General features: G+C 40.3%; 61 protein-coding genes and 1 tRNA gene (1 of these 62 cut by a window edge). 36 read left to right on the top strand and 26 right to left on the bottom strand.

What is annotated here, in order from left to right; all coding sequences use genetic code 11:
* Nucleotides 1–132 precede the first annotated feature (132 nt).
* Complete coding sequence (locus MMO38_RS07140; protein WP_005195874.1) at nt 133–312, bottom strand: hypothetical protein; 180 nt, start codon at nt 310–312, stop codon at nt 133–135.
* A 215-nt stretch (nt 313–527) separates the two neighbouring features.
* Here MMO38_RS07140 and MMO38_RS07135 point away from each other — a divergent pair, with 215 nt between their 5' ends.
* Nucleotides 528–1,763 carry a pyridoxal phosphate-dependent aminotransferase gene (locus MMO38_RS07135; protein ID WP_241323078.1) on the top strand — a complete coding sequence of 412 codons (1,236 nt, stop codon included), beginning with the start codon at nt 528–530 and terminating at the stop codon, nt 1,761–1,763.
* A gap of 70 nt (nt 1,764–1,833) precedes the next feature.
* Here MMO38_RS07135 and MMO38_RS07130 read toward each other — a convergent pair whose 3' ends face one another.
* Together MMO38_RS07130 and MMO38_RS07125 are read right to left on the bottom strand one after the other, a co-directional pair.
* Nucleotides 1,834–2,259, bottom strand: a complete 426-nt coding sequence (locus tag MMO38_RS07130; protein WP_241323077.1) for a GFA family protein — start codon at nt 2,257–2,259, stop codon at nt 1,834–1,836.
* Nucleotides 2,260–2,376: 117 nt separating this feature from the next.
* Nucleotides 2,377–2,808: a hypothetical protein gene (locus MMO38_RS07125; RefSeq protein ID WP_241323076.1), complete on the bottom strand. Its 432-nt coding sequence runs from the start codon at nt 2,806–2,808 to the stop codon at nt 2,377–2,379.
* A gap of 236 nt (nt 2,809–3,044) precedes the next feature.
* Between MMO38_RS07125 and MMO38_RS07120 the strand changes: the two genes are divergently transcribed.
* A tRNA-Asn gene (locus tag MMO38_RS07120) sits at nt 3,045–3,120 on the top strand.
* 109 nt (nt 3,121–3,229) lie between these two features.
* Here the strand turns inward: MMO38_RS07120 and MMO38_RS07115 are convergent.
* The 11 genes from MMO38_RS07115 to MMO38_RS07065 all read right to left on the bottom strand — a co-directional run bounded on the left by MMO38_RS07115 (nt 3,230) and on the right by MMO38_RS07065 (nt 12,591).
* Nucleotides 3,230–3,886, bottom strand: coding sequence for a tRNA-(ms[2]io[6]A)-hydroxylase (locus tag MMO38_RS07115; protein ID WP_241323075.1), 657 nt, complete (start codon nt 3,884–3,886; stop codon nt 3,230–3,232).
* A gap of 4 nt (nt 3,887–3,890) precedes the next feature.
* Nucleotides 3,891–4,619 carry a pyridoxine 5'-phosphate synthase gene (gene pdxJ, locus MMO38_RS07110; protein WP_241323074.1) on the bottom strand — a complete coding sequence of 243 codons (729 nt, stop codon included), beginning with the start codon at nt 4,617–4,619 and terminating at the stop codon, nt 3,891–3,893.
* A gap of 55 nt (nt 4,620–4,674) precedes the next feature.
* Nucleotides 4,675–5,382: a DNA repair protein RecO C-terminal domain-containing protein gene (locus MMO38_RS07105; RefSeq protein WP_241323073.1), complete on the bottom strand. Its 708-nt coding sequence runs from the start codon at nt 5,380–5,382 to the stop codon at nt 4,675–4,677.
* Nucleotides 5,383–5,397: 15 nt separating this feature from the next.
* The gene (locus MMO38_RS07100) at nt 5,398–5,592 is read right to left on the bottom strand and encodes an NF038104 family lipoprotein (RefSeq protein WP_241323072.1); all 195 of its coding nucleotides are present in this window, start codon (nt 5,590–5,592) and stop codon (nt 5,398–5,400) included.
* A gap of 29 nt (nt 5,593–5,621) precedes the next feature.
* A complete protein-coding gene (gene era, locus MMO38_RS07095) occupies nt 5,622–6,647 on the bottom strand; it encodes a GTPase Era (protein ID WP_121928432.1) in 1,026 nt (341 codons plus the stop codon).
* 4 nt (nt 6,648–6,651) lie between these two features.
* Nucleotides 6,652–7,347, bottom strand: coding sequence for a ribonuclease III (gene rnc / locus MMO38_RS07090; protein ID WP_004668855.1), 696 nt, complete (start codon nt 7,345–7,347; stop codon nt 6,652–6,654).
* Entirely contained in the window at nt 7,316–7,693 is a 378-nt protein-coding gene (locus MMO38_RS07085) for a DUF4845 domain-containing protein (RefSeq protein WP_241323071.1), read from the bottom strand. Before MMO38_RS07085 ends, rnc begins: the two co-directional genes overlap by 32 nt.
* Before the next feature lie 29 nt (nt 7,694–7,722).
* Nucleotides 7,723–8,586 (bottom strand): signal peptidase I, encoded by an 864-nt coding sequence (gene lepB, locus MMO38_RS07080; protein WP_034594949.1) that lies wholly within the window; start codon nt 8,584–8,586, stop codon nt 7,723–7,725.
* 77 nt (nt 8,587–8,663) lie between these two features.
* On the bottom strand, nt 8,664–10,481 hold the full coding sequence (lepA, locus tag MMO38_RS07075; RefSeq protein WP_005195858.1) for a translation elongation factor 4: 1,818 nt from the start codon (nt 10,479–10,481) through the stop codon (nt 8,664–8,666).
* 155 nt (nt 10,482–10,636) lie between these two features.
* Entirely contained in the window at nt 10,637–11,101 is a 465-nt protein-coding gene (locus tag MMO38_RS07070; protein WP_241323070.1) for a thioesterase family protein, read from the bottom strand.
* A 113-nt stretch (nt 11,102–11,214) separates the two neighbouring features.
* Nucleotides 11,215–12,591 (bottom strand): Do family serine endopeptidase, encoded by a 1,377-nt coding sequence (locus MMO38_RS07065; protein ID WP_241323069.1) that lies wholly within the window; start codon nt 12,589–12,591, stop codon nt 11,215–11,217.
* Between the two features lie 349 nt (nt 12,592–12,940).
* On the opposite strand from MMO38_RS07065, the gene nadB reads away from it, so the two are divergent.
* Nucleotides 12,941–14,578: an L-aspartate oxidase gene (nadB, locus tag MMO38_RS07060; protein WP_241323084.1), complete on the top strand. Its 1,638-nt coding sequence runs from the start codon at nt 12,941–12,943 to the stop codon at nt 14,576–14,578.
* Between the two features lie 232 nt (nt 14,579–14,810).
* Here the strand turns inward: nadB and tmk are convergent, their stop codons facing one another.
* From tmk to pabC, 3 genes are read right to left on the bottom strand one after another with little or no spacing between them, the layout of a single operon-like run.
* On the bottom strand, nt 14,811–15,410 hold the full coding sequence (gene tmk / locus MMO38_RS07055; RefSeq protein ID WP_005195855.1) for a dTMP kinase: 600 nt from the start codon (nt 15,408–15,410) through the stop codon (nt 14,811–14,813).
* The gene (gene mltG, locus MMO38_RS07050) at nt 15,411–16,487 is read right to left on the bottom strand and encodes an endolytic transglycosylase MltG (protein ID WP_241323068.1); all 1,077 of its coding nucleotides are present in this window, start codon (nt 16,485–16,487) and stop codon (nt 15,411–15,413) included.
* A gap of 2 nt (nt 16,488–16,489) precedes the next feature.
* Nucleotides 16,490–17,302, bottom strand: a complete 813-nt coding sequence (pabC, locus tag MMO38_RS07045; RefSeq protein WP_241323067.1) for an aminodeoxychorismate lyase — start codon at nt 17,300–17,302, stop codon at nt 16,490–16,492.
* A gap of 366 nt (nt 17,303–17,668) precedes the next feature.
* Between pabC and MMO38_RS07040 the strand changes: the two genes are divergently transcribed.
* The 6 genes from MMO38_RS07040 to MMO38_RS07015 all read left to right on the top strand — a co-directional run bounded on the left by MMO38_RS07040 (nt 17,669) and on the right by MMO38_RS07015 (nt 23,175).
* Complete coding sequence (locus MMO38_RS07040; RefSeq protein ID WP_241323066.1) at nt 17,669–18,670, top strand: sulfate ABC transporter substrate-binding protein; 1,002 nt, start codon at nt 17,669–17,671, stop codon at nt 18,668–18,670.
* A gap of 36 nt (nt 18,671–18,706) precedes the next feature.
* A complete protein-coding gene (locus MMO38_RS07035; RefSeq protein ID WP_241323065.1) occupies nt 18,707–19,309 on the top strand; it encodes an alpha/beta hydrolase in 603 nt (200 codons plus the stop codon).
* 72 nt (nt 19,310–19,381) lie between these two features.
* Complete coding sequence (gene cysT, locus MMO38_RS07030; RefSeq protein ID WP_241323064.1) at nt 19,382–20,215, top strand: sulfate ABC transporter permease subunit CysT; 834 nt, start codon at nt 19,382–19,384, stop codon at nt 20,213–20,215.
* Complete coding sequence (cysW, locus tag MMO38_RS07025; RefSeq protein ID WP_005195846.1) at nt 20,212–21,090, top strand: sulfate ABC transporter permease subunit CysW; 879 nt, start codon at nt 20,212–20,214, stop codon at nt 21,088–21,090. Before cysT ends, cysW begins: the two co-directional genes overlap by 4 nt.
* Before the next feature lie 11 nt (nt 21,091–21,101).
* Nucleotides 21,102–22,172, top strand: coding sequence for a sulfate ABC transporter ATP-binding protein (gene cysA, locus MMO38_RS07020; protein WP_241323063.1), 1,071 nt, complete (start codon nt 21,102–21,104; stop codon nt 22,170–22,172).
* Nucleotides 22,173–22,251: 79 nt separating this feature from the next.
* Nucleotides 22,252–23,175, top strand: coding sequence for a CysB family HTH-type transcriptional regulator (locus tag MMO38_RS07015; protein WP_004668874.1), 924 nt, complete (start codon nt 22,252–22,254; stop codon nt 23,173–23,175).
* An 84-nt stretch (nt 23,176–23,259) separates the two neighbouring features.
* Here MMO38_RS07015 and carO read toward each other — a convergent pair whose 3' ends face one another.
* The gene (gene carO, locus MMO38_RS07010) at nt 23,260–24,009 is read right to left on the bottom strand and encodes an ornithine uptake porin CarO (RefSeq protein ID WP_241323062.1); all 750 of its coding nucleotides are present in this window, start codon (nt 24,007–24,009) and stop codon (nt 23,260–23,262) included.
* Nucleotides 24,010–24,296: 287 nt separating this feature from the next.
* Between carO and dapD the strand changes: the two genes are divergently transcribed.
* The 8 genes from dapD to MMO38_RS06970 all read left to right on the top strand — a co-directional run bounded on the left by dapD (nt 24,297) and on the right by MMO38_RS06970 (nt 29,452).
* Nucleotides 24,297–25,118, top strand: coding sequence for a 2,3,4,5-tetrahydropyridine-2,6-dicarboxylate N-succinyltransferase (gene dapD / locus MMO38_RS07005; protein WP_005195842.1), 822 nt, complete (start codon nt 24,297–24,299; stop codon nt 25,116–25,118).
* 96 nt (nt 25,119–25,214) lie between these two features.
* Nucleotides 25,215–25,925 carry a 7-carboxy-7-deazaguanine synthase QueE gene (gene queE / locus MMO38_RS07000; RefSeq protein WP_241323061.1) on the top strand — a complete coding sequence of 237 codons (711 nt, stop codon included), beginning with the start codon at nt 25,215–25,217 and terminating at the stop codon, nt 25,923–25,925.
* Nucleotides 25,926–26,008: 83 nt separating this feature from the next.
* A complete protein-coding gene (gene queC / locus MMO38_RS06995) occupies nt 26,009–26,686 on the top strand; it encodes a 7-cyano-7-deazaguanine synthase QueC (RefSeq protein WP_212749527.1) in 678 nt (225 codons plus the stop codon).
* Between the two features lie 22 nt (nt 26,687–26,708).
* Nucleotides 26,709–27,125, top strand: a complete 417-nt coding sequence (locus MMO38_RS06990; protein ID WP_004668884.1) for a hypothetical protein — start codon at nt 26,709–26,711, stop codon at nt 27,123–27,125.
* A gap of 93 nt (nt 27,126–27,218) precedes the next feature.
* Nucleotides 27,219–27,908 carry a diphthine--ammonia ligase gene (locus MMO38_RS06985; RefSeq protein ID WP_241323060.1) on the top strand — a complete coding sequence of 230 codons (690 nt, stop codon included), beginning with the start codon at nt 27,219–27,221 and terminating at the stop codon, nt 27,906–27,908.
* Between the two features lie 10 nt (nt 27,909–27,918).
* The gene (locus MMO38_RS06980) at nt 27,919–28,386 is read left to right on the top strand and encodes a peroxiredoxin (protein WP_241323059.1); all 468 of its coding nucleotides are present in this window, start codon (nt 27,919–27,921) and stop codon (nt 28,384–28,386) included.
* Nucleotides 28,387–28,508: 122 nt separating this feature from the next.
* The gene (locus MMO38_RS06975) at nt 28,509–29,078 is read left to right on the top strand and encodes a CAP domain-containing protein (RefSeq protein WP_241323058.1); all 570 of its coding nucleotides are present in this window, start codon (nt 28,509–28,511) and stop codon (nt 29,076–29,078) included.
* Nucleotides 29,079–29,089: 11 nt separating this feature from the next.
* Nucleotides 29,090–29,452 carry a glyoxalase superfamily protein gene (locus MMO38_RS06970; RefSeq protein WP_241323057.1) on the top strand — a complete coding sequence of 121 codons (363 nt, stop codon included), beginning with the start codon at nt 29,090–29,092 and terminating at the stop codon, nt 29,450–29,452.
* Between the two features lie 9 nt (nt 29,453–29,461).
* Here MMO38_RS06970 and MMO38_RS06965 read toward each other — a convergent pair whose 3' ends face one another.
* Both MMO38_RS06965 and MMO38_RS06960 read right to left on the bottom strand, forming a co-directional pair.
* Complete coding sequence (locus MMO38_RS06965; protein ID WP_241323056.1) at nt 29,462–29,857, bottom strand: nuclear transport factor 2 family protein; 396 nt, start codon at nt 29,855–29,857, stop codon at nt 29,462–29,464.
* Nucleotides 29,858–29,861: 4 nt separating this feature from the next.
* Entirely contained in the window at nt 29,862–30,446 is a 585-nt protein-coding gene (locus tag MMO38_RS06960) for a nicotinate-nicotinamide nucleotide adenylyltransferase (RefSeq protein ID WP_241323055.1), read from the bottom strand.
* A 109-nt stretch (nt 30,447–30,555) separates the two neighbouring features.
* Here MMO38_RS06960 and MMO38_RS06955 point away from each other — a divergent pair, with 109 nt between their 5' ends.
* From MMO38_RS06955 to MMO38_RS06935, 5 genes are all read left to right on the top strand, one after another.
* Entirely contained in the window at nt 30,556–31,356 is an 801-nt protein-coding gene (locus tag MMO38_RS06955) for an enoyl-CoA hydratase-related protein (protein ID WP_241323054.1), read from the top strand.
* A 299-nt stretch (nt 31,357–31,655) separates the two neighbouring features.
* A complete protein-coding gene (gene ptsP, locus MMO38_RS06950) occupies nt 31,656–34,508 on the top strand; it encodes a phosphoenolpyruvate--protein phosphotransferase (protein WP_241323053.1) in 2,853 nt (950 codons plus the stop codon).
* Nucleotides 34,501–35,451: a 1-phosphofructokinase gene (gene pfkB / locus MMO38_RS06945; protein ID WP_241323052.1), complete on the top strand. Its 951-nt coding sequence runs from the start codon at nt 34,501–34,503 to the stop codon at nt 35,449–35,451. The genes ptsP and pfkB overlap by 8 nt, the downstream gene beginning before the upstream one ends.
* Complete coding sequence (locus tag MMO38_RS06940; RefSeq protein WP_241323051.1) at nt 35,438–37,159, top strand: fructose-specific PTS transporter subunit EIIC; 1,722 nt, start codon at nt 35,438–35,440, stop codon at nt 37,157–37,159. Before pfkB ends, MMO38_RS06940 begins: the two co-directional genes overlap by 14 nt.
* A 193-nt stretch (nt 37,160–37,352) precedes the next feature.
* Nucleotides 37,353–38,117 carry a nitroreductase family protein gene (locus MMO38_RS06935; RefSeq protein WP_241323050.1) on the top strand — a complete coding sequence of 255 codons (765 nt, stop codon included), beginning with the start codon at nt 37,353–37,355 and terminating at the stop codon, nt 38,115–38,117.
* Between the two features lies 1 nt (nt 38,118).
* Here MMO38_RS06935 and MMO38_RS06930 read toward each other — a convergent pair whose 3' ends face one another.
* Together MMO38_RS06930 and MMO38_RS16645 are read right to left on the bottom strand one after the other, a co-directional pair.
* Nucleotides 38,119–38,433, bottom strand: a complete 315-nt coding sequence (locus tag MMO38_RS06930) for an NGG1p interacting factor NIF3 (RefSeq protein ID WP_241323049.1) — start codon at nt 38,431–38,433, stop codon at nt 38,119–38,121.
* A 62-nt stretch (nt 38,434–38,495) separates the two neighbouring features.
* Nucleotides 38,496–38,627: a KGW motif small protein gene (locus tag MMO38_RS16645; RefSeq protein WP_004668905.1), complete on the bottom strand. Its 132-nt coding sequence runs from the start codon at nt 38,625–38,627 to the stop codon at nt 38,496–38,498.
* A 162-nt stretch (nt 38,628–38,789) separates the two neighbouring features.
* Between MMO38_RS16645 and MMO38_RS06925 the strand changes: the two genes are divergently transcribed.
* Entirely contained in the window at nt 38,790–39,383 is a 594-nt protein-coding gene (locus tag MMO38_RS06925) for a hypothetical protein (RefSeq protein ID WP_241323048.1), read from the top strand.
* A 4-nt stretch (nt 39,384–39,387) separates the two neighbouring features.
* Here MMO38_RS06925 and MMO38_RS06920 read toward each other — a convergent pair whose 3' ends face one another.
* The 3 genes from MMO38_RS06920 to MMO38_RS06910 form a co-directional block, all read right to left on the bottom strand.
* Complete coding sequence (locus tag MMO38_RS06920; RefSeq protein WP_241323083.1) at nt 39,388–39,798, bottom strand: NUDIX domain-containing protein; 411 nt, start codon at nt 39,796–39,798, stop codon at nt 39,388–39,390.
* Nucleotides 39,799–39,868: 70 nt separating this feature from the next.
* Nucleotides 39,869–43,699 (bottom strand): phosphoribosylformylglycinamidine synthase, encoded by a 3,831-nt coding sequence (gene purL / locus MMO38_RS06915; protein ID WP_241323047.1) that lies wholly within the window; start codon nt 43,697–43,699, stop codon nt 39,869–39,871.
* Between the two features lie 396 nt (nt 43,700–44,095).
* Nucleotides 44,096–44,500 (bottom strand): antitoxin YezG family protein, encoded by a 405-nt coding sequence (locus tag MMO38_RS06910; RefSeq protein WP_241323046.1) that lies wholly within the window; start codon nt 44,498–44,500, stop codon nt 44,096–44,098.
* A 308-nt stretch (nt 44,501–44,808) separates the two neighbouring features.
* On the opposite strand from MMO38_RS06910, the gene MMO38_RS06905 reads away from it, so the two are divergent.
* The 10 genes from MMO38_RS06905 (at nt 44,809) to pal (ending at nt 54,057) form a co-directional block, all read left to right on the top strand.
* On the top strand, nt 44,809–46,149 hold the full coding sequence (locus MMO38_RS06905) for a deoxyguanosinetriphosphate triphosphohydrolase (protein WP_004668910.1): 1,341 nt from the start codon (nt 44,809–44,811) through the stop codon (nt 46,147–46,149).
* Nucleotides 46,150–46,230: 81 nt separating this feature from the next.
* Nucleotides 46,231–46,833: a Holliday junction branch migration protein RuvA gene (gene ruvA, locus MMO38_RS06900; RefSeq protein ID WP_004668911.1), complete on the top strand. Its 603-nt coding sequence runs from the start codon at nt 46,231–46,233 to the stop codon at nt 46,831–46,833.
* An 18-nt stretch (nt 46,834–46,851) separates the two neighbouring features.
* On the top strand, nt 46,852–47,847 hold the full coding sequence (gene ruvB, locus MMO38_RS06895) for a Holliday junction branch migration DNA helicase RuvB (protein ID WP_241323045.1): 996 nt from the start codon (nt 46,852–46,854) through the stop codon (nt 47,845–47,847).
* A 168-nt stretch (nt 47,848–48,015) separates the two neighbouring features.
* Nucleotides 48,016–48,945, top strand: a complete 930-nt coding sequence (locus MMO38_RS06890; protein WP_241323044.1) for a hypothetical protein — start codon at nt 48,016–48,018, stop codon at nt 48,943–48,945.
* A 135-nt stretch (nt 48,946–49,080) separates the two neighbouring features.
* Nucleotides 49,081–49,494 (top strand): tol-pal system-associated acyl-CoA thioesterase, encoded by a 414-nt coding sequence (ybgC, locus tag MMO38_RS06885; RefSeq protein WP_004668915.1) that lies wholly within the window; start codon nt 49,081–49,083, stop codon nt 49,492–49,494.
* 18 nt (nt 49,495–49,512) lie between these two features.
* Nucleotides 49,513–50,211 (top strand): protein TolQ, encoded by a 699-nt coding sequence (gene tolQ, locus MMO38_RS06880; protein WP_004668917.1) that lies wholly within the window; start codon nt 49,513–49,515, stop codon nt 50,209–50,211.
* Complete coding sequence (tolR, locus tag MMO38_RS06875) at nt 50,211–50,663, top strand: protein TolR (protein WP_005195778.1); 453 nt, start codon at nt 50,211–50,213, stop codon at nt 50,661–50,663. Before tolQ ends, tolR begins: the two co-directional genes overlap by 1 nt.
* A 3-nt stretch (nt 50,664–50,666) precedes the next feature.
* Nucleotides 50,667–52,070, top strand: coding sequence for a cell envelope integrity protein TolA (gene tolA, locus MMO38_RS06870; protein ID WP_241323043.1), 1,404 nt, complete (start codon nt 50,667–50,669; stop codon nt 52,068–52,070).
* Nucleotides 52,071–52,169: 99 nt separating this feature from the next.
* Entirely contained in the window at nt 52,170–53,453 is a 1,284-nt protein-coding gene (gene tolB, locus MMO38_RS06865; protein ID WP_004668921.1) for a Tol-Pal system beta propeller repeat protein TolB, read from the top strand.
* 40 nt (nt 53,454–53,493) lie between these two features.
* Nucleotides 53,494–54,057: a peptidoglycan-associated lipoprotein Pal gene (pal, locus tag MMO38_RS06860; protein ID WP_005195772.1), complete on the top strand. Its 564-nt coding sequence runs from the start codon at nt 53,494–53,496 to the stop codon at nt 54,055–54,057.
* Nucleotides 54,058–54,098: 41 nt separating this feature from the next.
* On the opposite strand, the gene MMO38_RS06855 is transcribed toward pal, so the two are convergent.
* Entirely contained in the window at nt 54,099–54,290 is a 192-nt protein-coding gene (locus MMO38_RS06855) for an NF038105 family protein (protein WP_005195770.1), read from the bottom strand.
* A 175-nt stretch (nt 54,291–54,465) separates the two neighbouring features.
* On the opposite strand from MMO38_RS06855, the gene MMO38_RS06850 reads away from it, so the two are divergent.
* The 3 genes from MMO38_RS06850 to MMO38_RS06840 form a co-directional block, all read left to right on the top strand.
* Nucleotides 54,466–55,437 (top strand): class 1 fructose-bisphosphatase, encoded by a 972-nt coding sequence (locus MMO38_RS06850; protein ID WP_005195769.1) that lies wholly within the window; start codon nt 54,466–54,468, stop codon nt 55,435–55,437.
* 60 nt (nt 55,438–55,497) lie between these two features.
* The gene (locus tag MMO38_RS06845) at nt 55,498–56,274 is read left to right on the top strand and encodes an RNA methyltransferase (protein WP_241323042.1); all 777 of its coding nucleotides are present in this window, start codon (nt 55,498–55,500) and stop codon (nt 56,272–56,274) included.
* A gap of 157 nt (nt 56,275–56,431) precedes the next feature.
* A protein-coding gene (locus tag MMO38_RS06840; protein ID WP_241323082.1) for an RNA polymerase sigma factor crosses the window boundary here: on the top strand, nt 56,432–56,976 show its 5' portion. The gene runs 67 nt beyond the window's last position; 545 of the gene's 612 nt are visible here — the first part of the coding sequence; the start codon lies at nt 56,432–56,434; the stop codon falls past the right edge of the window.

Genomic DNA, 56,976 nt, shown 5'->3' with positions numbered 1-56,976 from the left:
AAACTCAAGTAGTTTAAGCTGAGTTTTCTTATTTAATTTACAATTGGTTAGCTTCATTTTCATAGATTAACATAGTGCTAATCTAGTACAGCCCCAAATAAAAAAGCCAATCATATAATGATTGGCTTTTTTCTAACGTTTCCCCATCGAACGACGAGTACCACGCGGTGGCATCCACGTTCGATCTGCGTATTGCTCAGGCTTTGGACGCACCTGATTATGCACAGCACTCTCAGAATCATCCTGTGCCGATGGCATCGGGAAAGGTAATTTGACCAAAGCTTTTTTGGCTTTTGGTTGTTGATCACTCATTGAAATTCTCTCGAAATCAAAATTTCTAACCACTATTGTAATAGATTTTTTATGATGATGATAAAAATAAAATATGAAAAAAATGAGAACCAAACCAATACTTACAATTTGGTAACTTTTTATACGATTAAGGCAGGTTTCAACCACAACCATTTCTATTTAAGCTAAGATAACATGCTTTTTTTATTTTTAATCCCATAAGAAGGAATAATGCCGTGGACGTACGTCTCTCTGATCGTGTCAATGCCATCAAACCATCTCCTACACTTGCAGTCACCAACAAAGCTGCTGAGCTTAAAGCTGCTGGTAAAAACGTGATTGGTTTAGGTGCAGGCGAACCAGACTTTGATACCCCTCAACACATCAAAGATGCTGCAATTGGAGCGATCAACAAAGGCTTTACAAAATATACAGCAGTAGACGGTACTCCAAGCTTAAAGAAAGCAATTATTGCAAAATTAAAACGTGACAATAATTTAGATTATCAAGCTAACCAAATTTTAGTATCTTGTGGTGGTAAACAAAGCTTCTTTAACTTAGCACTCGCTTTGTTAAACAAAGGCGATGAAGTGATCATCCCTGCTCCATTTTGGGTAAGCTACCCAGATATGGTGATTATTGCGGAAGGTACACCTGTGATCGTAAAGTGTGGTGAAGAACAACGCTTTAAAATCACCCCTGAGCAATTAGAAGCAGCAATTACAGTAAATACTCGTTTAGTGGTCTTAAACAGTCCATCTAACCCAACGGGTATGATCTACACCAAAGCTGAATTAGAAGCTTTGGCTGAAGTACTTCGTCGTCATCCACATGTCTATGTCGCTTCAGACGATATGTATGAACCAATTCGTTGGGAAGATGAGTTCTATAACATTGCGACTGTCGCGCCTGATTTATATGACCGTACCATTGTATTAAATGGTGTATCGAAAGCCTATGCGATGACAGGCTGGCGTATTGGTTATGCAGCGGGTCCAGCCAAAATTATTAGTGCAATGAAAAAGATCCAATCACAATCAACGTCTAACCCGACATCGATTTCCCAAGTTGCTGCTGAAGCGGCCTTGAATGGTTCACAAGATGTTCTCAAGCCGATGATTGAAGCATTCAAACGTCGTCACGACTTAGTGGTAAATGGCTTGAATGAAATTAATGGTATTTCTTGCTTAACAGCAGATGGCGCATTCTATGCTTACGCTAATATTCGCCCTTTAATTCGTGCCAAAGGTCTAAAATCTTGCACAGAATTTTCTGAATGGTTACTCGAAGAAACAGGCGTTGCTGTTGTTCCTGGCGACGCATTTGGTTTAGGTGGCTTTATGCGTATTTCTTATGCAACGGCTGACGAAGTTTTAGTTGATGCACTTGCACGTATCAAAAAAGCAGCGGATTCAATTGATGGCGTAGATGCAGCGATTGCCTCAATTGAAGCAGAAAAAACGGCTAAATAATCACCCTTTCCGCTTTAAATAAAAGGAAACTTCTCAATGGAGTTTCCTTTTTTAATGTCCAATCAAACGTCTAATTCTGATCCGAAGATTCAGCATTGAACAAAGCAACGACATCAGCTTCGGTCAATTTCTTGGTTGAGTTTTCGAAAGCATAAAACTCAGGTTTGCAATCAATGTAGATTTCCATATCCAAGTTTAAGTCTTTCGGCTGTTCATTCAGTGAGAATACATTGATATTGCAGTAATTCTGGTCTTTAGTCCGCCAGAACAAAGTTGTACCACAAACATTACAAAAACCACGCTCCCCCCAAGCAGATGAGTTGTAAACCGAAAGGTGATCTTGCTTAAGAAATTTTAGACTTCCCTGCTCAACATCAATCGTCATGATTACACCACTGGTCTGTCTACGGCAGATTGAACAATGGCAGACATGCACATCATGATTTTTTAATTCAACTTCAAAAGTGGTTTCACCACAAACACATTGTCCATTCATTATAAATTCACCTTACTTTTAAATTATTCTTCATAAGTTAAAATAGTTTAAAACAACGCATATTTTTAACAAACGGACAATTTGTAAAACCTCATGTTAAAAAATAATCTAAGTAAATTAGGCAATTGCCTTTTTTACTTTAAAATTTTTCGGTCGCGTACATAAATGACTGAATACCGCATATTGCCAAATACTCTTCACTTGTACCGTAACAATTTTCTCTTCTGCAACAGACCACGCCAAAGCTGTATTTGCGCCTAAAATCAATTCACCACCGAGTTGAAATAAATATAAAGGGCTTTGTTGATTTACGGTGAGTGGATTTTTTTGACTTAATAAATTGCGTGAATCTATGATTTTCCACTTATTACCGAACCATAACTGCAATAAATCACCCAAGAACAAAGCTTGTTGCTTAAAAGGAAAAGTATTGATAAATGAACTTTCAACAGGCGTGTAATAGCGCTCAGAATCTTGGAGGATATCGAGATAATGTTCTTGATAAAAAGATAGATTTGAAAAAATAGATTGAATACGAAGAATAGTCATTTTGACCTCCGGTTTAGCCATTTTAGTGCTGGCAAGTAGGGTTAAATCCACACTGTCTAGATCGATGTCTAAACGCTCTTTCTAAATTAAATCTAGCAATCGCATCTTCAAGTTTCAAGTATTTTTTTCGATTTAACGCTAATTGTGCAAATAAAAAGCATACAACACAAAAATGAAAGAAACATGGCAGTTTTAACTTGACCGATCTTAAAAGCCGCCTATAATGGCTGTCAGATTCTCCCATAGCTCAGTCGGTAGAGCGACGGACTGTTAATCCGCAGGTCCCTGGTTCGAGCCCAGGTGGGAGAGCCAAGATTCTAAAAAGCCCATATCACTGATATGGGCTTTTTATTGCTTAATAAAAAATAGAAATAAAAAAACCTCTGAAATTGTCAGAGGTTTGCTCAACTTTAGTTCAAAATTAAGCGACGATCTTTGCTGGCACACCACTATGGAAACGGAAAGTATCATCTGGAGTTAAAATCAGATTCTTCTCCACTTCACGGATATACTCAATCCGTTGTTGAATGGTTTCTTCAGGATCTTTTAGTTTTGCCGTTTTCGCAACATCTAAAGCCAGCGCCAAATAATCCTCAAAGTGACGTGATTCTGATTTAAGCAAGTAACGATAGTAGCGACCGAGCTCATCATCAACAATTGGTGCAAGTGCATAGAAACGCTCACAAGAACGTGCCTCTACAAATGCCCCTATGATCATCACGTCAATCAAGGCCTCAGGTTCATAGGTACGGATTTCTTTGCGTAAGCCACCTGCATAGCGCCCTGCGCTCAACCCCTTCCATTCTTGACCACGTTTGTTCATAAACTCAAGAACTTGCTCATAATGCAGCATTTCTTCACGCACGAGCTGCGCCAACTTCACTTGTAAGTCAGTAAAAAAGCTATAACGAAACATCAGGTTCATTGCCGTACTGGCAGCTTTCTTTTCACAATTCGCATGGTCTTGCATCAATATTTCAAGATTATTAATGGCTTCATCTAACCATGCTTGAGGTGTAGTACAACCTAAAAAACCAATCACAGGTTGCATCAACTCATCGTAATTTATACTACTCATCAACTTATCTCGCAGCAGCCTGAATCGCTGCTTTCATCTCTTTTACCGCTTGAGCTAAACCGACAAATACACTATCTGCAATAATCGAATGCCCAATGTTTAATTCATGAATTTGCGGGATAGCGGCGATAGGCGCAACATTTTCTAGATTTAAACCATGTCCGGCATTGACCACTAGCCCCTTCGCAGCGGCGTATTCAGCACCTTTGACGATACGTGCCAATTCTGCTTGCTGTTGTTCATCCGTTTCCGCGTCCGCATAAGCACCTGTATGGATTTCAATGGTTGGCGCACCACAGGCAACTGCCGCATCAATCTGGGCTAAATCTGCATCAATGAATAATGACACATCACATCCAATCGCTTTGAGTGCTTCTGTCGCAGCTTTAACTTTTTCAAAATGACCAACCACATCCAAGCCACCCTCTGTTGTCACTTCTTGGCGACGCTCAGGCACGAAACAGACATGTTGCGGTTGAATTTCTTTGGCAAATGCAACCATTTCATCAGTGACTGCTAATTCAAGGTTCATGCGTGTTTTCAATAATGGACGCATACGACGAACATCATCGTCTTGTATATGACGACGATCTTCACGTAAATGTAAGGTTATGCCTTCTGCACCTGCTTGTTCACAGACCAATGCCGCCTGTACAGGATCAGGGTAAGTTGTACCACGTGCTTGTCTTAATGTCGCAACATGATCAATGTTTACACCTAATATTGCAGCCATAAAAATATCCTATTGTTTTCACCCTAAAGCACTTAAAAGTTTTGCTTTTGAATGATTAAGTTTGAGTATTTTGAATCCAAAGTTGACGGCTTTTCAGCGGTCGATCACCCAACAATGAGCTAATCATTTGACGGTATAGTTTACCCAATAATTGCAATTGTTCGTGAGAAAAATCCTGCCCTTGTTCATAACTGAGCATGGATGCAATTAGAGCACCATCTAGCGTTGAACGTGAGGCTTTTGCAACAGGCATAAAACCATCATTAAGCTGAAATTGATAATGCTGAGATGGTTGAACTTGTTGCTGGCTAGCATCAACTGAGAAATCAATTGCATAGCCTAGCTCTTGCAATAAAACATGCTCAAATTGACGCAAAATTTGACGTAAAAACAATGATGCCTGCTCATGTGACGCAAGTAGCTGTAACTGCAATAAAACCATTTGATATTGTTGAAATGTTTGTGACATCGCTTCTTCAAGCGAGCACAAACGCAAAATGACTTCATTTAAATAAAAACCAGCAAAGAATGCATCACCATGGAAAAAAACCGGTTGATTTAAAATTTCCAACTTAGTGAAATTTTTAAGTTCAGATTTGCCTGTGGCTTGCACACGAATCGGTTGGTATTGGGGTGGCGGAGTCTGTCTCAGGATCCCATCCACCCGACCATATTCCTGTGTAAACAAATGCACAATATGGCTTTTTTCTCGATATTTACGATGATGAATTAAATATCCATGCAAGACTTCATTGCGCATCATAGCATGCGACTCATCCTAGTCCTTTGCATCCTTTTTTTTATCATCTTCACCATCAGGAATCACAGCACCCACCACAGCCGCTGTGCCTTTCACAACGCCCTTGGTGGTTTTATAGGCAACTTTAACAGGTACAGTCACCACTTTATGAATACACCCTTGCAACATGAATATACATGTCACGATCGCTATTACTCGTATTGTGATTTTCATACCTGCTTCCATCGACTTAATAGATCGTTTTAAATATCGCTATAACCTAGACTTTTCAGCGCACGTTCATCATCCGACCAGCCACCTTTCACTTTAACCCAAAGTGTCAGCATAATCTTTTGCTCAAACATTCTTTCCATGTCTGCACGTGCATCCATACCGATACTTTTCAGCTTCGCACCTTTGTCACCAATCACAATGGCTTTTTGACCTTGCCGTTCTACAAAAATGGTTGCATCAATATAAGTACAAGCAGACTTCAATTTACCGGTCTTTTCATTCATCACTGCTTCTTCAGTTTTAAATGATTCGATCTGTACAGTTAAATCGTATGGTAGTTCTTCACCCAACTGACGCATAATTTTTTCACGGATAATTTCACTTGCAAGGAAACGTTCTGAACGATCCGTGATCTGATCCAATGAATATAATGGCGCTTGATAAGGTAAATACTTTTCAATGGTGTCACGCAAATGATCTAGATTCGCACCACGCAAAGCTGAAACAGGTACAATTTCTGCAAAATTCATTAATTTGGCACGTTCACGAATCAGTGGCAGTGCTTCATTTTTATTTTCAAAAGTATCAAGTTTGTTGATCACCAAAATCACAGGCATTTCTGCGTTTTTAAGTTTCTCTAAAACAAGTTCGTCATTTTGAGTCCACTTTTGTGCATCAACCACAAATAAAACCAAGTTCACATCACGCAACGCAGAATGTGCAGCACGGTTCATCATTTTATTGATCGCACGGACTTCTTTTTTGTGCATTCCTGGGGTATCAACAAATACTGCTTGTGATTTTTCACGCGAATCAATACCCACAATCTTATGACGAGTTGTTTGTGGTTTACGCGAAGTAATCGAAAGTTTTTGTCCTAATAAATGGTTCATCAACGTTGATTTACCCACATTTGGACGACCTACAATTGCGACAAAGCCGCTTTTGAAATCCGAAGGAATGGTAACTTCTTTAGAACTAAAAAATTGATCAACAACATTTTGATCATCTTGCGGTTCAGTAATTTCTGATTGATTGTCATTTGAATGAGACATCAAGTTATTGCTCCAATAATTTTAAAATTTCAGCCGCTGCTGTTTGTTCAGCGAATCGACGACTTGAGCCCTCACCATGGATTTTAGGCAAACCATCAATCAAACATTCCACCGTAAAATGTTGATTTGGCGCATCGCCCTGAATATCTACAACCTCGTAAACTGGGAGAGGTTTTTTACGTGCTTGTAAATACTCTTGTAAGCGTGATTTCGGGTCTTTGAGTTGATCTGTGGGTTCAATATAATCGAGGTATGGTTCATACCATTTTAACACAATGCTTTGTAGCTGGTTTAGATCATTACAGTCTAAATAAATCGCACCGATAATCGCCTCAACCGTATCAGCAAGGATAGACTCGCGGTGATGACCACCCGATTTTAACTCACCAGTACTTAAGATTAATGACCGACTGAGCTGTAAATCATTGGCGATTTTACCGAGCGCTTCTTGTCTCACAAGCGTCGCTCGCATACGCGTCAAACGCCCTTCATTTTCTAAAGGGTAGACCTGATATAAATAATTGGCAATGATCATTCCCAATAATGAATCGCCTAGAAATTCTAGGCGTTCATAATTGTGTTTATGGCTAACAGAGCGGTGGGTTAAAGCCAGTGTCAACAAGTCAACTTGTTTAAACTGGTGACCGATTCGCCCTTGTAAGCGACTATCACTGAGTTTGTTTGGCAGATTTTTGGTCAAAAGTCTTCTCAAAAGTCATCACTAAACTAATATTGAGCATGAAAGGCTTCCGCACTTCATACTTTTTGTTTACGATCAAATCATCTTTATATGTGGCTTGTGCGACATCCTTAAAACGAAGATCACGTATTCCATTCATATCTAAACGCTGATCCATCTGAGATGCAAATTTACTCGGTGTCGTATTTTGCGGGCTATCTTTTAATAGTCCCTCAATTTGACTGTCGATCACTTTGTCATCCCAGTACGCAGGCCAAATTGCAATTGCTGCTTTCACAGCAACTGCAAATAAAACCACCCCAAATAAAATTGCAATATACGAAGTCCCCAACTGAGATTTACGCATCTTTATATTTCCTATGTGTTTTTTATTTATTAGTCAATTTTAGCATTTCGGTTAAAACTTGGAAGTTTAAAACCAGGTTCTTTATGCATCCATACATAAAAAGCACGACCTGTTAAGTTTTCTTCAGGTACAAAGCCCCAAAAACGGCTATCAGCACTTTGATCGCGGTTGTCACCCATAGCAAAGTACTGACCTTCTGGCACAGTCACTTCCCAATCTTGCCCTTGAGTTTGAATAAACACGTCATTGGCTTTAGCAACAAATGGAACCAATGCATCTGCACCTTTGGCTTGTGCAAATTGATAGGTTTCAACCAAAGAATTACGTCCGTCTATATAGCGAACCGAATACTGATGATCACCTAAAGTTTCTTTAAAATAAGAGACTGTTGGTGTTTCCAATAGATCTTTTTCACGCTTAACTTCAGTCGCAACTTTAGCAACCTGCTCACCATTAATGACCAATTGACCATCTTTATATTGAATATGGTCACCCGGCAAACCAACAACGCGCTTGATATAACTAATCGTAGGTTGTGGTGGATAACGGAAGACAATGACTTCACCACGTTTTGGCTCACCAACATTGATCACTTTGGTATTTACGATCGGTAAACGCACGCCATAATCAAATTTATTGACCAAAATAAAATCACCAATTTCTAAGGTCGGAACCATAGACTCAGATGGAATATTAAATGGTTCATATAGGAAAGAGCGCAAAACAAGTACGATCGCCAATACAGGCCAGAAATCATACGCCCACGTAATGATAAAATTTTCCTGATCTCGCCCTTTGTTTGCACGATGTTTGAGTACAAACTTATCAAGCAACCACACCATGAAAAATATAAGTGTGGCAGGTACCAGAATCAAATTAAAATCAAAATCCACACACCCTCACTTGCAGCCGACAAACTGCTTGTCTTGGGCTGGACAAAGCAACACTTTGTTCTGCCAGCCACATTTATTTATCTTTCAACTTTCAACACAGCTAAGAACGCTTCTTGTGGAATTTCAACACTTCCCACTTGTTTCATGCGTTTCTTACCTTCTTTTTGTTTTGAAAGTAACTTTTTCTTACGCGATACGTCACCACCATAACATTTTGCTAATACGTTTTTACGCATCGCTTTTACAGTAGAACGTGCAATGATTTGCGCACCTATGGCCGCTTGAATCGCCACATCGTACATTTGACGAGGGATCAAGTCTTTCATCTTTTCAACCAGTGCGATACCACGGTGACGTGCATCATTACGATGACAAATCATTGCTAAGGCATCAACCTTTTCGCCATTAATTAACACATCAACCTTAACCAATGCTGAACTTTCAAAACGTACAAAGTTATAGTCGAGCGATGCGAAACCACGTGAACAAGATTTCAATTTATCAAAGAAATCCATGACCACTTCAGCCATTGGGATTTCAAAAGTGAGTGAAACTTGATTACCCAAGAATTTCATGTCCTTTTGCACACCACGGCGCTCAATACACAAGGTCATGACATTGCCTAGATATTCCTGTGGTACAAGAATATGACATTCAGCAATTGGCTCACGTAAATCTTCAACTGTCGAACCATCTGGCATTTTTGATGGGCTATCGATATAGATGATATCGCCCTTCTTGGTCAATGCTTCATAAATCACTGTTGGTGCAGAGCTGATCAAATCAAGATCATACTCGCGCTCTAAACGCTCTTGTACGATCTCCATGTGCAGCATGCCTAAGAAGCCACAACGGAAACCAAAACCTAAAGCATCTGAACTTTCTGGTTCAAAAAATAAAGCAGAGTCATTAATCTGTAGTTTTTGTAGCGCTTCACGGAACGGTTCAAAATCGCTAGCATCAATCGGGAATAAGCCCGCATAGACCTGCGGTTTAACCTTTTTAAAGCCGGGTAAAATCGGAACATCTGGCGTGCTTGATAAAGTAATGGTATCGCCCACTGGCGCACCAAAAATATCTTTAATCCCTGCAATAACAAAACCAACTTCACCCGCTTCGAGTATATCGGTTTCACTATGTTTTGGATTGAACACACCTACAGAAGTGACTGGATGCGTCTGACCTGTCGATCTCACCAACATTTTGTCGCCCTTACGGATACGACCTTGTTTAATGCGAACCAACGAGACAACGCCTAAGTAATTATCAAACCATGAGTCAATAATTAAAGCTTGTAACGGCGCATCACGATCACCTTGTGGTGCAGGAATGACATCCACCAAACGCTCTAAAACACCTTCAACACCTAAACCTGTTTTTGCTGAACATGTCGGTGCATCTGTTGCTTCAATACCAATAATTTCTTCAATTTCATGGATGACACGTTCAGGCTCCGCTTGAGGCAAATCAATCTTGTTTAAGATTGGCAATACTTCTAAGCCTTGCTCAATTGCGGTATAGCAGTTTGCCACTGACTGAGCTTCTACGCCCTGTGCAGCATCTACAACCAACAATGCGCCTTCACATGCAGCCAAAGAACGTGAAACCTCATAAGAGAAGTCAACGTGTCCCGGTGTATCAATAAAGTTCAGTTGATATTCTTGACCATTTGGATGCGTGTAATACAGCGTAACTGACGCAGCTTTAATGGTAATCCCACGTTCGCGCTCAAGCTCCATAGAGTCCAGTACTTGAGCCTGCATCTCACGATCTTGTAAGCCACCACACATTTGAATAAAGCGGTCAGCCAAAGTTGACTTACCATGATCAATATGAGCAATAATCGAGAAATTGCGTATATTTTTGATATCTACGGATTTTTTAGCTTGCGCCATGGGTTACCTTGAGAAAATAGAACGCTCTATCCTTTAAAAAAGTGATGAGCCAAAGCGGTTTAACAAAATTGTTAGGGATTATAACAGAACGACCTTTCAAAGTATTCAAAATAATGATGCCTATTTAAGAGCAAACATAAGCATCTTATTTAGATTTAAACTGAAGAAATTTGCGCATAAGAAACCGAAAAATCCATTGGATTCAAATCGGTTGAGATAGGCTGATACGCTTGGGAGAAGCTTGGTGACATACGCTTTGGACGACCAGTTGCAATCTCGATACAAGCCCATTTGGTATTGGCAATAAACAAGACACTCTGATCTTTTGGTCGATAAAATGCATACTGACGGAACGAGTACAGCGCATTTATATCATCTAGCCATGTCCGTAAAATAATTTCTTCACCTTCAAGCGCGGCTTTGCGATATTGCACATGATGTTCAACTGCAACCATGGCATGTTTTAGTTCTAAATATTGCGCCAAACCTAAGCCTAATGTTTCAATATGCGCAGCCGCCACATCTTGCATCCACTGCACATAGATCACGTTATTGACATGACCCAGCACATCAATATGTTCAGGTTGAACCTGTATTTTTAAATCAAAAATCGTACTCATAATGTAGCTATACTTTTTAAATCCCTGCACTGCTACACAGTAATCTAAACCCATCAATATGACAAAATAAAAACCACTCAAAGTGGGAGTGGTTTTTATCGCATTATGAAATCTTATTGTAAGCGTAAACCCAATATTGCTCGTTGACCCTGACGAATAATTGCAACACGCGCAACGCTACCTTTAGGCAATCCAGCAATCACTTTGGCAAAAGCTGCACTATCCGTAATCGCAACCCCGTTGACTTGAAGAATCACATCACCAGCAACAATGTTTGACAACGAAGCTAAACCACCACGTTTCACTTCTTGTACCAAAATACCACCAGACACTTCTAAGCGAGATTGCTCAGCAGGTGTCAGATTTCGGATACTCATTCCCAATCCATTGGTTGGATTATTTTTATCTTCTGCTGCAGGTGTGTCATCTGGTGCAGTACTTAAAGTTGCGGAAACAGTACGAATTTTTTCATCACGTAAAACATCTAATCGAATGGTTTGATTCGGTGCAGTACGGTTTAGTGTATAGAGTAAATCACTGGTACGAGAAATAGCCGTGCCATTAATTTTTAAGATCACATCACCTGATTTTAAACCTGCTTTTTCTGCTGGTGATTTTGGTGCAACTTGAGTAACCAATGAACCTTCAGGTTTTGGTAACTTATATGCTTCAGCCAAATTACGATCAATATCTTGGAGCATGATACCCAAATAAGAACGGGTCACTTTACCATTGGCTTTTAGTTGCTGAACCACATCCATCGCGACATCAATCGGGATCGAGAATGACAAGCCCATATAACCGCCTGTACCACTAAAGATTCGAGAGTTAACGCCGACCACTTCACCGCGTTGGTTAAATAATGGACCACCAGAGTTACCTGGATTTAAAGCTGCATCAGTTTGAATAAAAGGAACTGAGGTCTCACCACTCATATTACGTGATTTTGCACTGACGATTCCTGCTGATGCGGAATAATCAAATCCAAAAGGAGAGCCGATAGCCAGAACAGGTTCACCAACTCTGAGCTGGTTTACATCACCCACTCTTAACTCAGGGAAATTCGCCCCTTGAACCTTAAGTACCGCGACATCGGTGCGCTCATCACTTCCCACCAATGTTGCATCAAACTCACGACGGTCATTTAAAGTGATGCTGATACGTGAAGCATTTGAAATCACATGATGGTTTGTCACCAAGTAGCCATCTTTACTAATAAAAAATGCACTACCAAAAGCTGTTTTTTCTTGCGGCCCTTGTCGTTGAGGAATAATGACTTGATTGCCAAAAAAACGGCGTAGAATTTCTGGGACTTGTTGCTGTAACAACTCTTCCTGAGTCATTTTTTTCACAACATTGACACTCACCACAGCAGGACTGACCTGCTCAACCAGATTTGAAAAATCTACTGGCGCTGCGGCATTGACTTGAGCAGCGGCAACTGTAAATACCGCAGCATACATTCCTTGTTGTAAATAGCGACTTTTCATGAAGCAAGAACCTACAGACTGATGATCAAAAAAAATTTTAGACTATGTTTTTAGCATAAGCCCACCCATTTTTTCGTAAAAATATGTTTATCTTTTCAAGATATAAGGAGATGTTGCAGGTGGAAATATGAATAAACAGTCAAAATACCAAGTATCACTCATGCTTTCATTTTCGAGCGTATGAGCATCACCAACAATAGCCCCATCACTCGATACAAAGATATAGTGAACCGCTATACAGATTAAATATCATCACATTTGCTAAAAATTCATTCAACTCTAGGCAGATTAGCCCTTGCCTTTTTAATGAAAAAGCGTTGTCATTAGCGAACGTTTAAAACTGAAGCAGATCGACATGCCTGATTTAAAAGCAATTCACCATTTTGATGTGATTATTGTGGGCAGTGGCGGTGCAGGTTTAAGTCTTGCACTCTCTTTACCAAGTCATTACAACATTGCCATTTTAGCAAAAGCAGCTCTAACAGAAGCGAGCACTTTCTATGCACAAGGTGGAGTTGCTGCGGTCTTAGACGAAACAGACTCTATTCAACAACATATTAATGACACAATGATTGCAGGCGGACATCTATGTGAATTAGATGCGGTCAAACATACAGTTGAAGGTGGTAAGCCTTCTGTTGATTTCCTCCTTAAACAAGGGGTTCAATTCACTTTAGATGATGATGAACAATTACATTTGACACGTGAAGGCGGACACTCTCAACGTCGTATTATTCACTCCGCAGATGCGACAGGTAAGGCGATTTCAACAACCTTGGTCGAGCGCGCACAAGAACGCGAAAATATTACGATTTTTGAAGATTATATTGCGATTGATCTCATTACACTGCACAAACTTGGTCATCAAGATCAAACCAATCGCGCGATTGGCTTATACGCTTTAAATGAAAGCACTGAACAAGTTCATACCTTCTTAGCACCATTCACGGCTTTGGCATGTGGCGGTGCTATGAAAGCTTATCTATATACATCGAATCCTGATATTGCGACCGGTGATGGAATCGCCATGGCGTATCGTGCAGGTTGCCGTGTCGCTAACATGGAATTTAACCAATTCCATCCAACTTGCTTATATCACCCAAAAGCTCGCTCCTTCTTGATCACCGAAGCGATGCGTGGTGAAGGTGCATATTTACGTCTGCCAGATGGTGAACGTTTTATGTTGCGTTTTGACGAACGTGCTGAACTTGCACCACGTGATATTGTCGCGCGTACCATTGACCATGAAATCAAGCGCCTCGGTATCCGCCATGTTTGGTTGGACATTACACACAAGACACCTGAATTTATTACTGAACACTTCCCTACCTTATATGCACGTTTGCTTGAACTCGGTATTGATATCACCAAAGATATGATTCCTGTGGTTCCAGCAGCGCACTATACCTGTGGTGGTGTGATGGTCGATGAACATAGCCAAACGGATCTCGATGGTTTATATGCCATTGGCGAAACCTCTTATACTGGTTTACACGGCGCAAACCGTATGGCGAGTAACTCACTGCTTGAATGTTTTGTATATGGTATGAGTGCGGCAGAAGATATTCAGAGCAAACACAACACAAGCTTTGAATTTCCAGATGTACCCTCTTGGGATGAGTCTCAAGTTACCGATGCAGACGAAGATGTGGTCATTCTTCAAAACTGGGATGAACTACGTTCAACCATGTGGAACTATGTCGGTATTGTTCGGACGACTAAGCGTTTACAACGTGCTTTACATCGTATTGAAATGTTGAAACGTGAAATCAATGAATACTATCGAGATTATCGTGTCAGTAAGAACTTGATCGAATTGCGCAACTTAGTTCTAGTTTCTGAAATGATTGTACGTTGTGCGATGGAGCGTAAAGAATCACGTGGTTTGCATTACACATTGGATTATCCTGAACTGTCGAATGAAATTCGCAAAACGGTTTTAACTCCACCTAATTTTAAAGTGGAACAGCCGTTGGTGAATGAGTGATATTTTAAAGCTTTTGATTTTCTTAAGCTTTATAAATGAGTTTGTAGTTGTTATTTACTATCGTGGTAGGCGACATGGATGTCGCCTGTTGCGCTGCGGTATCAAGGATGTCCCGTCAGCGCAACAAAGGATTTTTGTTACTTTTCATCCCTGAAAAGTAAGGCAATAACTATCAAAAAGCATTTATTTACCCGCATTTTTATGAGGCAGGGCAAACTCATTATCAAGGCTCTTATTTCAAATATTGCAAAGCTTTATCAAACACCATATCAGCATTCTGCGTTGCATCTAAACGCTTAATCCGCTCAGGCTCTGCTTGCCATAAAGTCTCATAACCAGAACGAACCTTGGCAAAGAAACTCAATTTCTCTTGCTCAAAACGATCCAATGCACCACGCTCTCGAGCACGAGTCATTCCCAACTCAATTGGTGCATCCAACCAAAAGGTAATATTAGGCATTTTCGCCACAAAAGTTTGATTTAACAGTTGCAATTTTTCCTGACTCAAACCACGCCCAGAACACTGATAAGCAAAACTTGCATCGGTAAAACGATCACTTAAAACAATTTTTCCAGCATCCAATGCAGGTAAAATCACTTGTTGTAAATGTTGAGCACGTGCCGCGTAAATCAATAATAGCTCAGTATCATGACTCATTTGCTCATCATGATTGACTGCCAATAATAATGAACGAATCTGTTCAGCCAAAGGCGTGCCACCCGGCTCACGAGTCAACACAACTTCTTTACCTTGCTGCTCAAAATACTGATGAATCTTACGAATCAACGTGGTTTTGCCTACACCTTCTGTACCTTCAAAGCTAATAAACATTTACTCTTGCTCCTGCCTCTTGGCACGTAAAACCACCAAATACTCTTGAACGGCTCGGTTATGATCTTGCAAATTGGTTGTGAATTTATGTCCACCAGTTCCTGTTGCAACAAAATAAAGATTTTCCGCATCATCTGGATGCATCGCTGCTTCAATCGCTTTTTTACTTGGCAATGCAATCGGTGTTGGTGGTAAACCATTGATCGTATAAGTGTTATATGCCGTTGGAGTACGCAAATCATTACGCGTGATATTACCCTTATAGTTATCACCCATACCATAGATAACCGTTGGGTCAGTTTGTAGACGCATACCTATTTTTAAACGGCGTACAAATACACCCGAAACCTGTTGAAGCTCACTATCCAAACTGGTTTCTTTTTCAATAATCGAAGCCATGATTAACGCTTCGTATTTATTTTTATACGGCAGATTAGCCGCCTTATTTGCCCACGCCTCATCCAATGCTTTCATCTGACGACGATATAAATCCGTCAAAATCTTCTTGTCTGTTTCACCTTTAGCAAAAAAATAAGTATCAGGAGCAAATAGACCTTCAGGGTGAGAATAAGAAATATCTAAAGCTTTTAACAATTGATCTTGCGGTAAATCTAAAATCGTTTTGGTGACATTCGGATCATTTTTTAGCTTCTGCACCAACTGCTTAAAATTCGTACCTTCGATAACTAAGATCCGATTCATTTGCGCATTATCTGCATTGGCCAGCATTTCCAAAACCTGACGAACACTCATGCCCCGCGTGAGCTCATACACTCCAGCTTTCATACTGTCATGTATCATAAACTTCTGGTAAAGCTTTAAAATAATCGGAAAACTCACCTTTTGATCTTGGGCTAAGCGATCAATAAATTTGGAATAGGTATCACCAGATGAAATCACTAATAATTGTTTTTTACTATCTAATGGATACGGCTTAAATAAATTTGCCCATACCACACCAAAAACCACCAAAATAAAAATGCAGATGGCCAATAAAAATGCTTTAAACGTAAATCTAGATTTCGGTTTAGCTTTTGGTTTTTTCTTACTTTTGCTTGGGTTCGGTGGCTTTGGCATATTCAATCAATCTGGCTAAGTTTTAAAGTTTCAAATAAATCAAGATAAGGTTGTTGCTCGAAAGCTCGATCATTGAATCGAACAACCGCCTTCATCGGATGCAATGCATTACAAAAAAATAGGTTTTGAATACGATCAACTTCATCAATGCCCATACAACGTTGCTCACATGCCACATCGTATTGCTGCATTCTTGATAAGATTTTGGCTCGCATCACACCGTGGACGCCATTATAACGAAGTTCTGGGGTAATCCATCGATCATTTATACGAATAAAACAATTACTGCTCACCCCTTCAACAACATAGCCCTGTACATCGCTGACCAGCGCTTCAAGCCAACCGCATTGATCAGCCTCTTGTTTCAGCAAAACCTGTTCTAAACGATTGAGGGTTTTTAATCCAACCAGATGCGGCATATTTAAGCCCATCGTATGATTTAACACACCGCTTTCAATCCACTCAGGTTGAAAAACTTGTGTTGCTCTCGGGTAATACCACACATAAACATCGGCAGCTTGTAAAGGTAAACTATAGCCACGATCCCCTTCACCACGGCTAATTACGATTTTTAAAGTGCCACTTAAATTTGCATATTGTTGTTTTAATTTTTCAAGTGAAGCCTCAATCTGAGACAAATCAGCATCTAAACCTAAGCGCTGGCAAGCCAATCTTAAGCGTGCCAAATGTTGTTCTTTGAGTTCAAAATGATTTTGGAACATTCGTGCTGTAGTAAAGCAACCATCGCCATAATGAAATGCCCGATCAAGTAAAGGGATCGAATCAATCAAGTGTCCATTTTTATAACATTGCATAAATTCATCGCCTTAAAGAGCAAACCAATCTTTATTTGACACAGGATAATACAAACTTGAGCGTTCTTCATCTGATGACCCAGTTTCCTTTTTACTATCGTGACTCGCTATAAATACGTATAAATTGCAACGATGCTCCAAAACTCTCATCGACTTAAAGACACATAACAAACTGATTTTAAATATTAAATAACAAATTTCAAAAACTAATCTTTTCTTATTTATCAAAAATTCAGCATAGCTTATCTCTTTAATCTATTTCTATATTTTTCATATCAAATGCGTTTTTAATTATTTTTTTTGCAAAAAAACCAGCGTTATGCTGCATCCATATTCTAAATGCTTATGCAATTTTAAGGGGTTTTTATGCGTTTATCTCAACTCAAAGTCGGTCTTTTAGCCGCTTTACTTTCAGCATCTAGCTTGGCAGCCCAAGATTTTTTAAATGTTTCTTACGATCCAACACGTGAGCTATACACAGATTTTAATAAACAATTTGGTAGCTTTTGGAAACAACGCACTGGTCAAGACATTAACTTCAAACAATCTCATGGTGGTTCAGGTAAACAAGCACGTGCGGTCATTGATGGCCTCAATGCCGATGTGGTGACTTTAGCTTTGGCTGCAGATATTGATGAAATTGCTAAAAATGCCAAACTACTTCCAAATGATTGGCAAAAGAAACTTCCAAATAACTCAACACCCTACACCTCAACCATTGTCTTTCTCGTTCGTAAAGATAACCCTAAACAAATTAAAGATTGGGGTGATCTAGTGAAACCCGGTGTAGAAATCATCACACCAAATCCAAAAACATCTGGCGGTGCTCGCTGGAACTATCTAGCTGCTTGGGCTTGGGCAAAACATCAACCGAATGGTAACGATGCCAAAGCACAGGAATTTGTCCGTCAAATTTATAAACAAACCAAAGTTCTTGATTCAGGTGCTCGTGGCGCAACCACAACATTTGCAGAACGCGGTATTGGCGATGTTTTATTGGCTTGGGAAAACGAGGCTTATTTGGCTGTGCGTGAACAACCAAATAAGTTTGAAATTATTACTCCTTCATTGTCGATTTTAGCCGAACCTCCTGTTGCAGTTGTAGAAAAAAATGCGACTAAAAACGGCAATCTGCAAATCGCACGTGGTTATTTAAATTACCTCTATTCACCAGCGGGTCAAGACATTGCTGCTCGTCATTTCTACAGACCTCGCAATGCCGATGTATTGAAGAAATATCAAACTGTATTTAAGCCACTGAAACTCGTCACCATTGATAAAGAGTTTGGCGGCTGGAGCAAAGTGCAGAAGCAGCATTTTGAGAACGGCGGCATCTTTGATCAGATCGTCAAGGCAAATAGTCGATAAGAATTACTTTTCAAAGAAATTTGAAGGAGAGCAGACATGACTCATACCCTCATTGTTCCTGGTGTAGGCGGTAGCGAAATACAGCATTGGCAGTCTTGGTTACAACAACAACTCGTGTCTAGCTCTCGCGTTCAACAGAAATATTGGGATCGACCAGTATTAAGTGAATGGGTGAGTCAATTTGTCAAAACCGTGGCAGAGATCAAAGCACCAATACAAATCGTTGCACATAGCTTTGGTTGCCTCACCAGTGTTGCAGCACTTGCAGAACATCCTGAACTTAAAGCAAAGGTGAAAAATCTGGTTCTTGTCGCACCAGCAAATCCAGCTCGTTTCGGTGAAAGTGGTTTTGCACGCCATAGCTTGACAGACTATAAACAGTATTTCTATCAACTCAATATAGACGTGCCAACGACATTATTGATCAGTGAAAATGATCCTTGGTTGAACTATGTCGATGCACTACAACTCGCACAAGCATGGCAGCTCACACCGATCAATTTAGGTCCTGTTGGTCATGTCAATGTCGCATCTGGATTTGGTCCATTTCCTGAAATTTTCAACTATTTGTCGTCTGAAAAAAACATACAGCCAGTATCTCGAATGCATCAGTCGAATTTTAATGTGAAATTTGCCTAGCCATAGCTCCCTGTATTTTTATATTTAGCTTATTTGCTTGTTTTAGCAAACATTTCTCTTTGAGGAAATATCATGTCGCAGCGTTCCCGAGTGCTGCCTGGGTTTGGTCTGTCATTAGGCTTTACCCTCGCTTACGTGTCTTTAATTGTGCTTATTCCTTTATCTGCTGTCTTTATCAAATCTTTTGGGATTGGATGGGATGGTTTATGGGAAATTTTAACCTCAGAACGGATTCTAAAATCTTTACAACTTAGTTTTAGCGCTGCGCTGATCGCTGCTTTTGTAAATGTCATCTTTGGTTTACTGCTGGCTTGGTGTTTAGTTCGCTACAGCTTTCCCGGTAAAAGATTAGTCGATGCTTTAGTGGATTTACCATTTGCGCTACCTACTGCTGTCGCAGGTATCGCCCTTACGTCTCTCTACTCAAAAAATGGTTGGATTGGACAATATCTTGAGCCTTTAGGAATTCAGGTCGCCTATACCCCAATAGGCATTACCCTCGCATTAATTTTTATTGGTTTACCTTTCGTGGTCCGTACCGTGCAGCCAGTGCTGAGTGATATTGAAACTGAACTAGAAGAAGCAGCTTCTGCTTTGGGCGCAAATCGTTGGCAAACCATTACCAAAATCATTTTGCCAATCTTATTTCCTGCCCTACTGACAGGTTTTGCACTCGCCTTTGCCCGTGGAGTTGGTGAATATGGTTCTGTCATTTTCATTGCAGGCAATATGCCTTATAAAACGGAGATCGCACCGCTGATGATTATTTCTCGTTTAGAAGAATATGATTATGCAGGTGCGACCACCATTGCAGTCGTCATGCTGCTGCTCTCTTTTGCCATCTTATTCTTGATCAACTTAATACAAGCATGGGCTAGCCGCCGTACAGGGAGAGTTGCACAATGAGCTTAAACAACACTAGCGATACCTTAGCAATTAAATTGCAAACTCGAGATGCAACCCGTGAACCTACTTGGGTGCGTTACAGCCTGATTGTGGTGGCACTGATTTTCTTCTTGAGCTGTTTAATCCTGCCACTCATTTTGGTTTTTGTTGAGGCATTTAAGCAAGGTATCGAAGTCTACCTCAATGCTTTAATTGATCCAGACACATTATCCGCAGTAAAACTGACTTTACTCACAGCAGCGATTGCAGTACCGATAAATGTGGTGTTTGGTGTTGCAGCAGCATGGTCTGTGGCGAAATTCCAGTTCCGTGGTAAAGCCATATTAACCACGATTATTGATATGCCTTTTTCGGTTTCACCCGTGATTGCAGGTTTGATGATTGTTTTAATTTTTGGTTCACAAGGCTGGATCGGTGGCTGGTTAATGGATCATGACATTAAAGTTCTCTATGCCGTACCTGCAATTGTCCTAGCGACTATTTTTATTACCGTACCATTCGTTGCACGTGAATTGATTCCTTTGATGGAAGCACAAGGAACTGAAGAGGAAGAAGCGGCCATTGTACTCGGTGCTTCTGGTTGGCAAACCTTCTGGAAAATAACACTGCCAAATATTAAATGGGGTTTGATCTACGGCGTGATTCTGTGTAATGCCCGTGCAATGGGTGAGTTTGGTGCGGTGTCTGTGGTTTCAGGACACATTCGTGGTGAAACCAATACCTTACCGTTACATGTAGAGATTCTCTACAACGAATATACCTTTAGCGCTGCATTTGCTGTGTCTTCATTATTGGCATTTTTAGCAATCATCACCTTGATCTTGAAAACTTGGTTGGAAATACGCCAAGAGCAAGCACACCAAGCAAATCCTTAAGGAATGAACACATGAGTATTCAAGTTAAAAATATTGAAAAACACTTTGGTGCATTCCATGCGCTAAAAAATATATCTCTAGACTTTCCTGAAGGTCAGTTGGTTGCGCTTTTGGGTCCTTCTGGTTGTGGTAAAACCACACTTTTACGCATCATCGCGGGCTTAGAATCGGCTGATGGCGGTCAAGTTCTGCTTGAAGGTGAAGACTCAACCAATACGCATGTGCGTGAGCGTCAAGTCGGTTTTGTATTCCAACATTATGCGTTGTTCCGCCACATGACGGTATTTGATAATATTGCCTTTGGTTTAAGGGTTCGCCCCCGTTCGACTCGACCATCAGAAGCAGAAATAAAAAAACGTGTCACTCGCTTACTTGACCTTGTGCAACTGGGCTTCTTAGCAGACCGTTATCCTGCACAACTCTCTGGAGGTCAACGGCAACGTATTGCACTTGCTCGTGCTTTGGCGGTTGAACCGCGTGTGTTATTGCTAGATGAACCTTTCGGCGCATTAGATGCTAAAGTGCGTAAAGAACTCCGTCGTTGGTTGCGTGCATTGCATGATGAACTACATATCACTTCGATCTTTGTGACTCACGATCAAGAGGAAGCCTTGGAAGTTGCGGATCAGATCATCGTGATGAATAAAGGTGATGTGGAACAAATCGGTTCACCACGTGAAGTTTATGACCAACCTGCAACTCCCTTTGTTTTTGATTTCTTGGGTCAAGCAAATCGTTTTGAAGGCGAACATACCAGCGGTATTATCCGTATCGGTGATGATCGTATTCAGTTACCAACAGCATTGGAAGCACCGCAAGGAAAAGTCATTGCATTTGCACGACCAAATGAATTACATATTCACACCCAAGCTCAGCCAAATACAATTGAGGCAACATTCTTACGTGAAGTGTGGATTGCTGGTAAAGTCGTGGCTGAATTACAAGATCGCAGTGGACATAGCATTGAAATTTTATTAACTGTAGAAGAGGCGAATTTGCATCAATTCAGACCAAATCAAACTGTTTGGATTAGTGCAGCTCAATTTCACTTATTTGCAGATCAAACGACGCAAGTCGCTTAAAAAAATCTCCCTTGCGCTGCTGTAACCGCAGCTCCCCCTCTTTTAAAAGAGGGGAATTTAGAGATAAGGAAAAACTTTTATGAACTTTCAACAGCTCAGAATTATTCGAGAAACTGTTCGCCAAAACTTTAATTTAACTGAAGCATCTGCGGCACTCTATACCTCCCAATCTGGCGTCAGTAAACACATTAAAGATTTAGAAGATGAGTTAGGTGTACAACTTTTTGTGCGTAAGGGGAAGCGCTTACTTGGTTTAACTGAGCCGGGTTTATCATTACTTAATATCGTTGAACGGATGTTGGTCGATGCAGACAATATTAAGCGTCTAGCCGATGACTTTAATAAGGTCGATGAAGGCACACTTACTATTGCGACTACACATACCCAAGCACGCTATGTACTCCCCCCTATCGTCAATCAATTTAAAAAGCTATTCCCCAAAGTTCATTTGGTTTTACAACAAGCCAGTCCAGTTGAAATCGCAGAGATGTTGCTTCAAGGTGAAGCTGATATCGGGATCGCTACAGAGTCCTTAACCACAGAAGAAAACTTAGCCAGCGTACCTTATTATGAATGGCATCACAGCATCATTACCCCCAAAGATCACCCATTAGCCAAACTCGATAAAATTAGTCTAGAGCTTTTGGCTGAGTATCCATTGATCACTTATCATGGCGGTTTTACAGGACGTTCTAAAATTGATAAAGCCTTTGATGATGCACAATTACATGCTGATATTGTTATGTCAGCGCTGGATGCCGATGTCATTAAAACCTATGTTGAGATGAATATGGGCGTTGGGATCGTCAATGCTGTGGCTTATGATGCTGAGCGTGACCACCGTTTACAACAGATTCAAACCGATATTTTTGGTGTCAATACCACGTGGATCGCAGTGCGCAAAGGGCATTTGCTTCGAGGCTATGGCTATGAGTTTATTTCTTTATGCTCACCAGAAACCGATATCAAAACGCTAAAGAAAGTTGCTTACCCTGAAGAGTAACAGCATATAAGTGTCTTGTTATTTAGAAAAATCAAACATAAAAAAACGAGCATAACGCTCGTTTTTTTATGTTGAATAGATGGATTAGAACTTGAAGCTCACACCAACTTTAGCAACTGGCATCCATTCGTAGCGACCTTTATTAGCAATTTTATTTTGCTCATCTGCTACAGCTTGGTCAATTGGTTTAGCTCCAGTAACACCCTCTAAGTTATATGCAGTAAGTTTCACATCTGGATTACCCGTGTAATATGCACCAACCTCTCCAAATAAGCCAAGGTTCTTATAAACTGGTGCATTCAAACCTAAGCCTAGGTAAGGAGCAATATCATTTTTATATGACATTTTACCATTTACACCACCCTCTTGATTTGCATTAACGACCTGATAATCATTGTTATTAATACTTAATGTACGGCCAGCCGATGTGCGTTTTTGCAGATCATAGTCATTGTCTAGATATGCAACACCTGCTGCTACATAAAGAGCACGAGCAAATGCATTCTCATTTGCACCCCATGGATAAATCTCAGCATTTAAGTAGGTGTTATTGTTATCCATATCTATATCATACTTAGTCCCATCGATTTTGATATCGTCAGACCAAGAAATATCACCGCCGTTATAACCTAAAGTTACACCAACGTATGGATTGACACGGTAAGAAATCGCACCACCATAACCAGTCGTACCCACTTCAGCACGAACTGAAACTGGAGCTAAGTAAGAAGGTAACCCATAAGCTGATTCTTTAACAATTTGCTCATCTGCAAAAGCAGTACCTGCAATTGCTGTTAATACACCAGCCGCTAACATAACGCGTAAAGTTTTCATCGAAGTCTCCTTAAAAAATACTTTTCTTAAATATAATTGTTTCTGTGATTGCATCATAAAGGATTGATCGCTATGTTTTTATACAAAAAATGATTACTTTTTGTTATTTTTTGATACAAATTAGACATAATTGTGTATTTGGAAATAATTAATAAAAAACAATATATTTCATTTTATGACAAACATATTGCATAAATTTTAATCATTTTATTGTAACAACTTTTTTCAAAGATTCTTGGTTCAAACTAGTGTAAAATCAACAAAATTTTTTTGGAAGAAGGAAGATCATGTCTCAGCTTTCTACAATCATTGAGCAAGCATTTGAAGACCGTGCCAACTATAGTGCAGCGGATTGCCCTACCGAAATCCGTCAAGCTGTTGAAGAAGCATTGACTGGTTTAGACAACGGTACACTTCGTGTTGCTGAAAAGATCGATGGTGAGTGGGTTGTCCACCAATGGTTAAAAAAAGCAGTTTTACTTTCATTTAAGCTGAATGACAATACGCCAATCGAAGCGTGTGATCTTCGTTTTTATGACAAAGTCGCAACTAAATACTCAGGCTGGACTGAAGAACAGTTTAAAGCTGCTGGTGTTCGTGTTGTACCACCTGCTGTTGCGCGTCGTGGTAGCTTCCAAGCGAAAAACGTCGTGTTAATGCCTTCTTATGTCAATATTGGTGCTTATGTAGATGAAGGCACCATGGTAGATACTTGGGCAACTGTAGGTTCATGTGCTCAAATCGGTAAAAATGTTCACTTGTCAGGTGGCGTAGGTATCGGTGGTGTTTTAGAACCATTACAAGCAAATCCAACAATCATTGAAGACAACTGCTTTATCGGTGCGCGCTCAGAAATCGTTGAAGGCGTCATTGTTGAAGAAGGCTCAGTCATTTCAATGGGTGTTTTCATTGGTCAATCGACAAAAATCTTTGATCGTGAAACGGGTGAAGTACATTATGGCCGCGTACCAGCAGGTTCTGTTGTGGTTGCGGGCAGCCTTCCATCTAAGTGCGGTACATACAGCCTTTACGCTGCGATCATCGTGAAAAAAGTAGATGCGAAAACTCGCGCTAAAACAAGTCTAAACGACTTATTACGCGCTGACTAATTTAATCCCTATTACGCAACTTTAGTCGTCTTGCGTCTCTACGATCAGTCATGGTCGTAGAGATTTTGTTCTTTTATATGGTGTGGTTCTGATTATATGGCTTCCTTACGTTCTTCTGCAATTCCTGTCTCTGACCCTGCGGCTGGTTTACGCATTACCGAGATTTTTTATTCTTTGCAAGGCGAAGCGAATACTTTTGGTCTACCCACTGTTTTTATTCGCTTAACAGGCTGCCCATTACGATGCAGCTATTGTGATACCACTTACTCTTTTGAAGGTGGTGAGCGTTTATCCCTTGAACATATCATCGAAACGGCTAACCAATTCAAAACACCTTATATTTGTGTCACAGGTGGTGAACCGCTTGCACAACCGAATTGTTTGATCTTATTACAACGCTTATGTGATCTTGGTTTTGAAGTTTCTCTAGAAACCAGTGGTGCTTTAGATGTCTCTAAAGTCGATCCTCGTGTTTCAAAAGTGCTCGATTTAAAAACACCAACATCTAAAGAAGATCATCGTAATTTATTCAGCAATTTTGACTATTTAACCCAGCATGATCAGATCAAATTTGTGATCTGTAATCGCGCTGATTATGAATGGTCAAAGCAACAACTTGAACAGTTCCAGCTACAAACGAAAGTAAGTACAGTGTGGTTCTCTCCTGCTTTCGCAGTTGAAAAAGGTGCTGCTGTTTTACCCGCTTTTGCGCGTGATTTAGCGCAGTGGATTTTAGATGACCATCTCCCCGTTCGTTTCCAACTCCAGTTACATAAACTGTTATGGAATGATGAATCTGGTCGTTAAAATCTGTCTCTCGTCGTACTTCTTATACTTTCAAAATGAGAAGTGTCATAAATTTATCTTTAGGTTGAATCATGGAAAATAATATGCGTTCACGTGCCATCGTATTATTATCTGGCGGCTTAGACTCAACAACGTGTCTTGCTTGGGCACAAGCTCGCTATGAATGTGTTGCCATAAGCTTTATGTATGGGCAACGCTCTACCACAGAACTTGATGCGGCGAGAACACTTGCACAAAGTGCTGGTGTAGAACATCGTGTGATTAATATTGATTTAGGTAATCTAGGCGGGTCTGCACTTACAGATCACAACATTGATATACCAGAACAATTACAAGAAGGTATTCCTGTAACTTATGTTCCAGCACGTAACACTATTTTCTTGTCTTATGCCCTCGCTGCAGCTGAAGTTTTTGACGCTGAAGCCATTGTGATTGGGGTCAATGCTGTTGATTATTCAGGATATCCTGACTGTCGCCCAGAATTTATTGACGCTTTTGCCAATCTTGCTCGTCTCGCAACAAAAGCTGGCGTTGAAGGAAAACCCCTTAAAATTGAAACACCTTTGTTACATTTATCCAAAGCGAATATTATACGCTTAGGGATCGAACATGGCGTAGACTACAGTCAAACGGTATCCTGCTATCAAGCAGATGCTCAAGGACGTGCGTGTGGCAAATGCGACAGTTGCCGTTTACGTCATCAAGGTTTTATCGAGGCAGGTATTGCGGATCCTACGCGTTATACTGAACAGACGATATAGGGTAATAATTAGGTACATATATATGAAGTTTTTAAAATCAAATCTTATTCTTTCTACCATGATGTCTGCTGCTGCTTTAGTTGCGACAGCGACACATGCAAATACTAATCCTCTTGAAGCTGCATATAAAAGTACCAATGTTAAAGCAGGATTGGTCAATGTATGTAAAGATCAAACTGCTAAAGGCGGTAAACTTACAGCAGCAGAAGTAAGCAAGTTCTGTGGCTGTCAGATTGATGCTCAAGGAAAAGTAACCGAAGCGCAAAAATGGGAAATTCAAAGTGCAATTAATGCCAAGAAAAGCCCAAGTTCTTTAGCTTTTGTACAACAGCAAAATAAAGAATTGCAAAACTGCTTAGGTGCGCCCCTTGTAAGCAAGTTAGAAAAGCTCACTGAAGAAGCAATGAAAGCTGCTCAACAACAAGCGCCGAAAAAATAAGCCCTTGTTGTTCGAAGAAAGCCTGCATTTTTATGCAGGCTTTTTTATAGCTCTGCTAAAATCCACTTATCTTTAAATAAGTTGAATGACACCATGCAGGATCAGTGGAAAACCAATACCCATAACAACCAATGCATTGTCTCATTTAGTGGTGGCAAAGATAGCTCACTGGCGTTGTACCATGCGATGCAAACAGGCACGGTGACTGGATTAATCGTTATGTTGGAAGAACAGGGACAACGTTCTCGCTCACATGCTATGCCCCTTGATGTGATTCAAGCCCAAGCCGATGCGATTGGTTTGCCAGTTTTCATGGCATCTTCAAGTTGGACTGACTATGAAAACAAATTTATAGAACTGCTCAATCAAGCCAAGCATCAAGGTGCTGAAGTGCTTGTTACAGGCGATTTAGATATGCCTCAACATGGTTGCTGGCATGATCGTGTAACACAGCAAGTCGGTCTAAAACTCGGCATGCCACTTTGGTTACGCCCGCACAAAGAGGTGGTTGAAGAATTTATCTGCCTTGGCTTCCGCAGTATCATCGTCACCGTAAATCTCAAACTCGGGATGCAGGTTGAAGATTTGGGGCAAATCTTAACCTTAGAATATATCCAAGCATTAGAAAATAGAGGTATCGATCCTTGCGGCGAAGGTGGTGAGTTTCATACGACTGTGATTGATGGTCCAATTTTTAACAAAGCTATTCCTGTACGTCGGGGCAATATTGTTTATCATGAGGAATATGCTTTTTTACCACTTGAATTAGATCAAATAGATTGAAGGATGAAAAATGTCTGAGAATACCCAACTACCGAATCACACATTCCCAACAACGCAAGGTGAAATTAATTTAGCTGAACTCGCAAATGAATGGTTGGTTTTATATTTCTATCCAAAAGATTCAACACCGGGCTGTACCACTCAAGCAGTCGGCTTCTCTTGCTTAAAAGATCAGTTTGATGCGTTGATGAATTGTCAAATTATCGGAGTATCACGTGACTCTGTAAAAGCACATCAGAATTTTACAGAGAAACAAGCACTCACGATTAACCTAATTAGCGATAAAGAAGAAGTGCTGTGCAAACACTTTGATGTGATCAAAGAAAAGAACATGTATGGCAAACAAGTCATGGGCATCGAGCGCTCAACGTTTATTTTCCATAATCAGCAATTGGTAAAAAGCTACCGAAAAGTCAAAGCTGCTGGACATGCGGAACAAGTGCTTGAGGATTTAAAAGCACTACAAACGGCTCAATAAATTTGATAGCGTTATCATAAAGTGAGTCTGGGGCTCACTTTATTTTTTTAAAGAGAATTGTGCAATATCGTGCGCTTAGCTTATGATCAAAACATGACAATAATTATAGTAAGGGCTGACCAATGAATCATCTAAAATCATTTATTCAAGCACCTGTTTTTATTCTGCTCACTGCATGTAGTGCCAGTTCATCCAGTATTCCTCAAACGACAGCAGCATCCATCCCACAAACTCAAAAATCAAGCACCGAAATCAGTTGTCAAGATTTATCAAATCCAGCCTTTCAACAAGCAATGCTGAATGCGATCAATGAAATTCGAAAACAGCCCCGCCAATGTGGACAACGACATTTCCCTGCCGCTGCACCTTTAGTTTGGAATAATCCGTTATATCAAAATGCCTTTGCTCACAGCAAAGATATGACGAATCATAATTTCTTAGGGCATGTCAGCAGCACAGGACTCGATCTAAAAGCGCGGTTAAAACAATCTCAATTCAAAGGTCGTGGTGGTGGCGAAAATGTAGCGCGTGGTCATCAGAATCTGAATGACGTTACCCAAAAATGGCTAACTAGCCCAGTACACTGTAGCAATATCATGCACCCCAAATTTACGGATTACGCAATCGCTTGCGCCTCTGACCAAGCAAAGCAACCAAGCAATTACTGGACCCAACAATTTGGTGTTCGCTAAAAGGAATAATCATGCAAACTGGTTCAATCACCCCTATTCTTCGTATCTTTAATATCGAAGTCGCCCAATCTTTTTACATGGATTATCTGGGTTTTAACATCGATTGGCAGCACACTTTCGGAGATAACTTCCCTGTTTATTTACAGATTTCTAAAGGTGATTGCATTATTCACTTATCCGAGCATTTTGGTGATGCAAGTCCACACAGTGCTATCCGTATTTACTGGGAAAATATAAGTTTGCTACATGCAGAACTAGATGCAAAAGACTATAAGTTTGCCAAACCACAAATTGAAAAAACGGATTGGGAAACACTTGAACTGAGTATCACAGACCCATTTTCTAATCGTCTGATTTTTTGGGAAGATGCTTAGCATTTCAATCTATTCAATCACTCGATAATCGAACACTTTGGTTATAATTTTCCAAATACCTTTGTCACAGATAAAGGTTAAGACATCATAAAAATATTTCGGTTCAATCGCACATTCAACATGAGCGATTGCTGTTTTTGCACTGATGATATTGATCGAAATGATCTTATCCTGCCTCAACTGTTGTTTTGAAGCAGGTGAAATCCGCTGTTCAACGATTGGGAAATACTCATCTAACGTCAGTTTCAGTAAGGGCTGATCCGTAACACAAATATATACGGCATCTGGATGAAAGACCTGATTGAGTAAAGCCACATCGCTGCGATATAGACCATCAAAATACCTTTGCAACTGCAATCGTATTGCTGCTATGTCAGCGTGGTCTTGCTCACTTGGCTTAGACATTTAGTTATTCCTCTAGATCTATCACATCTAAGTTACTGCGATCACCAGCTAAAAACTTCTGTTGTAATTCAGCATAAATGGTTGTTTTTTGGAATTTTTCTAAAAATTGAATCGTTCCTTTTGGAAAAGCTTGAGTTTTAATTTCACCTCGATAGTAAGCTTCACGCATCGGCGTTGCTGACATCGAAGATTTAAGACTCTCTAACTCAACCATAGTCCACTCAGGAAACAGTTGCAAATAATAAGATGACTCATCCTTAAAATGACCGATTAATCCAACTTTTTCATTTAAGCCAACCACTTGAGCAACCAAATCCTTGACTTGTTTGACCCATTTTTCATCATTATAAACATCAATCACATGTACAAAATGGATGCGTTGCTTATCTTCATCACAAAAATTGGACAATATCATGGCCTCCCTTTCATTGGCGAGAAAAGGATTTTTAATATTTCGTTCTGCTTGCGCTGAGCCTAAAGCAAGAACCACATGCTGACTTTGTCGCAGCGCAATTTCAATGGTCAACATATGCGCCAAATGAAATGGCTGAAAGCGTCCAATAAAAACAAGATAGTCAAATTTGTACATAAATAGAAATTCACTTTTTATGAACTCATCAGTTACACCAAATTGCAGTAAGATGCGACATAATGAACACTTAAAAATTAACAAGACGGTTTAAAGCAAGGATAGTACGATGACACTTAGCTGTATTCAACAACCTCATCCACATTTGCAAGCAAATTTAGAAGATGGCGTACTCACCTTAGCCATTAACCGCGCAGAAGCTAAAAATGCGCTTTATGGTGAGCTTTATCTTTGTATTGCACAAGCATTTGATGAAGCAGATACGGATAAAAATGTTCGTGTGGTCATTTTCCGTGGTGCAGAACAAGACTTTACTGCGGGTAATGATATGAAAGACTTCATGGGCTTTATTCAAAAGCCACATGAAGGTAAAGCTGGTGATCAACCACCATTTGTATTATTAAAAGCAGCTGCTCGTTTTTCTAAACCACTAATTATCGCTGTAAAAGGTGTAGCAATTGGTATTGGTGTTACGATTTTACTCCATGCTGATCTCGTATTTGCTGACAACACTGCCCTATTCCAAATTCCATTTGTGAGCCTAGGTTTGTCTCCTGAAGGTGCAGCAAGTCGTTTACTGGTTAAGCAAGCAGGCTATCAAAAAGCTGCTGAGCTGTTATTTACAGCAAAGAAATTTGATGCGGCTACTGCGGTAAAAGCAAACCTTGTGAATGATGTGGTTGAAGATGTATATGCAACTGCTCAACAAACAGCACAACATCTAGCTGCTCTACCATTGGCTTCAATCAAACAAACAAAAGCACTCATGAAAAAAGACCTTGCTGAAATCATCGCATGTGTCGATGAAGAAGCAGAAATCTTTATGCAGCGTGTACGCTCACCTGAAATGATGGAAGCAGTTCAAGCCTTTATGCAAAAGCGTAAGCCTGATTTTTCTCAGTTTAATTAAGTACAGTTGCACAAAGAACAACCTAAATAGATGTTTATAAAATGTATCATCAGGGAAATTTGTAAGATTTTCACCTCGATATCTTTTTGAGCATCTGTTAAAGTTTAAATTAAGAAGCTAAACCATGATTGTCTCGGACATGAAGTGGAAATTAGCTTCTTTTTTTTATCTTTGACGTGCGCTGTTGACCGCTGGTACGGCTGCATGTGACATAAACGGTTACTCTAAAAATATCTTTGTTGATAGGTCTGAGCGTGGCCTTAACAGAGACTATTATTTTCATCACCAAAGGATGTTTTATGTTTGTACTTGAACCACAACATGTACATATGAATCAATCTGCTAAGGATAAGGCAGAAGCACTCGAATGTTTAGCCAATATTTTGGTTCAAGATCAATTAGTCAAATCAGATTATTTATCTGGATTACATGCACGTGAAGCCCAAAGTGCAACCTATTTGGGTCAAGGGATCGCGATCCCTCATGGCACCCCCCAATCCCGTGAATTTATTTTAGAAACAGGGATTCGCTTGGCACATTTTCCTGAAGGTGTGGTTTGGGATGGTGAAAACACAGTTTATTTGGCAGTTGTCATTGCCGCAAAGTCTGATGAGCATTTACAAGTTTTACAAATTCTGACTCGTGCACTTTCTCAAGAGGTTTCAGATCAAGTCCAACACGCCAAAAGTGCAGCGCAAATTATTGAGATTTTACAGGCTCAACCTGAAACACTGGTTTTGCATGAAAATTTGATCGAAACTCAAATTCAAGCGACTGATATTGACGATTTCTTATGGTCAGCAAATAAATTACTCAAACAACAAAAATTAGTTGAAGCAGGTTTCATTAGCCAACTTGATCCCAAAAATCTCATCCAAATCCAAGATACGCTTTGGTCTATTTCAGCGAAAAATTATGTTTCACAATCTGCGGTCAGTATTGTCAAGGCAGATCAAGCTATTGATTTTAAAAACGGTCAAATTCAAACTTTGATTTGTATTGCACAACATGAACAATTAAATTACCCACAATTACAACGTTTGCTGGATTTATTATTTCAACCACAAATCCAGCAACAACTCAGTGATCAGCATCATCGCCAAGACATTGCTAAGCTCGTAGGTGCAGAAACAATTCCAGATTGGCCATCACAAAGTATTATTCTGGCAAATGCTCACGGACTGCATGCCCGCCCTGCGACTCAACTTGTCAATCTTACCAAAACCTATCAAGGTGATATTCGAGTTGCTGTTGATGGTGGACAATTTATTTCAGCCAAAAGCTTAACTAAGTTGCTCGCGCTTGGTTGTAAATATGGTCAAACACTTACTTTCATTGCTGAACCAAATACTGATGCTGTTGAGGGACTCACGATCATTCTTCAAGCCGTTCAACAAGGTTTAGGTGAAGAAGTCGAAGCCATTGAAGAAAAAGTAGCGACTCAACAAATCTCAAGCATTGATTTTGAAGAAAGTACCGTAACACCAACCATAGGAATAGCAGCATCGACAGGTCTCGCTTTTGGTCCAGCGCATGTAATCAATCCTAAACATTTTCAATATGAACGTTTTGGAAATAATGTTAAGGCAGAAAAGGAAAAACTAGAAATTGCGCTGCATAGTGTTAAAAACACCCTTCATCAACTGATTGCAAAGACTGAAGCCAATGAGATTAAACAGATCTTCATGGCACATCTGGAAATATTGGATGATCCTGACCTGATCCAACAAGTTCACCAAGCACTGAATCAGAACCTAACTGCCCCAACTGCATGGTACGAATATATTGAAAAAGCAGCTCAAGCCCAAGCTGCTTTACCTGATCGATTACTCGCTGAACGTGCTGCAGATTTGCGTGATATTGGAGACAAAGTCTTAGCAGTTTTATGTGATGAAGTGGCGGTTCAAGAACCTGATCAACCCTATATTTTAATCATGCATGATGTTGGGCCAAGTGATGTCGCTCGTCTGAATAAAGACCGTGTAGCAGGTATTCTGACTGCTGTGGGTGGTGCAAGTGCACATAGTGCGATTGTTGCCCGTGCTTTGGGGATTCCTGCGGTTGTGGGTGCAAGTAAAGCGGTATTAGATATTGCTCCACATACAACGGTGTTGATTAATGGAGATACAGGTGCATTTGAAATCAATCCATCTCAAGCACAAATTGACCACGCCATTCATGAACGTGAACTGCAACATCAACGTCGCCATGAAGCAGAGCAACATTGTCACGAGCCAGCAATTACCTTAGATCAGCACCAAGTCGAAGTAGCAGCCAATCTTGGTAAAATTTTAGATACTGAAAAAGCGGTGAACTACGGTGCAGAAGCAATTGGTTTATTACGCACTGAACTCGTCTTTATGGCACATCGCCAAGCACCTGACGAAGACGTACAAGAAAAAGAATACCGCCATGTATTAGATACCTTGGCCGGTCGACCTTTGGTAGTCCGTACTTTAGATGTCGGTGGTGATAAACCGTTACCTTACTTACCGATAGATGCTGAGGAAAACCCCTTCTTGGGTGTGCGTGGTATCCGTTTAACCTTACGTAAACCACAATTTTTACGTCAGCAACTCACGGCATTGGTTCGTGCTGCGGATGATCGCCCTTTAAGAATCATGTTCCCGATGGTCGGACGTATTGAAGAATGGCGCGCTGCTAAAGCAATTTTAGATGAGGTTTTACTCAAGTATCCCTGCCCAAATCTCGAAGTCGGTATTATGATTGAGGTTCCATCAGCCGCATTAATCGCGCCCTTGCTTGCAAAAGAAGTCGACTTTTTCAGTATTGGTACCAATGACTTAACCCAATACACGTTAGCGATCGATCGCGGGCATCCTGTTTTATCTGCCGAAGCTGATGGCCTGCACCCAAGTATTTTAATGTTAATTGATCAAACTGTACGTGCAGCCCATGCGAATAAAAAATGGGTCGGTGTCTGTGGTGAGCTTGCAGCCGATCCCAAAGCTGTGCCTATTTTACTGGGTTTAGGTGTGGATGAACTCAGTATGTCAGCGTCCAGTATTCCGCTAGTGAAAGCACAAATTCGTCAGCTTAATTTTGCTGACTGCCAACAGCTTGCCCAACACGCACTCAAATGTGAAAGTGCGCCTGCCGTTCGATCATTCGTGGAGCAAACACATGGCTAAAATTTTAACCATTACCCTCAACCCTGCCATTGATGCCACTATCGAACTTGAACAGTTACGTATTGGCGAAGTCAATCGTCAGCAGAACATTCTATACCACGCCGCAGGTAAAGGGCTCAATGTTGCTCAAGTGCTACATGATTTAGGGCATGAGTTAATTGTGTCTGGTTTTTTAGGTACAAAAAATCAAGCGCTCTTTAAACAGCATTTTCAAGCGATGCAGTTTGATGACCAATTTATCTATATTGAGGGTGAAACTCGCCAAAACATCAAAATTGCTGAACAGTCTGGACGAATGACCGATATTAATGGTCAAGGCTTTCAAGTGTCTACCGAAGATAAACAAGCATTGTTCAAACGTATTCAACAATGTAGCGACTCAGTAGATTATGTCGTGATTGCGGGTAGCCTACCGTTGGGCTTTGGCGTGGATGATTTAAAACAGCTCATGCAAATCCTACACATACAAAACAAACCTGTTGCTGTAGACACAAGTGGAAAAGCTTTAACTGCTGCGATCGCCATGAATCCGTGGATGATCAAACCAAATACCGATGAATTACAAGAAAGTTTTGGGGTGTCTGTTGAAAGTCTTGAAGATCAACGACAATTATTCAAATCACTCAATTCTCAAATTGAACATATCGTCATTTCAATGGGTGAACATGGCGTACATTGGCTTCATCAAAACAAAGCTTATGCTGCACAACCACCTCAAGTACATGTGAAAAGTACTGTAGGTGCTGGAGATTCCCTTTTGGCTGGCATGATTCATGGACTAGCGAACCAGTTATCGACAGACGATATCCTAGCAACAGCAACGGCAATTGCCAGTCATGCCGTAACTCAGGTGGGCTTTCGTGTTCCAACCCCTGAACTTTTAGCTGATTTAAAACAACACACAACGATCAAAACCTTGAGTGAATCTGATGCAAACCCTTAACTCTCTCTTATTGGTCATCAATCATCCTCAAAATCCTGTTGATGCATTGATTCTGACAAAAAAATTGGCGCAACTTGCGAAACAACAAGGTTTTGAAAGTCATACCATTTCAGTAAAAGATCAAATTCCTGACATTGCATTTAATAAAGTTATTTTTATTGGTCAGACACCGACTCAACTTGACCCATTTAAAGCCTATCCAATCGTCACTATTTCACTGGAACAAGCGAACCAAGATATTCAGCAGGCCTTTCAATACGCTTTAGCGCATGCACAACCAATTGATCGACTAAAAGCTGAAACTCAACTGAACAACACTCAGCAAGCTCAACATTTTGTTGCGATTACCGCTTGCCCAACGGGTGTTGCTCATACGTTTATGGCTGCCGAAGCATTACAACAAGGTGCAAATAGACTTGGCTACCAGATTGATGTTGAAACACAAGGCTCTGTAGGTGCAAAAAATATCCTCACGGATGAAGCCATTGCCGCAGCTGACATTGTTATTCTGGCGACTGATATTGAAGTGAATACCGATCGTTTTGTGGGGAAACGTGTTTATCGTTGTAGTACAGGCTTTGCGCTTAAACAAACAGATAAAACATTTGCCGAAGCAATCAGTGAAGCGGCCGTTCTTGAATCATCCAAACAAAGTAAACAAACGGCAGAAAATAAAAGCCAAGAAAAAACTGGCGTTTATAAGCACCTACTGACAGGTGTGTCTTTCATGCTGCCTATGGTCGTGGCAGGTGGGCTTTTAATTGCGCTATCACTTTGCTTCGGTCTTAATGCAGCGGAAGAAACAGGAAGCTTAGCTTATATACTAAAACAAATCGGTGCAGCCGCATTCACCTTAATGGTGCCAATGCTGTCGGGTTATATTGCCTATTCAATTGCTGACCGTCCTGGTTTAGCGCCTGGCTTGATTGGTGGATTAATTGCCACACAACTTGACGCTGGTTTTCTTGGTGGTATCGTTTCAGGTTTCCTCGCAGGTTACATTGCCCTATTTCTCGCCAAGAAAATTAAATTGCCAACCAGTTTAGAGTCATTGAAACCTATTCTGATCATTCCACTTTTAGGCACACTATCAGTAGGTCTGATTATGTACTATGTGGTTGGACAGCCAGTCGCACATATCTTTGAAATGATGAAAGATTTCCTCAACAATATGGGCACAACCAATGCTGTTTTGATGGGCATCGTACTCGCATCAATGATGTGTATTGATTTGGGTGGTCCAATTAATAAAGCAGCTTATGCCTTTACCGTAGGGCTACTCACCACAAATACCTATATGCCAATGGCGGCGACCATGGCTGGCGGTATGGTTCCCGCCATTGGTATGGCGATTGCAACTTTGTTAGCAAAAAATAAATTCAATCAAAGTGAACGTGATGCTGGCAAAGCTGCCTTTGTACTAGGTCTATGTTTTATTTCGGAAGGTGCAATTCCCTTTGCAGCTAAAGATCCAATGCGTGTGATTCCAGCTTGTATTTTAGGTGGTGCTGTTACGGGTGCATTGGTCGCCTTATTCCACTGTGAATTGGTTACACCACATGGCGGCGTATTTGTTTTACTTATTCCAAATGCGATTAATCATGCGTGGCTGTACCTCGCTGCAATTACAGCGGGTAGCTGTATTACAGGAATCAGTTATGCATTACTCAAACGTCCAGAACCAAAACTAGAAACTGCAACGGCTTAATCTTCATATCATTCCTGATTTTAAAAGTAAGTTATTCCACTTGAGTAACTTGCTTCTTTATTTAGATTTTTTTTGATTCTAAAAAATTTAATGATTCAATATTTTTATAAAAAAGTAACTTGTTCACTTCATCAGTTGGTTTTTGTCGGAATGTCCCAATAGAAGAATAAATATTTAGGAAAATATCGAACTCATGACAACCCAAAAAACGTCTTCCGAAAAAAAACGCTATTACGAACCTGCGCCACAAGACATTGATGTTGCCAACTTCCGCAAAGTCGTTGAAAGCCGCCGTTCAGTACGTAAATTTACCGATAAACCGATTCCAAGCGAAATTTTAGATGAATGTTTGGATTTGGCATTGCTTGCGCCCAACTCATCGAATTTACAACCTTGGACGTTTTACGTTGTGCAAAATCCAGCCAAGAAAAAACAACTGGTCAAAGCATGTTTAAACCAACTTGCGGCGAAAACAGCACCTGAATTGATCGTATGTGTTGCTCGTACAGATCGCGTTGATGAAATGGCAAAACTGAATATCACTGAGTTCCCTTTCCCTGAAGCACCACCTGCTGTACAAAAGTATTATCGTTTTATTCCATATAACTATAAAACTGGTTACTTCAATGCATTGGGTAATTTTAAGAAAGTTGCATTTAAGGTTGCACGCACACTCGATAAACAACTTCCTGTGACTGCATTTAACTCTGCCGATGCAAAACTATGGGCGACTAAAACGACCGCTTTAGCATGTGAAAATTTTGTATTGGCATTACGTGCCTATGGTTTTGATAGTTGTATGATGGAAGGATTCGATGAGCCTATGGTCCGTAAAATCTTAAACCTAAGTGATCAACAACATCCAGTGATGGTGATTAGCGCAGGTGAACGAGCAGAAGATGGTGTGTTCTTCCCGCAGTACCGCTTTGACCGTGACCTATTTATTCAAAAAGTTTAAATTATTCAATATCTAATATTTGGATAAACTCAAAGGCAGGCTCTTCATAAGGATGGCTTGTCTTTAATGCTTTGGCGACAGCACTGGCTTTTTTTTCTGAGACAATCGTTTCAACACGCCATTCTTCGAGTTGTTCTAATTCATCTAACTGCCCTAAAAATGGATTTGCACCTTTAACGGGCTTAAACTGCCCTATGCCTTTCACTTGCCACGCGCAGTGTTCATAATTCCCTATTCCACCTGCACCAACTGAAAATATGGCTTGTTTGGTTGATTCTAGGTGTGATTCAGGGACATAGTAGATGAGTTTTAGCATATGTTTAGCAGCTTTTATCTTTACGAATTTAGCTAGATCATAGCCTTAAAAATAAAGAAAAATCAAAGTGAAATATTCATCACAAGATAACTCACTAAGATAAATAAAATTTGGATGACGATGGTTAAACCAAACCAAAACCAACCTTTGTCTTTGCTATAGATGATTCTTATGTGATTTTCGTTTTTCATCATGTTGTTCTCCGATTTTTATGATCATTATTGAGAAAGCAAAAATTGAACCAGTTTTTTAAAAGTAAAATTGATATGAAACTATACTCATAAAAATTTTACTTCTTAAATTAGCTATGCCAAATTATATTAATAATATATTACTAAATTCTTCGATTTCAAAATATGAGCAACTCATTTCAATCGCAATGGGATCAGTTCTATCCCAACAAACTCCCATTTTCTCACTTACTTAAGCACTACTTTCCACAATTATGGTTCAGAATTCATAGCTTACCCGAATCAAAAAGATATGCAAATACGACCGAAGAATATGAACTACTCCTAAATCGACACAATGAAATTATTACAGACTGCTTCGGGGAAAATGCCTTTATCTTTATAGTTTCGGGTCATTATTTCAGTCAATCTTCCAATAATGAAACTTATGATCCTGCATTTATTCTCTTCTATCCATTTCATGAAGAAAAAGCCATTAATCTAAAACAAGTAAATCCTGAAGATTTTGATGAAGAAGATGAAGATCGCTTTTTTAGACCATATTCTGTAGAAACAATTTGGCAACCGAATACTCACAATGAGTTATTAAAAAAAATCGCTGATGATGAAGTTCGCGCTTTTATGGTTTCTTTTGAGCAGAACATCATTGTTGCTCCCTATGATGGTGGTATTGATTTTATTATTTTTAATGATGCAAAAAGAAATGCTTTAAGAGATAAATACACGGATTGGCTTTCGCCAAGAGAAGATGGGCTATAGGATATTAAAATAAATCTTGTTTTTCCTTAATAAAACCTAAGGCCTCTTGAAACGTTATATGCCAATTATCATCTGGCTGTTGGTATAAAGGATGCCAGAAAAATTCAAAATCTAAACCGCCACCATCCTGACAATGATGTATCCACATCTCTGGCATCTCAGTTCTTATTTGACATACATAAAAATACCAATCTTGTCGACTCAATTTAACTGCAAGATTTCCAATAAACTTTGGATTTGGTTCAGCCACTAATCCAGATTCTTCAAATAGCTCTCTGACAGCAGCTTGTTCATACGGCTCATCTCGCTCTATTGTACCTTTCACTAATTGAATTCCAGCAAGTGGATGCTGAAAAGCTAATATTTCTAAACCTTGATCAGAGCTTCTAATCACAACTGGAACTATTTTTTTCATCATTTTTATCGCAAAAAAATAAGCCACCTTTAATTTATAAACTAAAGGTGGCTCTTATGATTAAGTCACATCAACCAATAAATTTACGGGCATTGCGGAACATACGCAACCAAGCACCATCTTCAGCCCAATCTTCAGGCTTCCAAGAATGCTGTAAAGCACGGAAGTTACGCTCTGGATGCGGCATCATCACTGTCGCACGACCATCTTTAGAGGTTAAACCTGTAATCGCTTCAGGTGAACCATTCGGGTTCAATGGATAGTGCTGAGTTGGATTACCCAAGCTATCCACATAACGTAACACCACTTGGTTCTCAGCATTTAAAGCTGCAAGTTGTTGTTCAGTTGCAACTAAACGACCTTCACCATGCGCAACCGCAATCGGTAAAATTGAACCTTGCATATCTTCAAGCAAGACAGATACCGATTTCTCTACACGAACATTGACTGCACGCGCTTCAAATACCTCTGACATGTTGCGATGGAAACGTCCCCAATGCTCTGCACCCGGAATCAATGGCGCAAGTTGAGAGATCATTTGACAGCCGTTACACACACCTAAGCTGAAGGTATCTTCACGATGGAAGAATTGTTCAAACTGATCACGTAGTTTCGCGTTGAACAATACTGATTTAGCCCAACCACCACCAGCACCCATTACGTCACCGTATGAGAAACCGCCACATGCCACTAAGCCTTCAAAATCACTTAAGCTCACACGACCAGCAAGTAAGTCACTCATATGCACGTCGATGGTATTGAAACCGACTTTATCAAAAGCAGCCGCCATTTCAACATGACCGTTGACACCTTGCTCACGCAAGATCGCCATACTTGGACGACGTGTATTGATAAATGGCGCTTCTACAGGCTCATTTAAGTCATAAGTTGCTTGTGCAATTAAACCTTTGTGGTTTGGATCTGCAATTAAGGCAAACTCTTGATCAGCAGTTTCAACGTTATCACGTAAACGCTGGATCTGATGTGATACTTCAGCCCATGCTTGTTGTAATTCAGCACGTTCTAAAGTTAAACCATTTACAACCAATTGATCAGTTGTGTTCACGCGACCAACAACAGCGATGGCATCTTTCAAACTTGACGCTGCAACTTCTGATTCTAATTGTGCCCAATCAGCAGCAGTGATTTGTAGAACTGCACCAATTTCTTCAGCAAATAAGCTTTCAGTTGATTGATTTTCTAGAGCAACACCTAAGCGTGAAGCAAACATCATTTCAGCAACAGTCGCTAATAAACCACCATCACCGATGTCATGGTAAGCCTTGATCAAACCACGATTGTTCCAATCTTGAATCAATGCAAAGAATGCTTTGAAGTCATCAAAACTATCGACATCAGGGGTAACAGAACCGATTGCTTTATATACTTGCGCAAGAATCGAACCACCTAGGCGGAACTGACCTTTAGACAGATCAATGCGAACCAATACTGAATCAGCGATATTTTTTAATTCAGGTGTTAGTGTTTTACGTACATCTAACACTGGTGCAAATGCAGTGATCACGCCTGTCATTGGAGAAGTTACGGCTTTGTCTTCACCATCATTCCAAGTAGTACGCATGGAAAGTGAGTCTTTACCAACTGGAATGGCGATGCCCAATGCAGGACACATTTCCATACCAATCGCTTTCACCCCTTCAAACAACGCTTGGTCTTCACCTTTTTGACCAGCAGCAGCCATCCAGTTTGCAGAAAGTTTGATATCACTGATTTGTTCAATGTTGGCACATGCAATATTGGTAATCGCTTCAGCAACTGCTAAACGAGCAGATGCAGCAGGGTTTAACAATGCAACTGGTGGACGTTCGCCCATTGCCATTGCTTCACCTGTGAAGCCTTGTAAGCTCGTTGTGGTTACTGCTGCATCTGCAACAGGAACTTGCCAACGACCCACCATTTGGTCACGTGCAACCATACCTGTAATCGAACGGTCACCAATGGTGATCAAGAATGATTTAGACGCAACAGTTGGATTCTTCAATACGCGGAAGATCGCATCCTTCAAATCAACTTTTGATGCATCAAAGTCAGTGCCTTTACGTTCAATGGTTTCATACGCACGTTGCATACGTGGCGTACCACCCAACATCACTTGCATCGGGATATCGACTGCATTGTTTTCAAACAATGGATCTTCAACTGTTAAATGACGTGCTTCTGTCGCTTCACCCAATACAGCAAACGGACAACGTTCACGTGCACAGATTGATTCAAATTGTGCCAAAGACTCTGGGCGAATCGCAAGTACATAACGTTCTTGCGCTTCATTTGACCAGATTTCCATTGGGCTCATGCCCGGCTCTAATGATGGAATCTTACGAAGATTGAGCACCGCACCTAACTCGTGATCGTTCACAAGTTCAGGCATTGCATTTGATAAACCACCCGCACCGACATCATGTACAGAAACGATTGGGTTGAAGTCTTCTAAACGCCAGCACGTATCAATCACTTCTTGGCAACGGCGTTCCATTTCTGGGTTTTCACGTTGTACTGAAGCGAAATCAAGGCTCTCACCCATGGTACCACTGTCTACAGAAGATGCAGCACCACCACCTAGACCGATCAACATTGCTTGACCACCCAATACAATGAGTAAGTCACCTGGTTGAATCGCATCTTTTTCCACATGGTCTGGACGGATATTACCGTAACCACCTGCGATCATGATTGGTTTGTGGAAGCCTTTCACTTCACCATTTACATTCTGTTCGAAAGTACGGAAATAACCATTCAGCGCAGGACGACCGAATTCATTGTTAAATGCCGCGCCGCCCAATGGACCTTCAATCATAATTTGTAATGGCGATGCCATACGTGAAGGTTTGCCGTAGTTCTCTTCCCAAGGCTGTTCAAAGCCCGGAATATTTAAGTTAGAAACCGTAAAGCCTGTTAAACCTGCTTTAGGTTTACCACCACGACCTGTCGCACCTTCGTCACGAATTTCACCGCCTGAACCTGTTGCCGCACCAGCGAATGGAGAAATTGCGGTCGGATGGTTGTGGGTTTCAACCTTCATTAAGATGTGAGCTGCTTGGCTCTTATATTTATATACGAAGTGACCATTTTCATCCGCTTTTGGATAAAAACGCATGGTGTCATAACCGACGATCACAGAAGCATTATCTTTATAAGCTGATAACACATCGTTCGGAGATTCTTTATAGGTGTTCTTAATCATTTGGAACAATGACAATGGTTGTTTCTCACCATCAACTGTCCATTCAGAACCAAAGATTTTATGACGACAATGTTCAGAGTTTGCCTGTGCAAACATCATCAATTCGATGTCGTTTGGATTACGACCCAACTTAGAAAATGCTGCGACTAAGTAATCAATTTCTTCATCAGAGAGCGCAAAACCAAATTCATTATTGGCTTTAACTAGTGCGTCTTTGCCTTGACCCAAAATATCAATCGAGTTCAACGGTTTTGGTGCAGTTTCAGAAAACAGTGCAGTTGCATCTTCAATTTGAGTAAAAACATTTTCTGTCATGCGGTCATGTAATGCCAATTTCACTTCGTTCGAAATCTCTTTTACCCCTTTTAAGGTAAATAAAAGACCACGCTCTAAACGATGAATTGGAGTATTACAGTTTTGGAAAATATCGGTTGCTTTAGATGACCACGGCGAGATTGTGCCGACACGTGGTGTTACTAAAATCTGGATTTCATCACTTGCAGCTTGGCGAAGTTCAAAAGATTGACCATCGTTTAAAAGTTGTAATGCCGATTGATACTGCTGCTCGTTGAGCGCTTGATCAAACAAATAAACCCACTGGCTGTCAAAAGATTGAACAGAACTCATTGACGTTAAACGGTTTAAGAGTTGAGCTTTCTTAAAAGAAGAATGTGCTGATGCACCGGCCACGATAAACATGTTGACTTTGGCTCCACGGGCAGATCGAACAGACCTACCGCAATGTGACTTATGAAAGAGCGCATATTCTACTGTGAAAGGCTCTTTTCAGCTAGCCATATCTAGCTTTAAATAATCAAAATTTGTTTGATAACGGCCTACTGCTCTTCTAGTAAAGCTTGATAAGTAGATGAATTACATAAATAGACTTTTTTATTTAGATAGAAATACAAACTTACGATCTTATTTTTTCAGCTTTACAACGCCATATCGATTTCACCGTTCCACCGAATATACTGTACAGCGAGGCAACTCAGTATATAAGTTTCCCAAAAATATATTTTAAAATCAAATATCTAAAAGCAAACATTACTTCCCACATGACCAGTAAGGGAGCAACAAGGTAATAAAATATACTTAATTCATCTCAGCTAAAGCATCAAGCTTTTCTCTATATTGATTTGTTTTATTATCTAAAAGTGGAGTATCTGCATAGTAAAACTGAGTTATGTATTTACCATTTTGATCAATAGCCACACCAAAGCCACTCCATATTTCTGCATTTTCTTCCGAGTATACGAATAGCGCATCTACAGCTTCAAATAACTCTACTGATGACTTCAAAGGTGGTCCCTTAGAATTATTATGAGGTATCTTTTCATTTCCCAACCAACATCCGGCAATAGCTTTACTTCTTAACCCAATTTTTTCATCTCGAAGTCGCTCTGTATAATATACAATCTTTGACCAATTAACTGGAGCCACATAAATGATTTCATTTACAATAACATTAACCAATTGAGCTCTTGTTAAAAAATTCATTTTTAGCCACCTGCTCTATTTTTCAAATCTGATACGTTTCCACTCATCATTTGATCTCTAAAAAATTACCACAAAGCTATCAAGTCTTGATTTAAAATTATTGCCTCGTTCCACCGTTATGCAGTGGAATGTCCAACTGGTTTATCTTTTAGCAAAAACAACTATTTTCACTTCAAGATCTATATTTACAACACAGTAATACTAACGCAGGTACAAAGAATATTAAACGCCAAACAATGTCGCTCTACCCTAGTGCTTTGATATTTTTTTTGGCATGATGATCGTGAATAGATAGTGAATCATGATACATGGAACAAATGCGTTGGTTGGAATTGCTTTCTGCAATTCGTTTAGGTAGTAAAAAAAGCAGTTCAGAATTGGCTCGAAGTCCATTTCATAAAGATTATGACAGAATTATATTTTCCCAAAGTTTTCGTCAACTGAATAGAAAAACACAGGTTCACCCGCTTACCCAACACGATGGTATCCATACTCGTTTAACCCATTCACTGGAAGTGTCCTGTATCGGACGCTCTCTAGGCATGCTCGCTGCGGAAAAGATTAAAGATGAACTACCTGTATGGATTTCGCCTGCGGATGTCGGTGCAATTATTCAAGCAGCCTGTCTAGCCCATGATATTGGCAACCCACCTTTTGGACATGCGGGCGAATATGCTATTCGAGAATGGTTTGATGATGCATCACATCGAGACTTTCTTACAAAATTGACTCCAGAAGAAGCCGCCGATGTACGTCAATTCGAAGGTAATGCGCAAGGTCTTCGCCTATTGAGTCGTATTGATTACCATCCTGACGATGGTGGCATGCGCCTCACTTGTGCCACTTTAGGGGCTTATCTTAAATATCCGTGGTTATCCAAAACCATTGAAGCACAAGGTGATATTCCATCTCACCAAAGAGCAAAATTTGGTTGTTATCAATCAGAAAAAGAGATCTTAAAACAGCTTGCTGAACAACTAGGATTAATCCAACTCGGTGAATATCATTATTGTCGCCATCCATTGACTTATTTATTAGAAGCCGCAGATGACATCTGCTATGCGCTGATTGATTTAGAAGATGGCATTATTTTAAACATGTTGGACTATGATGAAGTCGAACCCATATTTCTGAATTTAATCGCCGACTTTGGTCGTCCCGAAGAGTTGTATTTACCCCACACCACATGGCAACAAAAAATCGCAGCTTTACGTGGACGTGTCATGAAACGTTTAGTCGAAGAAGTCAGTTCAGCATTTGCCAAGCATCATTATGAAATCTTGACAGGTCAGCTCAAAGGTAGCCTTTTACAATATTGTTCACCTGATATCGAAGCAGGCATTCAAACTGCAAAAAATCTTGCCCGAGATCGAATCTTTGAACATCCACAAAAATCAGGTTTGGAAATTATTGCACATCAAAGCTTACAAACGATTTTAGATGCTTTTGTTCCATTGACCATGCCACATAAGAGCTTAAGTTTTAAAGAGCAGCGTTTGCTTTCGATTTTGCAGCACTCTGGGGCAAATTTCCAAAGCAATCATTATCAAAATATTATGCAGGTCTTGGATATTATTAGTAAGTTCTCTGACCACCAAGCCTATAGTTTGGCACAAGAGCTGAAAGGCAATAAAATAGGTTTCTTTTAGTGATCCAGATTAACCTGTGTAAGATTCGTTTTGCTTTTATCCTACAAACTCAATCATTTATAAAATAGTGAAATATACCTCATGATCGGATGTTTAATTGGCGAAGTGTTTGCCTTAGAAGCCCCAACTGTATTACTGAATGTAAATGGTGTCGGCTATGAAATAGATACCCCTCTTTCGACATTTTGCCAATTACAAAAAGGACAGAAAGTGACTTTATGGACGCATTTGGTGGTTCGTGAAGATGCACAACAACTCTATGGTTTTATTGATACCAATGAAAAAACCATTTTTCGCACCTTACTTAAAGTCAATGGCGTTGGCCCTAAAATGGCGCTCGGTATTCTTTCAACCTTGAGTGTGGATATGCTGATACATACCGTTGAAAATGGTGATGTCAAAACATTGGTGAAAGTCCCTGGTGTCGGCGCGAAGACTGCTGAACGCTTGATGATTGAACTACGTGATCGTTTCAAAGCATTTTCAACTCATACGACTTCGAATAACTCTGCATCAACTCAAATACAATTCACTGGAAACTCTGCTGTTGCTGAAGCTGAAGCTGCTTTACAATCATTAGGCTATAAACCACTTGAAGCTCAAAAACTGATTCAATCTGTTAAAGCCGAATTTACCGAAGCGAGTGATATCATCCGTGCTGCGCTTAAATCATTAAATAAATAAAGATAGACCAAATCAATTATGCAAGACCGTTTAATCAGTGGTTCTGAAAAACCTGAAGATCACTTTGATCGTGCCATTCGTCCAACCTCATTAGCCGACTATATTGGTCAGCCTGTAGTGCGTGAGCAAATGGAAATCTTTATTGGGGCTGCACGTGGACGAGGTGAAGCCTTAGACCATACCTTGATTTTCGGTCCACCAGGATTGGGGAAAACGACACTCGCAAATATTATCGCACGTGAAATGGGTGGTAATTTAAAGTCAACCTCTGGGCCTGTATTGGAACGTGCAGGAGATTTGGCCGCGATGCTGACCAATCTTGAAGAAGGTGACGTTTTATTTATTGACGAAATTCATCGCCTATCTCCAGTGATTGAAGAAATTCTTTATCCAGCGATGGAAGACTACCAACTCGATATTATGATTGGTGAAGGTCCTGCTGCTCGCTCAATTAAATTAGACCTCCCCCCATTCACTTTGGTCGCTGCGACAACACGTGCAGGTCTACTCACCTCACCTTTGCGTGACCGCTTCGGTATTGTGCAACGTTTAGAATTTTATTCAGTCGCGGATCTCACTCATATTGTCACACGCTCTGCCAACCTGATGGATGTGCCGATAACTAAAGATGGTTCAACGGAAATTGCTCGTCGTGCGCGTGGCACACCACGTATCGCCAATCGCTTATTACGTCGTGTACGTGACTATGCCCAAGTCAAAGGCAATGGTGAAGTAACGCAAGACATGGCACAACGCGCTTTGGATATGCTCAATGTCGATAAAGATGGCTTAGATACTTTAGATCGTCGTTATTTATCTATGCTTTTAGAGCGTTTTGAGGGACGACCGACTGGTGTTGAGGCATTAGCCGCAGCTATGGCAGAAGATAGTGGAACATTGGAAGATGTAATTGAGCCTTATTTAATCCAACAAGGTTATGTGATGCGAACCGCACGTGGTCGTATTGCAACCAATATGGCGTATTTACAGTTTGGTTTAACACCGCCTGAATAAGATAAAAATCAACAAAATTCTTCTTATAACAAAGTGATTAATATAATATAGAGACTATTTTAGACTTCTTTCATAAATCCTTTTTCTCTCGATGGGAGAAATATAAAAAGGTATAAATAATAATGAAAGAAGTCTTTTGATCACTTTATTAATTTGTTTAGGGTAAAAATGAAAAATAAATTTTTAACGATCTTCTGTGGTAGTACATTATTACTCACAGCTTGTGGGGGTGGAAGTGATGGCTCAAATAACAGCGACTCATTTCAAAGCAAAGAAAAGGTAAACTATACCAAACCCGAAGAAGTCGAATTAATTTATGAGACTGTTTTTAATTTGTCAAAGAAAACTGATAATCCACTCATTAATCCTATCTCTATTGCTAATGATATCTATACTTTTGTTCAACAGGCGACTGATGATGGTTATCGAGTAACCTGCATGAACCGACAAGGAACAGTGACAAGAAAAAGTGATAGTGTCACCTTGAATAAATGTCAGGGTCTTCAATACACAGTGAACGGTGAAACCCATCCAGCCTTTAAATCCTCTATCATATTTTCAGGTGTAATTTCAGCTCAACACAAAAAAGATTATACAGATTTTGGAAACATAAAAAGGGAGCTGAATTTAAATAATTTAAAATTAGAATTTGACAATCAAACATTTAATTATAATGGAAAAGCCACTATCCCATTAGTTTGGAATGAAATTCCAATGCAATATGATATTCCTAAAATGGAGTTTCAATGGTCAAATAAAGATTTCAAAGCACAATATGTCCTAAATAATTACCGTTTTTATCAATCAGGATCTGACTCTGTACCAATGGTAACGTCGGCTGAAGGGAACTTAGTGGCCAGTATTGGCGGTAAATGGTTCTCTGTGAATTTTGAAAGTAAACTTAGATTTGGAAATACTGAAAATGAGACTGATGGTTATCCATACTTTGCTGAGATTTTCATAGAGGATAGCTCAAATCTTAGAAACTACATTGGTATTAACAATACAAGTGATGGTAAAGCGCTCATTCGTGCATATACTAATGGAAGTTCAGTTCAAAGCTTTCCTAAGACACTAGACTGGAGTGAATTAAACTAAGTCAATCAAAGCCCTTTCACAGGGCTTTATTTTTCCCCTCTGTCACCAATATGTTATTTATTACTATTTCCATCGCTATCTCGAAACCCTATCATTCCACCATCGCCCGAAACATACTGAAATAGGTTAAAGGACATGGCAAATCATTTCGAATTCAATATCCGTGTATATATCGAAGACACTGACGCAGGCGGTATTGTTTACCATGCCAATCATATCCGTTTTATGGAGCGGGCCCGTACTGAATGGTTACGTGCAGCAGGCGTAGATCACTACTGGCATCAACAAGATTACAACTTCGTGGTACATCAAATTCAGGTCAAATATGTACGTCCTATATTAATGGATGATTTGATTACCGTTACAGCACGTGTTATTTCGTGTAAAGCAGCATCTTTTGTGTTGCAACAAAATATTTATCGTGGTGAAATCTTGCTGGCTTCAGGTGAGGTTGTGTTGGCATGTCTCAACAAAGAGTTAATGCCACGTAGACTTCCTGACGAAATTCGTGATCTGATTCAAAAAGAATTAGCACAGGACGAAAAATAAACTTTTGGCACTGAACTTATGGCAACTAATTTAGACTCTTCAATGCATATTTCCGACCTTATTTTACAAGCAAGCCCTGTTGTACAACTGGTCATGCTGATCTTGTTATTTGCTTCTATTTATAGCTGGTATGTGATTGCAAAACTACATATGAGCTATAAAAAAACAGGACAAGCCGATGAACATTTTCAAAAAATGTTTTGGTCAGGTGCCGAGTTAAATACGCTTTACAATAATGCTCAACTCAACTCAAAACGTCATGGTTTGGAAGATATTTTTTATCAAGGTTTAGCTGAGTTTTTTAAACTAAAAAAACGCAAAGCCGACACCACACAAACCATTGATGGAACCGAACGTATTCTTCGTGTCGGTTTAAGTCGTGAACAAGGTCACTTAGAACAAAGTTTAGGTGTGCTAGCAAGTATCGGTTCTGTTGCCCCATATATTGGTTTATTTGGTACTGTTTGGGGCATCATGAATGCTTTTATTGGTCTAGCCGCAGTCGATCAAGTAACGTTGGCAACTGTTGCACCAGGTATTGCAGAAGCACTCATTGCAACAGCGATTGGTTTATTTGCTGCGATCCCTGCTGTACTGGCATTTAACCACTTTACTGCTAAAGGTGAAGCAATTTATACAGATCGTGCTTTATTTGCAGAAGAAATGGTTGCCCTGTTACAACGCCAATCTGTTGGAACGACTCAGGAAGATGCATAATGGCGATTCAACGATCTGGACGTTTTGAGCGCATCAAAAAACCACTTAAAAGTGATATGAATGTCGTTCCTTATATTGATGTCATGCTCGTGCTGTTGGTTATTTTTATGGTCACAGCACCCATGATCACGAGCGGCATTAAAGTTGACTTACCTCAAGCAAACACACCTCCTATTGAAACCCAAGAGCGACCGCCTATCGTTACACTAGGGAGCAGTGGTAATATTTATCTAGAATTCCAAGATCACGATAAAAATCAAATTTTATCATTGCAGGAATTAGAAAATATTTTAACTGAAGCTCAGACCAAAGCTGAACAAGACAATAAAACACTTACCGTCTTAGTCAATGGTGACCAATCACGCCCTTATGGAGAAGTGATTGCACTCATGGCAAGTTTACAAGATGCAGGTTTGACCCAAGTGGGCTTACTGACAGAGCCGTTAAAATAAGCTATGAAAAAATTTCAAAAGCCACCTTATCAACAAAAACAAAATGCGATTGCACTGGGTTTTACACTCGGTGTTCATGTCGTGGCTATTGTTGGCTTATTGTATTTGGGTATGAGCAAACCACTTGAGCAACCTAAAAAGTTGACGACTACTTTGGTAAAACCCGAAGACCTACCAAAACAAATAGACTCTGAAACAACAGCCGAGAACCAAGCTGAAGAAATTCAAGCGCCTATTGTCGACGATACATTGCCACAAAATTTACCTGCAACACCATCACAACCGACTGAACAACAGCTTGCTGCTGAAAAGCAAAAAGCTGAACAAGCGCAACAAGAAAAATTAGCAGAGCAAAAACGTCAGGCTGATGAAGCAAGTAAAGCCAAACAAGCCGATGCCGACGCTAAACGTAAAGCCGAAGCTGATGCTAAGGCAAAAGCTGAGGCAGACGCGAAACGCAGAGCTGACACAGATGCGAAACGTAAGGCCGACGCAGACGCTAAGGCAAAAGCTGAGGCTGATGCAAAACGCAGAGCCGACGCTGAGGCGAAACGCAAAGCTGACGCAGATGCAAAACGCAGAGCTGACGCAGATGCAAAACGCAGAGCTGACGCAGATGCAAAACGCAAAGCTGACGCAGATGCTAAGGCAAAAGCTGACGCAGATGCGAAACGCAGAGCTGATGCAGATGCTAAGGCAAAAGCCGACGCAGATGCTAAACGTAAAGCTGATGCAGACGCGAAACGCAGAGCTGATGCAGACGCTAAGGCAAAAGCTGACGCAGATGCTAAACGTAAGGCCGATGCAGACGCTAAGGCAAAAGCTGACGCAGATGCGAAACGCAAAGCTGATGCAGATGCGAAACGCAAAGCCGACGCTGATGCTAAGGCAAAAGCTGATGCAGATGCGAAACGCAAGGCCGACGCAGATGCTAAAGCAAAAGCTGATGCAGACGCGAAACGCAAGGCCGACGCAGATGCTAAAGCAAAAGCTGATGCAGACGCTAAGGCGAAAGCAGATGCAGATGCGAAACGTAAAGCTGACGCAGATGCTAAAGCAAAAGCTGATGCAGACGCGAAAGCTGCTGCTGCAAAACAGGCTGAACAAGAAGCCGCACAGAAAAAAGCTGAATCTAGACGTATTGCTTCAACAGCTAAGCGAGATTTCACCAACAAAATTGAGCGTGCTTGGAACTTACCAACAGGGTCGTCAGGACAAAAAGCTACAGCTCGTGTAACACTCAGTGATAGTGGTGCCGTTTTATCTGTCATTGTTAATGCAAGTGACCCTGACGTAAAAGCAAGTGTAGAAGCCGCTGTAAGATCTGCTGCACCCTACCCAATGCCAGAAGATCCTGATGCACGTCGAGAAGCAAGAAGCTTTACTTCGAGTTTCACAGCGAAATAGTAATAAATAGTTAACGTTACATGCTTTTAATAGCACAAAGCATGTAACTATGTTAAATAATCAACAGCCACAAAAACACGAAAGCAAGTAATTTTAAATATGGAAAAGACTCGTAAGCATCTCATCGCCATCGCAGTTTTCACTGCGATTAGTGCCGCTATTCCGGTAACAGCTTTTGCTCAACTTCACCTAGAAATTGCAAAAGCACCCGAAAAAGCACCTAAAATCGCAATCGTGCCATTTACAAATGACTCTGCGATCTACCCGATTGTTGAAAATGATTTAAACCGTTCTGGTCGCTTTACCAGCGCCTCAAAAAATCTGCCTGCAACAGCAAGTATGAATCAGATTCAAGCTGGTGATTGGCAAAATGCTGGCGTTCCATACGTTGTTGTTGGTCAAAGTAAAGCCATTAATGCCAATACCTTTGAAATTCACTATCAACTCTACGATGTCCAAAAGCAACAATACTTACTAAATGAAGTTTTAACAGTACCTGCGGGACGTGTTCGCCAAGCTGGACACATGATCAGTGATGCAATCTATCAAGCCTTGACGGGCATTGCTGGAGATTTTAGTGGGCGCATCGCCTATGTATTGCGTAACCAAGCAACTCCTGCTCAACGCTACACATTGCAAGTTGCAGATACCGATGGTGAGCAACCGAAAACAGTATTGGCATCACGTGATCCAATACTTTCCCCAACATGGACACCTGACGCTAAAAAAATTGCTTATGTTTCATTTGAAACCAAACGTCCTGCGATTTATCTTCAAGATTTAGCGACAGGCCAACGTGAAGTCTTAGCAAGTTTTAGAGGACTAAATGGGGCACCAAGCTTCTCTCCAGATGGTCGATCTATGCTCTTCACCGCATCAATGCATGGCAATCCAGAAATCTATCAAATGAATCTGAATACACGCCAAGTACAACGTATGACTAACGATACTGCGATTGATACTGAAGCACGCTATGCACCAGATGGTAAATCATTTATTTTCACCTCTGATCGTGGTGGTTCTCCACAGATTTATCGCTACACCTTTGCTGATAATTCTGTTAGACGTTTGACATTCAGAGGCGCTTTCAATGCGCGTGGTACACTAAGTGCCGATGGTAAAAAGATTGCTTTAGTACATCGCCCTAGCGGTAGCAATTATAAAGTTGCCCTTCAAGATATTAATACAGGCATCACCAATATTTTAACCCCAACCAGTTTAGATGAATCACCAAGCTTCTCACCGAATGGTCAAATGGTTGTTTATGCGACCCGTGAGGGCAATCGAGGTTTATTGTCGATCATGTCTACTGATGGTCGTTTCCGTATGAATTTACCAAGCGAGCAAGGTGAAGTCCGTGAACCCGCTTGGGCACCAAAATAACTTTAATCTATTGAAGAAATCGGATCTATTGGAGAATCACATGAATATGAAATATCTAACCCTTCCCCTCATTGCAGCAACGCTTGTATTTACTGGCTGTGCAAGTCGTAAACCAGCGACTGACATTACTGCTGGAAACACACCTACTGGTACGACTGTCAGTACTGAAGGTTTAAGTGAAGATGCCGCATTAAACGCTCAAAACTTAGCGGGTGCATCATCTAAAGGCGTAACCGCTGCCAACAAAGCATTCTTAGCTAAACGTGTTGTACATTTTGGTTTTGATAGTAGTGATCTATCAAATGAAGATTACCAAACACTACAAGCGCATGCTCAATTTCTAATCGCCAATGCAAACTCACGTGTTGCACTTACTGGACATACGGATGAGCGTGGTACACGTGAATACAACATGGCACTAGGTGAACGTCGTGCCAAAGCAGTTGAAAGCTTTTTGGTCACCAATGGTGTAAGCCCACAGCAACTTGAAGCTGTAAGTTATGGTAAAGAAGCACCAGTCAATGCAGGTCATAACGAAGCTGCATGGAAAGAAAACCGCCGTGTAGAAATTAACTATGAAGCAGTTCCACCATTATTGAAATAAACACATTGCAATAAAAAATGCTCACATCATGTGAGCATTTTTTATGTTTGTGATTGAGTATCGTCTGTTTCCACTGGTTGCATTGACTCAATCAAATCATGCTTATTAAATTCCTTATATTCAGGTTTAGCTTCGTAAGCTTTCCAAGCATCCTTGACACTTTCTTTAGAAATTTTCTCTAAGCTGATTGCTTCGCTATCGGTCGGTGTCGCTTCAAAATTTTTGGTTGACATTTTAATCTCCAAACATCCTGTCTATTATCCGTCCAACATAGCATGTAATGGCATGCTTGTAATCATAAAAGCAACATAAATAAAGTAAGATAATTTTTATTTTTGAGCGTTCTCATCTAGAATAGCCACATTCATTTTCATCTATTTTGACGCTGCTAAATCGGAGCTATTTAATATGTCAAACCTCAGCTTGACCCAATACCTAGAACAACAAAATGGGAATTTGACTCCAGAGTTGGCACAAGTCATCGAAACAATTGCAGCGACATGTCAGACCATTGATCTAGCACTTCAAAAAGGCGCTTTAGCTGGAATTCTAGGTAGTGCTGGCAACGAAAATGTTCAAGGTGAAACACAAAAAAAACTAGACGTGATCTCTAATGATTATTTAATTGATGCTTTAAAAGTTCACCCTCAGGTCGGCGGTCTAGCATCTGAAGAATTAGACGATTTCACCCCTGCCCAAGAAAATGGAAAATATCTTGTTTTATTTGATCCTTTAGATGGTTCAAGCAACATCGACATTAATATGTGTGTCGGTACAATTTTCTCTATCTTACCTGCTAAAAATGCAGTGACTCAATCTGTTGACTTTATGCAAGCAGGTACCGAACAAGTTGCTGCAGGTTATGTACTCTATGGCCCATCAACGATGTTAGCACTTACTGTGGGTGCTGGAGTCGCATTCTTTACATTTGATCCAACAACTCAAACATTCTTGTTAACGACTGAACAAGTTCAAGTTCCAGCAGATACTCAAGAATTTGCAATTAATGCATCCAACCAACGTCATTGGGAAAACCCTGTAAAACGTTATATTGATGAACTTCTCGCTGGGAAAACCTCAGTCCGTGAAAAAGACTTCAATATGCGTTGGGTTGCATGTATGGTGGGCGATATCCATCGTATTTTATGTCGTGGCGGTATCTTCCTCTACCCTTACGATTTAAAAGACCCGAAAAAAGCGGGCCGTTTACGCTTAATGTATGAGGCAAACCCGATGAGCATGTTGATTGAACAAGCTGGCGGTGCATCAACAACAGGGCGTGTTCGTATTATGGAAATTCAACCAACGGAATTACACCAACGTGTACCCGTGATTATTGGTTCAAAAAATGAAGTTGAACGCGTCACAAGTTATCATTAATTACTTTTAATTATCAGGGCATTATAATCAATTTATACTGCCCTTTTGGATGTTTATTTTATGTCACTTATTTTTCTAGAATCAAAAGACAATGCAAAAATCAAACATTTGCGTGGGCTGATCGAACTCAATAGTGCTCGAAAAAAAAATCAGCAAACCGTTCTAGAAGGCATCCATCTTTGTCTTGCATGGTTGCAACAACAAAACAAAATCGCGTCTTTATTTACCACTGAAAAAGCATTAGAACACCCCGATTTAGAGAAAATCATTGAACAATATCCTGGTCATGTCTTTGTTATCAGCGAGTCGTTATACAAAGATTTGAGTATTTTAGAAACGACGCTGCCTTGTTTAGCGATTATTGATATACCTCAAAATTCACAAGATATTGACTTTAGTAAAGACACGCTCATTCTTGAAAATGTCCAAGATCCAGGCAATGTCGGAACACTTTTACGTTCAGCCGCAGCAGCCAACATCCAACAAATTATCTGTACTCAAGGCTCAGCATCACTCTGGTCACCACGTGTCTTACGTGCAGGCATGGGTGCACACTTTAGTTTAAGTTGTTTTGAAAATATTCAACTGAATGACATTCTTTCACAATTTGAAATCCCTGTTTTTGTCACCAGTTCACATCGCTCCACAAGCTTATACTCACAAGATTTAACCCAAGCCTGTGTTTGGATTTTAGGCAATGAAGGACAAGGTGCCAGTGACTACGCTTTAGAACATGCCCAAGCTGTCGCGATTCCTCAACCCGGTGGACAAGAATCTTTGAATGTTGCTATCGCAGGTTCAATCTGTTTTTTTGAAATGGTTCGTCAGCGCCAATAAAACGTTAAATTACATTAAAGCCGATTTTTTTGATGCTGAAATCAATTACACTACAAAAATAATTGCTTCAGTTGTCAACGCACCTGCCATTTTCAACGTTATATGATTAATGAATTGAGAATAATGGTGGGTATCCATGACAGGATTTTCCATCTCTATGGATTTAGCACCGAAACAGGCTCGAACTGACGACAGTACTGATTGTAGTACTGTTGAACAACGTCTTCGTTTTTTTATGCAAGACGTGACAGGTCGTGCGTTGGTCATGATGGAAAGTGCAACCCAAGGCCAACAAGGCATTGCCATGGATTTAGTACAAGAAGCGTTTATCTCTTTACATAAGTCCTATGCCGAAAAAAATACTGAAGAATGGTATCCACTGTTCTATACGATTTTAAATAACAAATTACAAGATTGGAGACGCAAAGAAGCACGTCGCGCAAATCCATTTTCTTTATTTAAAAAAATGAATTTAGATGACGATGAAGAAGTTATTGATATCGTAGATGAGTCCACACCAAACCCATTCGAATTTCTGAATCAAGCAGTCACGATGGAAGAGATTCAAAACGCGATTCATCAACTCCCTGTTCGTCAACAACAAGCATTTATGCTAAGAGCCTGGGAAGGTTTCGATACGATGACCACAGCCCAGATTATGGATTGCAGCGAAGGCAGTGTCAAAACACATTACCACCGTGC

The organism is Acinetobacter sp. NIPH 1852 (assembly GCF_022549455.1).
In the GTDB taxonomy this organism is placed as follows: Bacteria; Pseudomonadota; Gammaproteobacteria; order Pseudomonadales; family Moraxellaceae; genus Acinetobacter.
This window is presented reverse-complemented; position numbering and strand designations above follow the sequence as displayed.

Excerpts from the sequence above, each read along its gene's own strand:
- MMO38_RS07140 (WP_005195874.1), bottom strand. The coding sequence starts at position 312 with ATGAGTGATCAACAACCAAAAGCCAAAAAAGCTTTGGTCAAATTACCT.
- MMO38_RS07130 (WP_241323077.1), bottom strand. The coding sequence starts at position 2,259 with ATGAATGGACAATGTGTTTGTGGTGAAACCACTTTTGAAGTTGAATTA.
- MMO38_RS07125 (WP_241323076.1), bottom strand. The coding sequence starts at position 2,808 with ATGACTATTCTTCGTATTCAATCTATTTTTTCAAATCTATCTTTTTAT.
- MMO38_RS07115 (WP_241323075.1), bottom strand. The coding sequence starts at position 3,886 with ATGAGTAGTATAAATTACGATGAGTTGATGCAACCTGTGATTGGTTTT.
- pdxJ (WP_241323074.1), bottom strand. The coding sequence starts at position 4,619 with ATGGCTGCAATATTAGGTGTAAACATTGATCATGTTGCGACATTAAGA.
- MMO38_RS07105 (WP_241323073.1), bottom strand. The coding sequence starts at position 5,382 with ATGATGCGCAATGAAGTCTTGCATGGATATTTAATTCATCATCGTAAA.
- MMO38_RS07100 (WP_241323072.1), bottom strand. The coding sequence starts at position 5,592 with ATGAAAATCACAATACGAGTAATAGCGATCGTGACATGTATATTCATG.
- era (WP_121928432.1), bottom strand. The coding sequence starts at position 6,647 with ATGTCTCATTCAAATGACAATCAATCAGAAATTACTGAACCGCAAGAT.
- MMO38_RS07085 (WP_241323071.1), bottom strand. The coding sequence starts at position 7,693 with ATGCGTAAATCTCAGTTGGGGACTTCGTATATTGCAATTTTATTTGGG.
- lepA (WP_005195858.1), bottom strand. The coding sequence starts at position 10,481 with ATGGCGCAAGCTAAAAAATCCGTAGATATCAAAAATATACGCAATTTC.
- MMO38_RS07070 (WP_241323070.1), bottom strand. The coding sequence starts at position 11,101 with ATGAGTACGATTTTTGATTTAAAAATACAGGTTCAACCTGAACATATT.
- MMO38_RS07065 (WP_241323069.1), bottom strand. The coding sequence starts at position 12,591 with ATGAAAAGTCGCTATTTACAACAAGGAATGTATGCTGCGGTATTTACA.
- tmk (WP_005195855.1), bottom strand. The coding sequence starts at position 15,410 with ATGTTTATTAGCTTTGAAGGTACAGAAGGTGTAGGCAAAACCACGTTG.
- mltG (WP_241323068.1), bottom strand. The coding sequence starts at position 16,487 with ATGCCAAAGCCACCGAACCCAAGCAAAAGTAAGAAAAAACCAAAAGCT.
- pabC (WP_241323067.1), bottom strand. The coding sequence starts at position 17,302 with ATGCAATGTTATAAAAATGGACACTTGATTGATTCGATCCCTTTACTT.
- MMO38_RS07040 (WP_241323066.1), top strand. The coding sequence starts at position 17,669 with ATGCGTTTATCTCAACTCAAAGTCGGTCTTTTAGCCGCTTTACTTTCA.
- MMO38_RS07035 (WP_241323065.1), top strand. The coding sequence starts at position 18,707 with ATGACTCATACCCTCATTGTTCCTGGTGTAGGCGGTAGCGAAATACAG.
- cysT (WP_241323064.1), top strand. The coding sequence starts at position 19,382 with ATGTCGCAGCGTTCCCGAGTGCTGCCTGGGTTTGGTCTGTCATTAGGC.
- cysW (WP_005195846.1), top strand. The coding sequence starts at position 20,212 with ATGAGCTTAAACAACACTAGCGATACCTTAGCAATTAAATTGCAAACT.
- cysA (WP_241323063.1), top strand. The coding sequence starts at position 21,102 with ATGAGTATTCAAGTTAAAAATATTGAAAAACACTTTGGTGCATTCCAT.
- MMO38_RS07015 (WP_004668874.1), top strand. The coding sequence starts at position 22,252 with ATGAACTTTCAACAGCTCAGAATTATTCGAGAAACTGTTCGCCAAAAC.
- carO (WP_241323062.1), bottom strand. The coding sequence starts at position 24,009 with ATGAAAACTTTACGCGTTATGTTAGCGGCTGGTGTATTAACAGCAATT.
- dapD (WP_005195842.1), top strand. The coding sequence starts at position 24,297 with ATGTCTCAGCTTTCTACAATCATTGAGCAAGCATTTGAAGACCGTGCC.
- queE (WP_241323061.1), top strand. The coding sequence starts at position 25,215 with ATGGCTTCCTTACGTTCTTCTGCAATTCCTGTCTCTGACCCTGCGGCT.
- queC (WP_212749527.1), top strand. The coding sequence starts at position 26,009 with ATGCGTTCACGTGCCATCGTATTATTATCTGGCGGCTTAGACTCAACA.
- MMO38_RS06990 (WP_004668884.1), top strand. The coding sequence starts at position 26,709 with ATGAAGTTTTTAAAATCAAATCTTATTCTTTCTACCATGATGTCTGCT.
- MMO38_RS06985 (WP_241323060.1), top strand. The coding sequence starts at position 27,219 with ATGCAGGATCAGTGGAAAACCAATACCCATAACAACCAATGCATTGTC.
- MMO38_RS06980 (WP_241323059.1), top strand. The coding sequence starts at position 27,919 with ATGTCTGAGAATACCCAACTACCGAATCACACATTCCCAACAACGCAA.
- MMO38_RS06975 (WP_241323058.1), top strand. The coding sequence starts at position 28,509 with ATGAATCATCTAAAATCATTTATTCAAGCACCTGTTTTTATTCTGCTC.
- MMO38_RS06970 (WP_241323057.1), top strand. The coding sequence starts at position 29,090 with ATGCAAACTGGTTCAATCACCCCTATTCTTCGTATCTTTAATATCGAA.
- MMO38_RS06965 (WP_241323056.1), bottom strand. The coding sequence starts at position 29,857 with ATGTCTAAGCCAAGTGAGCAAGACCACGCTGACATAGCAGCAATACGA.
- MMO38_RS06960 (WP_241323055.1), bottom strand. The coding sequence starts at position 30,446 with ATGTACAAATTTGACTATCTTGTTTTTATTGGACGCTTTCAGCCATTT.
- MMO38_RS06955 (WP_241323054.1), top strand. The coding sequence starts at position 30,556 with ATGACACTTAGCTGTATTCAACAACCTCATCCACATTTGCAAGCAAAT.
- ptsP (WP_241323053.1), top strand. The coding sequence starts at position 31,656 with ATGTTTGTACTTGAACCACAACATGTACATATGAATCAATCTGCTAAG.
- pfkB (WP_241323052.1), top strand. The coding sequence starts at position 34,501 with ATGGCTAAAATTTTAACCATTACCCTCAACCCTGCCATTGATGCCACT.
- MMO38_RS06940 (WP_241323051.1), top strand. The coding sequence starts at position 35,438 with ATGCAAACCCTTAACTCTCTCTTATTGGTCATCAATCATCCTCAAAAT.
- MMO38_RS06935 (WP_241323050.1), top strand. The coding sequence starts at position 37,353 with ATGACAACCCAAAAAACGTCTTCCGAAAAAAAACGCTATTACGAACCT.
- MMO38_RS06930 (WP_241323049.1), bottom strand. The coding sequence starts at position 38,433 with ATGCTAAAACTCATCTACTATGTCCCTGAATCACACCTAGAATCAACC.
- MMO38_RS16645 (WP_004668905.1), bottom strand. The coding sequence starts at position 38,627 with ATGATGAAAAACGAAAATCACATAAGAATCATCTATAGCAAAGACAAA.
- MMO38_RS06925 (WP_241323048.1), top strand. The coding sequence starts at position 38,790 with ATGAGCAACTCATTTCAATCGCAATGGGATCAGTTCTATCCCAACAAA.
- MMO38_RS06920 (WP_241323083.1), bottom strand. The coding sequence starts at position 39,798 with ATGAAAAAAATAGTTCCAGTTGTGATTAGAAGCTCTGATCAAGGTTTA.
- purL (WP_241323047.1), bottom strand. The coding sequence starts at position 43,699 with ATGTTTATCGTGGCCGGTGCATCAGCACATTCTTCTTTTAAGAAAGCT.
- MMO38_RS06910 (WP_241323046.1), bottom strand. The coding sequence starts at position 44,500 with ATGAATTTTTTAACAAGAGCTCAATTGGTTAATGTTATTGTAAATGAA.
- MMO38_RS06905 (WP_004668910.1), top strand. The coding sequence starts at position 44,809 with ATGGAACAAATGCGTTGGTTGGAATTGCTTTCTGCAATTCGTTTAGGT.
- ruvA (WP_004668911.1), top strand. The coding sequence starts at position 46,231 with ATGATCGGATGTTTAATTGGCGAAGTGTTTGCCTTAGAAGCCCCAACT.
- ruvB (WP_241323045.1), top strand. The coding sequence starts at position 46,852 with ATGCAAGACCGTTTAATCAGTGGTTCTGAAAAACCTGAAGATCACTTT.
- MMO38_RS06890 (WP_241323044.1), top strand. The coding sequence starts at position 48,016 with ATGAAAAATAAATTTTTAACGATCTTCTGTGGTAGTACATTATTACTC.
- ybgC (WP_004668915.1), top strand. The coding sequence starts at position 49,081 with ATGGCAAATCATTTCGAATTCAATATCCGTGTATATATCGAAGACACT.
- tolQ (WP_004668917.1), top strand. The coding sequence starts at position 49,513 with ATGGCAACTAATTTAGACTCTTCAATGCATATTTCCGACCTTATTTTA.
- tolR (WP_005195778.1), top strand. The coding sequence starts at position 50,211 with ATGGCGATTCAACGATCTGGACGTTTTGAGCGCATCAAAAAACCACTT.
- tolA (WP_241323043.1), top strand. The coding sequence starts at position 50,667 with ATGAAAAAATTTCAAAAGCCACCTTATCAACAAAAACAAAATGCGATT.
- tolB (WP_004668921.1), top strand. The coding sequence starts at position 52,170 with ATGGAAAAGACTCGTAAGCATCTCATCGCCATCGCAGTTTTCACTGCG.
- pal (WP_005195772.1), top strand. The coding sequence starts at position 53,494 with ATGAATATGAAATATCTAACCCTTCCCCTCATTGCAGCAACGCTTGTA.
- MMO38_RS06855 (WP_005195770.1), bottom strand. The coding sequence starts at position 54,290 with ATGTCAACCAAAAATTTTGAAGCGACACCGACCGATAGCGAAGCAATC.
- MMO38_RS06850 (WP_005195769.1), top strand. The coding sequence starts at position 54,466 with ATGTCAAACCTCAGCTTGACCCAATACCTAGAACAACAAAATGGGAAT.
- MMO38_RS06845 (WP_241323042.1), top strand. The coding sequence starts at position 55,498 with ATGTCACTTATTTTTCTAGAATCAAAAGACAATGCAAAAATCAAACAT.